This is a genomic window from Hymenobacter lapidarius (assembly GCF_001816145.1).
In the GTDB taxonomy this organism is placed as follows: Bacteria; Bacteroidota; Bacteroidia; order Cytophagales; family Hymenobacteraceae; genus Hymenobacter; species Hymenobacter lapidarius.
The window spans coordinates 1-53,475 of the sequence record NZ_MDZB01000102.1; the positions used below are offsets into that span (position 1 = coordinate 1).

Here is a 53,475-nt window from a genome sequence, read left to right on the forward strand (position 1 = left end):
CTAAAGGGCGAGGGACAGACCAACATCGTCGAAGCCATTAATTGCTCCTTGCGCCAGCGCTGTGGCGTGCTCGTGCGTAAGTCCTGCTCCTTCAGCAAATCATTGGCCATGCATACGGCCCGAATTAAAATAGTTATCGATAATTATAATCGAAATATCATCTTATATTAGACCACCGCCAAAATTTGCCGTGATTGAGTACCAAGTTTTAGATAGTTTTCTCATAAAAAGTAAATTTACACGATGTCCTTCCGCCTAGACCGCACCGCCCACCACGCCGGCACCCACGAGCAGGCGGCCCAGTACCACGCCACCCACCAGCCCGCCACACCCGCCGAGCGCCTGCTAGCCGCCGCCTACCTCAACAGTGTGGCTTATGGCTACGACTTAAAGAATCCGCCCCGGCTCGACCGAACGGCCTTTGCCACGCGCCGGCACGCCCACCGCAATGGGTAATCTGTTCAACCCCGATTTTCAGGATTTTCTGCGCGCCCTGTGGCTGCACGAAGTGCGCTACGTGCTGGTGGGTGGCTATTCGGTGATTATGCACGGCTACAGCCGCACCACCGGTGACCTGGATTTGTGGGTAGAGAAATCAACTGAAAACTACGAGCAGTTAGTCAGGGCTTTTAACCATTTTGGAATGCCCGTTTTTGATATGACGGCGCACAATTTTCTGCACAACCCGGCGATGGACGTGTTCACATTTGGTCGTCCGCCCGTGGCCATCGACATTATCACACAGCTTAAAGGATTGGAATTTGCCGAAGCCTACGTGGCTGCCACGGACATTGAACAGGACGGAACAACCGTACGGCTCATTCAGTACCAACACCTGCTGCAAGCCAAGCGCGCCGCCGGACGCCCACGCGACCAAAATGACTTAGAGAACTTGATTCGATAGTGAAAGCAGAAGCGGCGAATGAACCCTCAGTCGCCGCTTTTTTTATGGGCTTATGGAGGAGGCAAAGGCACGGTGCCGGTAGGGTAAAAGCCCGGGTTCGACGCGTGAGGAATGGCATCTGACGAAGACCGAAATCCATGGGTGGCTGGGGCTAGTAAGTTTAATCATTCAACAACCCCAAACGCCTGCTGCCGTGTCTAAGCTCTACATCTTTTCCACCGTTTTTCTATTCTGGGTAGCGGTCTATGGCTCCATGCTGCACGTGCATTTGGCTGCTCCTTCGGTGCGCTCTATCAAGGTCCCCACCTTCCGGTCTATTCTGGTTCGCTCCACGTCCATTGTGCAAGTCAACAAGCCCTGCATTGCCACCAATTTCAACTAGTTACGGTCCGGCTGCTATAACCGGGTCAATTATTCGATACGCTTCGACGATAGGGATTTAAAAATTATAATTAAACAAAAGAGCCGCATCCATTGGATGCGGCTCTTTTGCGTAGAAAGAAACCTGAAAGCCTAGAAATTTCGCTCCCCCGTCTCGCGCTTACCCAGCATTACCGAACCCACCATGGCGGCCAGCAGCAGGATGGAGGCCAGCTCAAATGGTAGTGCGTACTGCTGAAACAGCACCAGGCCCAGCTTGTCCACCATGCCAATCTGCGAGTCGAAGCTGGTGGCGTTGTAGCCTTCAGGCTGAATGTCACGCATGGCAGCCACCAATATCAGCAACAGCGAGCCGCCGGCAATGGCGGCTGCGAACTTGGCCAGGGCCGGCTTGTGTGGTTCGGTGTCCTCGTTCAGGTTCAGGAACATAATCACGAACAGGAACAGCACCATAATGGCGCCGGCATATACGATGATGTTTACGGCCGCCAGAAACTGCGCGTTCAGCAGCAGATAGTGGCCCGAGAGGGTAAAGAACGTGAGGATGAGGAACAGGACGCTGTGCACCGGGTTTTTGGCCAGTACCACGCCCAATGCACTCAGCAGGGCCACGAACGAAAGAAAGAGAAAGAGGGAAGACATTGATTGTCATGCTGAGCGCAGCGAAGCATCTTATCACACTTGCGCCGCGAGGGTTAAATATTCTGGCGAAGGCAGCGGTGATAAGATGCTTCCTTCGTCAGCATGACAAGTAGTTACGCTGATTGCGTGCGCAACTTGTCGGCTTGTTCGGCCGTGAGCTGAATACCGCGCTTCGAGCGGTTGTCCGGCGTTACGGGCTCCACCAGTCGGTCTTTGCCGTAAATGAACTCGTCGCGCTCGAAGCGGGGCGGGGCCATTTTGTCGGCTTGCAGGTACACGGCGGCTTTGGGGCAAGCTTCCTCGCACAGGCCGCAGAAGATGCAGCGCAACATGTTGATTTCGTAGCTTACGGCGTACTTCTCCTCGCGATAGAGGCTTTCTTCGCCTTTTTTGCGCTCGCCGGCTACCATGGTAATGGCTTCAGCGGGGCAGGCCACGGCGCACAGGCCACAGGCTGTACAACGCTCCCGGCCCTTTTCGTCGCGCTTGAGCACGTGCAAGCCCCGGAAAACAGGGGAGAAGGGACGAGTCTCTTCGGGGTAGCGAATGGTGACCTGCTTTTTGGTCGCAGCCCGGAAAAAATGCTGCATCGTAATGCTCAGGCCTTGGAAAATAGCTGGCAGGTAGGCCCGCTCGGCTAAGGTCATGGGCTTCTTTTCGAGGACTTTAGCGCGTTTGCTTAGGGATTCCATAGAGTTTCTGTCATGCTGAGCCTGCGAGGTATCTTACCACGTTCGCGATGCCGGGGGTAACTATCTCTGACGAAAGTAGCCGTGGTAAGATGCTTTCTTCGTCAGCATGACATTTTTATTTAATTATGCCAAACGTAATCAGGCCGCCCGTCAGCAGGATGTTGAAGATGGCCAGGGGGATGAGGATGGTCCAGCCCAGGCGCATCAGCTGGTCGTAGCGGAAGCGCGGCAGCGTCCAGCGCACCCACATGAAGAAGAAGATGAAGCTGAAGATTTTGGCGAACAAGCCCACCAGTCCGAGGATGGTGATGATGTTGGAAGCCGTCACCAACTCCAGGCCTTGCGCCGACACCAGCCAGTTGCGCAGCTCAGCTTGGAACGGGAAGTTGAAGCCGCCAAAGTACAGCACGCTCATCACGGCCGAAGCCACAAACACGTTGATGTACTCCGCAAACAGGTACAAGCCCATTTTCATGGAGCTGTACTCGGTGTGGTAGCCGCCAATCAACTCAGTTTCGCACTCCGGCAGGTCGAAGGGCGTGCGATTGGTTTCAGCGAAAGCGCACACAATGAAGATGATGAAGCCCAGAGGCTGCTTCATCACGTTCCAGTTGAAAATATCCTGCCACACGAAAGGCGCGTCGGAAGCCTGCTGGAAGGTGATTTCGCGCAGCGACAGCGAGCCCGACATCATCAGCACGGCAATCAGGGCGAGGCCCATGGCAATTTCGTAACTGATGTTTTGCGAAGCGGCACGGATGGCGCCGAGCAGCGAAAACTTGTTATTCGAAGCCCAGCCGCCAATCATGATGCCGTACACGCCCAGCGACACCATCCCGAACACGTAAAGCATGCCCACGTTGATTTCAATGCCCTGCAAGTGAATGGCGGTTTCGCCAAACTGCAGCACGTTGCCAAACGGAATCACCGCCGACGACATCAAAGCCGTAATCATCGCCAAGCACGGCCCGAATACGAACAGCGCCCGGTTGGCCCCGGCGGGGAAGAATTCTTCCTTCGTGAAGAGCTTCACGGCATCAGCCAGCGGCTGGAGCAGGCCAAAAGGCCCGGCGCGGTCCGGCCCAACCCGGTCCTGCAGAAACGCGGCAATGACGCGCTCCGCATAAGTAGAGTATGTGGCAATCAGCAACGAGACGCCGAAAACAACTAAAACGACGACGCCTTGCCAGGCTAAGGGTGGGAAATCCATAGAGGAATTGTCATGCTGAGCTTGCGAAGCAACTTATAAGGTTCGCGTTGCTCGGGTATGTATATTTTCTGCGAAGGTAGCCGCGATATGACGCTTCCTTCGGAACGCCAGATGAAGCACGACAGACGATTTAGTTATTCAGGCCGCCCAGCCGCAGTGGCGGGTTACGTTCCAGTTCGCGGGTGGTGCTTTCCGGCAGGTCCAGAATCACTTGCGGGTTCACCACCGGCAGCTCGTAGTGGTTTTGGGCAATAACCGAGGCGCGGTTGATGTGCGCTGGTCCTTCCAGCGTCCAGTCCGACGTTTCCTTTTTGTCGAAGCGGCAGGTGTTACAAATCCACTCCTTCACTTCGCCGTACTCGTCCTTACGGGCCGTCACGCGGAGCACGTCCTTGCCTTTGTACCACAGCGTGACGTGGCCGTTACACTTATCAGTTTCGCAGTCGCGGTGGGCATTCACGGGTTTCGTGAACCACACACGCTGCTTAAAGCGGAAGGTCTTGTCGGTCAGCGCGCCCACCGGGCACACATCGATGACGTTGCCGCTGAAATCGTTGTCGATAATGTTCTCAATGTAAGTGCCAATCTCCGAGGCATCGCCGCGGCCTAGCACGCCGTGTACACGCTCGGGGGTTAGCTGGTCGGCCACGTACACGCAGCGGTAGCACAGGATGCAGCGCGTCATGTGCAGTTGAATGAGCGGGCCGATGTCGATTTTCTCGAACGTGCGGCGCTCTTCCTCGTAGCGGGTGGTGCTCAGGCCGTGCTCGAAGGCGAAGTCCTGCAGGCTACACTCACCAGCCTGGTCGCACACCGGGCAGTCGAGCGGGTGGTTGATGAGCAGCATCTCCACGATGCCCTTGCGCACGTCCATTACCTGCTCGTTGATGGTGTTTTCCACCACCATGCCGTCCTGTACCGTCGTGATGCACGAGGCCACCAGCTTGGGCATGGGCCGCGGGTCTTTGGCCGAGCCGGCCGATACCTTCACCAAGCAGGCGCGGCATTTGCCGCCCGAGCCCTTCAGCGGGGTGTAGTAGCACATGGCGGGCGGCACGATGCCCCCGCCAATCTGGCGGGCTGCATTCAGGATAGTGGTGCCGTCCGGAACCTCTATCTCAATGCCGTCGAAGGTTATTTTAGCCATTGGTTTATCTTATTACAATTTCGTTAGAGCGTCATGCTTCGCTTTGCTCTGCATGACGTTCTTTTTAATTGGGCTGTTGACAGGCAGGCATTACGCCAATACTGCCGCGCCGCGATATACCGCGCCGGGCACCGTGGCTTCTTTGGGATTGGTCACGTGCCACTCAAATTCGTGGCGGAAGTGGCGCACGGCAGCGGCTACCGGCCACGCCGCAGCTTCGCCCAGTGGGCAGATGGTGTTGCCTTCAATCTGCTTGGCCACGCTCACAATCAGGTCGATGTCGTGCATCGAGCCGTGGCCGTGCTCCAAGCGGTGCAGCACTTTTTCCAGCCATCCTGTCCCCTCGCGGCAGGGCGAGCACTGCCCGCACGACTCGTGGTGATAGAAGCGCGAGAAGTTCCAGGTGTTCTTTACGATGCACGTCGTCTCGTCCATCGCAATGAAGCCACCGGAACCCAGCATGGTGCCCGTGATGAAGCCGCCGTCGCTCAGCGACTCGTAGGACATCAGGCGGTTTTCGCCAGCCGCCGTTTTCAGGATGAGCTCCTTGGGCAGAATCGGCACGGATGAGCCGCCGGCCACTACAGCCTTCAGCTCGCGGCCTTTCCAGATGCCGCCGCAGTACTCATCGGAATAGATGAATTCTTCCACCGGCAGGCCCAGCTCGATTTCGTAGATGCCGGGCTTATTGAGGTGGCCGCAGGCCGAAATAAGCTTGGTCCCCGTGCTTTTGCCGATGCCGATTTTGGCGTACTCGTCGCCGCCTTCGTTCACAATAATTGGCACGGCCGCAATGGTTTCCACGTTATTCACCACCGTGGGGCGGGCGTATAGCCCCTGCACGGCCGGGAACGGCGGCTTGTTGCGCGGGTTGCCGCGCTTGCCTTCCAACGATTCCAGCAAGGCCGTTTCTTCGCCGCAGATGTAAGCGCCGGCCCCGGGGTGCACGTGCAAATCCAAGGAGTAACCCGAACCGAGGATGTTCTCGCCCAGAAAACCAGCGGCGTAGGCTTCGGCAATGGCCTTTTCCAGAATGCGCAGCACGTACAATAGCTCGCCGCGGATGTAGATGTAGCTGGTGCGTGCGCCGAGGGCGTAGCTGCCCGTAATCATGCCCTCAATGAGCAGGTGGGGCAGTTTCGTCATCAACTGCCGGTCCTTGAAGGTGCCGGGCTCCGATTCGTCGGCGTTGCAGACGAGGTAGCGCGGCACGCCCTCCGGCTTGGCCAGGAAGCCCCACTTCATGCCGGCCGGGAAGCCCGCGCCGCCACGTCCGCGCAGGCCCGACTTCTTCACTTCTTCCGTCACCTCATCGGGCGTCATGGTTTTGAGCGCCTTCTCCACGGAGCGGTAGCCGCCGTGCTTGCGGTAGACCTCGAAGGTATTGATGCCTTCGACGTTGATATGTTCGGTTAATAGCTTGCGGCCCATAATGGTAAGCGTTGTGCTGTTGGCCAGCCGTTAGTTGTTTTTGAGGGAGTTGGGCAATTCGTTTTCTTCCCACGACAGGATGGGGCGATGAATCTGCTCGCGTAACTCGTTGAGCATGGCGTCCACCGCTTCGGGCGTGTCGAGCTGCTCGTAATACTGCTCGCGCACCTGCACCACGGGCGCAAAGCCGCAGGCAGCCAGGCACTCCACTTCCTTAAGCGTGAATAACCCGTCGGGCGAGGTTTCGCCCACCTTGGCCCCGGTGATGCGCTCCAGGTGTTCGGTCAGCTCGTCGGAGCCGCGCAGCATGCAGGGGCCCGTGCGGCAGATTTCCAGCACGTGCTTGCCCACCAGCTTGAGGTTGTACATGGTGTAGAACGACGACACCTCGTATACTTCAATGGGCTTGATGTTCAGTGTTTCAGCCACCAAATCCTGCACCTCGGGGCTCACCCAGCCGCCAAATTCGGCTTGCGCGATGTGCAGAATCGGCAGCAGGGCCGACTTGCTCCGGTCTTCCGGATAGTGCGTGAGCAGGCGCTTGATTTCCGCTTGGGCGGCGGCAGAAAATTGCGGTTTAGCGGGCGCGGTGGTCGGCTCCATAATCAATAGCAAAAACTAAGCGTCCAGCTCGCCAGCGATGACGTTCATGGACGAGAGGATAACAATGGCGTCGGAGAGGGTGGTCCCCACGGCCATTTCAGGGTACGCCTGGTAATAGATGAAGCACGGCCGGCGGAAGTGCAGGCGGTAGGGCGTGCGTCCACCGTCCGAAACCAAGTAGAAACCCAACTCGCCGTTGCCGCCTTCCACGGAGTGATAAACCTCGCCAACGGGCGCATCAATCTCGCCCATCACGATTTTGAAGTGGTAAATCAGGGCCTCCATGTTCTTGTACACTTCCGGCTTGGCCGGGAGGTAGTAGTGCGGGGCATCGGCGTGGTAGGGGCCTTCGGGCAGGTTGTCAAGCGCCTGATTGATGATGCGCAGGCTCTGCCAGATTTCCTCGTTGCGCACGATGAACCGGTCGTAGGTATCGCCGTTGGTACCCACCGGAATGTCGAACTCGAAGTCTTCGTAGCTGGAATAAGGATTCATCACCCGCACGTCGTAGTCGACGCCGGCAGCCCGCAGGTTGGGACCGGTGAAGCCATAGTTTAACGCTTTTTCAGCCGAAATCGGGCCCACGTTCACCACGCGGTCCATGAAAATGCGGTTGCGGTTGAACATTGATTCGAACTCCTTCATCACCACGGGGAAGCTTTTCAGCCAGGCGCGTAGCTTGGCGATGGCTGCCGGCGAAAGGTCGCGCTCCATGCCGCCCACGCGGCCCATGTTGGTGGTGAGGCGGGCGCCGCACACCTCCTCGTAAATTTCGTACACCTTCTCGCGCTCCTGAAACAAGTACAGGAAGCCGGTGAAGGCGCCCGTGTCCACACCCAGGATGGAATTGCAGATGAGGTGGTCGGTAATGCGAGCCAACTCCATCATAATCACGCGGATGTACTGCGCGCGTTTGGGCACGGTCACACCGAGCAGCTTCTCCACCGTCATGTGCCAGCCCAGGTTGTTGATGGGCGACGAACAGTAGTTCATCCGGTCGGTAAGGGTCGTGATTTGGTAGAACGGCCGGCGCTCAGCAATCTTCTCAAATGCCCGATGGATGTAGCCGATGGTGGGCACGCCGGACACAATCCGCTCGCCATCCATTTGCAGGATGTTCTGGAAAATGCCGTGCGTGGCCGGGTGCGTGGGGCCCAGGTTCAGCGTCGTCAGCTCCTGGCTGAAGTCGTTGAGCAGGGGCATGAGCTGGCCGTGGCGCTGGGCGGCGGCCTCTTCAGTGATTTTGCGGGTGCCTTCCAGCGTGTCGTTTACTGCCATTTTATTCTTGTCATCCTGAGCGCAGCGAAAGACCTTATCACGTCCGCGCCGCAGGTTGTTGCTATGGATTCTGGCGAAAGCAGCGGTGATAAGACGCTTCCTTCGTCAGCATGACAAATAGGGTTATCTTCCGAAAAACAGGTCTGTTTTGTCTTCGCGGGTGCCGTCTTCCAGCGGGTATTGCTTCCGCATGGGGTGGTAATCCATGTCCTCCACGTTGAGGATGCGAATGAGATTGGGGTGGCCGGTGAAGATGACGCCGTAGAAATCGTAGGCCTCGCGCTCCATCCAGTTGGCGGCGGCGTAGAGGTCGGTAAGGGTCGGCACCACCGGGTCGGCCACCGGAAAGAAGATTTTCAGACGTAGCCGGATGTTTTGCGTCAGGCTGTGCAGGTGGTAAATCATGCCCAACTCCCGGCCTTCGTTCTCCGGGTAGTTGATGCCGCACATCGTGGTCAGGAAGTTCAGCTTGATTTCCTGGTCCTGCTGCAGGCCGGCAATGATGCCGTGGATGCGCTCCCGCGTGGTAGTCACGGATAGCAGGCCGTATTGCTCCTCCAAGTCGGTGAAGGTGTCCTCGCCGAACAACTGGTGCAGCAAAGACAGCACCCGCGCATTCTGGACCTTAATCGGGTCTTCGGCAACAGCGACTTCGGGAGCGGCGGCAGATTCCTGAGGATTCATTCTTTAGCTATTAGCTGTAAGCTACTAGCTGTTAGCTTTCTCTTCGAGCCGAAAATCTGATTGCCCAAGAGAGCTAACAGCTAACAGCTAATGGCTAACAGCTAATTATTTGATGTTGTAAGATTCGAGCAAGGCCTGATACTCAGGCGCGTTGCGGCGGCGGAAGGATTCGTTGCGGGCCAGGTCCTGCACGCGCATCAGGCCATCAATCACCTGCTCGGGGCGGGGCGGGCAGCCGGGCACGTACACATCAACCGGGATGATGCGGTCAATGCCCTGCAGCACCGAATACGAGTCGAAAATGCCGCCTGAGCAGGCGCAGGCGCCCATGGCCAGCACCCAGCGGGGCTCGGCCATCTGCTCGTACACCTGCTTCACGATGGGAGCCATCTTCTTGGCGATGGTGCCCATCACCATGAGCAAGTCGGCTTGGCGGGGCGAGAAGCTGGGCCGCTCGGAGCCGAAACGCGAGATGTCGTAGTGCGAGCCCATGGTGGCCATGAACTCGATGCCGCAGCAGGAGGTAGCGAAAGGCAAGGGCCAGAGCGAGTTGGCGCGGGCCATGCCCACTACTTTCTCCAGCGAAGTGGCAAAGAAGCCGGCGCCTTCGACGCCATCGGGGGCTTCAACCGTTTTGATTTCCGGAACGCGGGTATCCATCATATAAAAGTCAGATTTGGAGGCCTATCGGCTCAGTAACCAACACCGGCCTGGCGGCAAAAGTTTGGCCGAATTACGCCTCGTTCCAGCGCAGAATGCCTTTTTTGATGATGTACAGAAAGCCCGCCAGCAGAAAGAACATGAATAGTATCATGGCAATGAAACCGTCGTTGCCCAAGGCCCGGAAATTCACGGCCCACGGATACATGAAAATAACCTCGACGTCGAACAATACGAACACGATGGCGGTGAGGAAGTACTTCACCGAAATGGGCGCACGGGCGTTGCCCACGGACTCGATGCCGCACTCAAAAGAGGCGTCCTTCACGGCACTCTTGCGCTTGGGACCCACGAGGTGGGAAACAATCATGGCAAAGGCCACGAATGCCAGCGCCAGCCCGAACTGAATGAGAATGGGCAGGTAATCGGCAGGCTGGTAACCGTTGACGGGCAGGGCTAGGTACATAGTGGTCAATTATATAGCAAACAGGCCTCACGGGCGCTGAAGGGCAAAGGTAGGGCCCACGGGTTTGGGGCGCAATGTTATAAATGGCGGGCGAGTTTGCCGGTTATCTTTGGATATTAAGCAGGAACTAATGGAGCAGGAAAAACCCACCGCAAAGCGCTATACCGTGGCCGAGTACATGGCCCTCGAAATGCGGAGTGACGTCAGGCACGAATTCTTTGAGGGCGAAGTATTTGCGATGGCAGGTGCTTCCATTCGGCACAATCTGCTGATTGGAAATTGCTTCTTGGCGTTGCGAATGGGCCTGCGAGGTTCGACTTGTCGCGTCTTTACCGAAAGTGTACAATTAGCCGTAGAGCAAGGCCGCTACTACAACTACCCTGACGTGGCGGTTACCTGCGCACCGGGTGATTTGTTGGCGGAGCGTACGATAGAATCGCCGGTTTTACTGATTGAAGTGCTCTCGAAATCAACTGCCAATCGCGACCGGAGCTGGAAATTCAATCAGTACAAGCAACTTCCTTCATTGCGTCATTACCTGCTGGTTTCGCAAACGACTTGCTTAGTGGAGTGGTACCGCCGCGAAGAGAGCGGCGTCTGGTCCTTCACGCCGCTGACGCTGTTTACCGACGAGCTATCCATTCCTGAACTGGGCATGACGTTGCGTTTGCAGGATGTCTACGAAGACACGGGTGTTACGCAGATGACAAATCATCCGGACCCGGAAGAATAAAAAAGGGCCCGCATCGAGTGATGTGGGCCCTTTTTTATTACAAACCTTTGTCGCGGTTCAAATCCTCGGCGGGCTCGGCCCCCAGGAACGGGTAGCGGTAGTCGGTGACGGGGACAAATGTTTCCTTGATGGCGCGGGGCGACACCCAGCGAATCAGGTTGAGCGACGAGCCGGCTTTGTCGTTGGTGCCGGAAGCGCGGGCACCACCGAAGGGCTGCTGGCCCACCACGGCGCCGGTGGGCTTGTCGTTGATGTAGAAGTTGCCGGCCGCGTTCTGCAGGCGCTTGCTGGCCAAGTCAATAGCGTACCTGTCTTGGGCAAACACCGCGCCGGTGAGGGCGTAGGGTGAGGTGCTGTCCACCAGGTCCAGCGCTTCCTCAAACTTGTCGGCGTCGTACACGTGCACCGTGAGCACGGGGCCGAACAACTCCTCGCACATGGTCACGTATTTCGGGTCTTTGGCCACGATAACCGTGGGTTCGATAAAGTAACCTTTCGACTTGTCGTAGCCGCCGCCGGTAATGATTTCGGCGTTCGGGTCGGCCTTGGCGGCGTCGATGTACTTGGCCAGCTTATCGAAAGACTTCTCGTCAATTACGGCGTTGATGAAGTTGCCGAAGTCCTCCACGTCGCCCATCTTGAACGAGGCGAGGTCTTCCTTCACGTAGCCGAGGATTTCATCGGCCGTGTTGGAGGGCAGGTACACGCGCGACGCGGCCGAGCATTTCTGGCCCTGGTACTCAAACGCGCCCCGGCTCATGCCCACGGCCACGGCTTTGGGGTGGGCCGAGTGGTGGGCCAGGATGAAGTCTTTGCCGCCGGTTTCGCCCACAATGCGCGGGTAGGACTTGTAGCCGGCAATATTCTGACCGATGGTCTGCCAGATGTTCTGGAACACGCCGGTAGAGCCGGTGAAGTGGATGCCGGCAAAGTCGCGGTGCGCGAAAATGACGTCGCCGGCTGTGGGGCCGTCCACGTACACAAGGTTAATCACGCCATCGGGCACACCGGCTTCCATAAACAGCTCCATCAGCACCTGGGCCGAGTAAATCTGCGTGTTGGCGGGCTTCCAGACAATGACGTTGCCCATCATGGCCGCCGAAGACGGCAGGTTGCCGGCAATGGACGTGAAGTTGAACGGCGTGAGGGCGAACACGAAGCCCTCCAATGGGCGGTGTTCCACGCGGTTCCACATGCCGGGCAGGCTCTCGGGCTGCTGCTTGTAGATTTCCTGCATGTAGTACACGTTGAAGCGGAAAAAGTCAATCAGCTCGCACGCAGCGTCAATTTCAGCCTGGAAGGCATTCTTGCTTTGGCCCAGCATGGTGGCCGCGTTGATGCGGGCGCGGTAAGGGCCGGCCAGCAGGTCGGCGGCTTTGAGGAACACGGCGGCGCGGTGCTCCCAAGGCAGCTCGGCCCAAGCCGTGCGGGCGGCCAGGGCGGCCTCAATAGCCAGCTTCACGTGGCTGGCGTCGCCGGCGTGGAATTGGCCGATGGTGCGCTGGTGGTCATGCGGCGGGCTGATGCGCTGGGTTTTGCCCGTGCGCACTTCTTTTCCACCGATGTACATCGGGATGTCCAGCTCCAGGTTGCGCAGGCTCTTGAGTTGCTGCTGCAGTTCCAGCTTCTCTTTCGAGCCGGGCGCGTAGCCTTTCACGGGTTCGTTAATCGGGATGGGGACGTTGAAAAAGGCGTTGGCCATGGGGTTCGGATTAGGTGGTGTGGGAGTTTTGGTGGGCAGGGGCAAAGGTAAAGCGAATCTTAAAGCAGCGGCAGCAGTTCCCGCACTTGGCGCACCAAATCGTCGCGGGAGCCGGTGTTGTGCAGCGTGGCGGCGAAGTGCGGGTAGTTGTCCATTGCCGTTTCGCTGGGGTGGTTGTCGTCGCGGGTGCCGTCGCCGCGCTGGCGCAGCGGGTCGCCTTCCACGCGCAGCATGAGGCCGCCGCGGGCCCGAATGGGGTCGGCTTCGTTGGGGTAGCGCACGTCGGGCACCAGCACAAAGGCATCGGGCGGCAGGCCGGCGAAGAAGGCATCGACCCACACCAGCGGCTCCCACACCCGCAACGCCTGACCCACTTGCTGGAGCATTTCGCCGCGCGTGCGGTTGAAGGTCGGCATCAGCTCGGCTTTGCCTTTTTGGGAATAGTAGGGAGCCACGTCCTCGCCGGTCAGGGCCGCACACACGGACTTAATGGAGTCGCCGAAAGAGCGAACCTGCCAGATGCGCTCGGGCTGCAGCTGTTGCAGCAGGCGGGCCACGGTGTCTTTGCCGCTGCCCCGGCGGCCCGAAAGGCCAATGAGGTGTACCATGGGATATAGGATTTCCGGCACGTCATGCTGAGCGGAGCCGAAGCATCTCTACCGCAATAGTAATTAGTCACTTGCGCGGTAGAGATGCTTCGGCTCCGCTCAGCATGACGGCCTTTTTATTCAATGTCATTTACAAAATAGCCTTCAGCTCACTCAGGCAGCTGATTTCGTGCGTTATCGTGTTGAAGTGCCGGCGCTTGTCGGGGTTGAAATACACTTGGTCGATGCCGGCGTTGCAGGCGCCCAGCACGTCGCATTCCAGGTTGTCGCCAATCATGAGGCTTTCGGCTTTGGTGGCGCCGGTGCGCTCCAGGGCGTGGGCAAACATGCGCGGGTCGGGCTTGAGGTGGCCGCTGTGCTCGGAGGTGATGATTTCCTCGAAGTAGTGCGTCAGGTTCGACGAAGCCAGTTTGATGGCCTGCACATCGTTGAAGCCGTTGGTTATCAGGTGCAGGCGGTAATTGGGCTTGAGGTAGTCCAGTACCTCGTGGGTGAAGGGGAATACCGCCGATTTCTGGGGCAGAATATCCGTGAACTCGGCCGAAATAGTGGCCGGAATCTCCGCTTCGGGCACGCCCAGCTTGGTCAGCGTCCGCACGAAACGAACTTCGCGCAACTGCCGCTGCGATATTTTATTGCTCTGGTACAGGCGCCACAGAGCGTGGTTGACGTCGCTGTAAACCCGCACAAATTCCTCAACCTGAAAGCTGCGGTAACGAGCAAAATCGTGCCGCTCAAACAGCAGGTGCAGGGTTTCGTTGGCGTTTTTCTCGAAGTCCCACAGCGTGTGGTCGAGGTCGAAGAAGAGGTGACGGTATTTCATTAAAATGTTAGTTGTCAGTTACTCGTTGTCAGTTGTTCGTTGTGGGCATTCTGCTTTTCAAATAAAACAAGCTGACAACCGATAACAAGTAACTGACAACTAAAATCACCCCACGCTGCCCGCCAGCGCCATGCTCAGGACACCGGCCAGCATGATGCCCTTGCACCAGGCACTGAGGTACTTGAAGTGGCGGCGGCGGTCGGCGCGGAACAGCAGGCGCGTGAGCTGGGCCATGGGCAGCAGCACCAGCAGCACCAGCCACGTGCCCAGCGGCCAGTGCCCGCTCGCAAACAACCGGCCCGTGGCGCCCAAGGTTAGCAGGGCCAGGCAGGCCAGGAAAAAGCCGGCCACCCACTTGGTGCGCGCCACGCCCAGCACCAGGGGCAGCGTGCGGCAGCCGTGCTGGGCGTCGCCGCGCATGTCCTCCACATCTTTCACAATTTCGCGCACCACCGTGAGCAGAAACGCCGCCAGCGCGTAGGGCCACACCACGCTGTTGCTGTCGTTGCGCTCCAGCTGCAGCTGCAGCTCCGGCAATAGCACCAGCGCCGCCGTGAGCGTGGCAATGCTGACGTTGCCCACCAGCGCCACCCGCTTGAACCGGGCCGAATAGCCCCACAGCAGCAAGGCCGTGCCCAGCGTGACGGCCCCCAGCACCGGGTGCAGCCACCCGGCCAGCAGCACCCCCACCGTGCTCAGCAGCAGGTGGGCCAGCATGGCCTTGCGCCGTCGCACTACCCGCCCAATCACCAGCCGGTCGGGCCGGTTGATAGCGTCAATCTTAACGTCGTAGTAGTCGTTGATGATGTAGCCGGCCGCCGCTACCAGCAAGGCCGCCACCACCAGAAGCCCAAAGCGGGGCCGGAGCAAGGCCTCCCGCACCGGCAGCTCGGGCAGCAGCAGGCCGGCCCGCACCAGCGCTAGGCACAGCAGCATGATGAGCAGGTTGGGCCAGCGTACCAGCGTGGGCAAGGCCGTGCCCAGGCCTTCCGCCGGGGGCGGGGGCAATGAGTTGGAGTGCTTGGACGGGAGGGAGGGCATGGAGCGGCAGCGAAGGGCAAAGGTCGGCGAAAGAGCGGGCCGATGGCGGCGGCGCACGGCAGACAGGCAACAAAAAAGCTCCTCCGGGATGGGAGAAGCTTTTGGTGGGTTGCCCCAGGCGGTGGGGGTACCTCAGACTTTGCGCACGTTCACGGCGTTAATTCCTTTGCGGCCTTCCTGCGTCTCGAACTCCACCTGGTCGTTTTGCTGCACCGTAGCCCCGTTCAGGCCAGTTACGTGTACGAAGAAGTCTTCTTTCGTTTCGTCGTCGGTAACGAAGCCATAGCCTTTGTCTTCGTTGAAAAATTTAATGATGCCGGTTTTCATGCAAAAAAACAAAAATGGAAAGATGGGAAACTGCCCGGGTAAAGGCTGCAGGAATGCCTGAAATGGTTGATAATCCAGTTCAGTTGCAGCTTACGCGGGAACTCAGCGGCGGGTTGGCTGCCCGTTCCCATAAGTCCAGCGGTTATTGGCTATCGCGCCACTCATATACCCACTTCGCCTGGATTTGCTCCAAGTGGCCTTCGGTGGCCTGCTCGCGGGTACCGTCGAAATTGTTGAGGCTCAGCACCCAGTCAATTAAATCGGTGAAGCGGATACGGTAAATTTTGGCTTCGTTGAATTCGCTGCCAAACTTTTCGTAGAGCGCCATGGCAATGTCCTCGTGGTCGGCCCAGTGCATGGGCGGCTCAAAGTGGTTCATCCTTTTAAATTATGAGTTTTGAATTATGAATTATGAGTTGAATATGACGTCGTAAGGAGTTGCAAGAACAACTCATAACTCATAATTCAAAACTCATAATTCCAACCTAGTGTCCCAGGAAATGCTGGGGCGGCACGGTAACCACCAGCTGCATGTCGGCTTCTACCACGCACTGGCAGGCGAGGCGGGAGTTGATGCGCGGGTTCTCGGCGCGGTCAATGAAATCTTCTTCCTTGTCGCTGATTTCGGGCAGGTCGTCGCCGCCCGCGTTGATGTAGACGTGGCAGGTGCTGCAGCCGCACACGCCGCCGCAGTTGTGCTGCAGCTGGATGCCGTTGTTGAGGGCCACGTCGAGGACCGACTCGCCGGGAGCCGCCACGTGGGTCTGAGCCGGCTGGCCGTCGCTGAGCTGGAAGGTGATGGTAGTGGCGGGAACAGACAAAACGAGAAACGAAAAAGCGAAAAAAGACACGGCGTTTGCCGCCGCAAAGGTACTCCGCCCGGCCCCGGCATCAAAGTTGAGCCTGAATGCTGGCGGTAAGCTGCTCATAAAGTGCCTGCCACGCCGGATAACGGGCCAGCGCCGCCTGGTGGGCGGCCAGCGTGGGAGCATCGCGCCGCGCGGCCGGCCCCGTTTGCACCGCAAATGGCGGACTGGCCAGGGCTTTATCTACGGTTTCGCGCACCAGCGGGGCCAGCAGGGCGGCGGGCAGGTCGGCCTCGGCCAGCAAAGCATCAGCAATTCCCAACAGGTGGTTGGTGAAATTGTTGGCAAACACCGCGGCCACATGCAGCTTGAGCCGCTGGGCCGAATCGAGCAGCCGCACGTGCTGGCTGAGGCTGTGGGCCAGGCCCAGCAGCAGGGCCTCCGCCCCCGCATCGGCGGCTTCGATGCACAGCGGCACCGCCGGCCAGTCGATGGCGCGGCCGGGGCTGAAAGTCTGGAGTGGGTAAAAAACGCCGCCGCGCACCGTAGGCTGCACCGCAAACACGGCCAGGGGTAGGGCGCCGGCCAGGTGCGCCACCACCGCATCATCGGGCCAGGTGGTGCGGGCCAGCAGCGGGGCCACGGCGGCATCGGGCACGGCCAGCAGGTACACGTCGGCAGCAGGCAGTGGCGCCGATAAGCGGGCCAGGGCCCGCGCGCCGGGCAGCTGCGCGGCCAGGGTTTTGGCCGCGGGCGCGGTGCGGTTCCACACAAAAACCACTTCGTGGCCTGCCGCGGCCAACGCCGGGCCGAGCTGGTTGGCCACGCGGCCGGCGCCGAGTATCCCAACGCGAAGTGAAGTGGTTGCGGAAAGCTGCATTAGGGTAAATGAAGGCGGGGCTTAATTTAACACGTGGCTTGCTGCGCCGAGTGATAGTGGACTTGTGAGCAACTTGAACCTGGCCCCGATATGGCGAAAAAAAGGCCGCTTCACTCATTGAAGCGGCCTTTAAAACCAAATGAAGATGGCTAGCTTACCGGCTGCGGGCGTTCTGCCCGCGCCGAAGCCGGAGCGTCGGCTACCGCTGGTGAGCCGCCCTTGCGTCCGCGCTGCCACACGCTCAACCCAAAGCCGAAGGTCATGAGCAGCGTACCGCTCCAGAGCAGGTTGATGAAGGGTTTCTCCATGGCTTTCAGAATGACATAGTCCTTCTGGGTGGTGCTCACGGCAAAGGTGAACTTGCCGGCGGTGGGGTCGATGTTGGTGAGGCTCAGGCGCACGCCGAGGTCATCCACCTCGTCGGGCACGCGGCCCACCAGGCGGTTGCGCACCACAAACACGGGGTGCACGTGGTACTGGCGCTTCTCGCCGTGCACAATCATGTCGGCCTGCAGGGCGAGGTCGCCTTTCTGCAGGTTGAGGCCGGCGGTTTCGTGGGCCGGCTCAATGGCGCGGAACACGGCAAAGTAGTCGTTCAGGAAAATGGTGTCGCCCACGGCCAGCACGTGGTCTTTTTCTTCACTCCACTGCTTTTCCTTGCGCGGGTCGAGCACGGAACTCACGTGCGAGTAAATATCGTGGGTCCAGAACTGTTTGACGGCGGGCGAGGCCAGCAGGCCGCCTTCGCCCATCTCATCGTTCACCTGCGCCCGCGGGTAGAGGGAAAACTCCTTGCCCGTTTCCCGCTCCTTGTAATTGATGCGGTAGTAGGTGTTTTCGGGCAGGATTTCAACGGTGTCACCGGTCTTGTAGTAGGTTTTGCCACCGGCCACGATGGGTGCCCGGGCCAGCGCCTTGTACTCGTCGTCGGTACGGAACAGGAACTGCTTGTCCACGTAGCCGGGCACGCCGGGCACGTCGAAGAACTGACCGGTGTAGGTGAGGTCGTAGCCCTGCATTTTGGTGGTTTCGTTGCGCCACAGCAGCACGTTGTCGCGGTTCAGCGACTCGTCGAACTCGCGCGAGTAAATCAGGCCCGACACGTTGCGCGAAATAATGTTGGAATAGCCCGAGGAGGCCAGAATACCCAGCAGCATCAGGGCAACGCCCAGGTGGGCCACCGCCCCGCCCGATAGGCGCACCCCGCGCCGCAGCAAGGTGAAGATGGTGCCGAAGTTGGCCAGCACCCCAAACAGGCCCGCCAGCGTGAGCATCACGTAGGCTGGCGTAATGGTGAGGCCGTTGTAGCGCACCAGCAGCATCACCAGCGCCGTGCCCAGCAGCGTGAGCAACGTGGGCGCGGTGAGGGAGTTCACCAGCGTGGTTTTGTCGTTGCGCTGCCACCACATGATTTGGGCCAGGCCCGAAAGCAGGGCCACAGACACGCCCATCCAGAGCTGGGCCTTGGAGTAGTGGGCAATCTGGTCGGCGGGCAGGGCCACGTTGGTCTTGATGCCAATCAGGCCCATAAACGAATTGTAAACCGGAATACTGGTGGTGAACAGCACTTGGAAAGCCCCCAGGCACAGCACCGTAGCACCCACGAATACCCACAGCTCCGGGTTGTAAAGCGTCAACTCTTTCTCGGAAATCGGAATTTCTTTCCACCGGTACACCAGCAGGGCAATGGCCAGCACCGAGAACACGGCCATGTAAATAAAGAGCTGCCCGGACAGGCCCAAATCCGTGAACGAGTGCACCGAGGCGTTGCCCAGCACCCCGCTCCGGGTGAGGAAGGTGGCGTAAAGAATAAGCACGAAGGTGGCTATCACCAGCGCAAACGAGGTACGCAGGCCGGTGCGGCGCTTCTGCCACAGCACCATGCCGTGCAACGAGGCCACCAGCACCAACCAGGGAATGTACACGGCGTTTTCGACCGGGTCCCAGTTCCAATAGCCGCCGAAATTCAGGGTTTCGTAGGCCCAGTAGGCGCCCATTACCACGCCGATGCCCAGCACGCCGCCGCCAATGAGCGTCCAAGGCAGCGCCGGCTTCACCCAGGAGGTCAGCTCGCGCTTCCAGAGGCCGGCAATGGCGAAGGCGAAGGGCACCAGCGTGAGCGCAAAGCCCAGGAACAGCGTGGGCGGGTGAATCACCATCCAGTAGTTCTGCAGCAGGGCGTTGAGGCCGGTGCCGTCTTTGGGCACGAAGTCGGGGTTCAGCTTGAACACCGGCAGGTCGGTCAGGAAGTCGCGCAGCAGAATAAACGGCGACGAACCAATTTTCACGTCGCCGAGCACGATGCCGAGAATCATGCTCACCAAAAACAGCTGCACGCCGCTGAAAACGGCCATCACCGGAGCCTCCCACTTGCGGTTGAAGCGCATAATGAAAAGGCCCAGCACCACGTGCCAGAAAATCCAGAGCAGGAAGCTGCCCTCCTGGCCTTCCCAGAAACAGGAAATCATGTACTCCACCGGCAGGTGGTTGGAACTGTGGCTCCAGGCGTAATAGTATTCGTAGCGGTGGGCCTGAATGATGTTGAACAAGCATCCGATGACGGTGAAAACGGCCAAGCCGTGCACGAAAAACGCGCCGCGCGCCACGCGCAGCCAAGTGGTGTCGTCGTCGCCCAGCGCCCGGCCCCGCGTGGCCTGGAAGTAGCTGTACGCGGCCACCAAAGCCGCCGCAAACGCCACGATGACACTTAAATGGCCAATGTTTCCGATTAATAAGTTCATAAGCAGCAAGTAAATCAGGCAGGCACCGCCACAGCCGAGCTGGGGCGTAATACTTTGTAACGGTTCAAAATTTTGGGGTGGAAGCTGGCTGGCAGCAGTGCCCAATCGTGCACGTCCACAAAAATGGGCAGGTTGCTGTCCGTCAGGGCTTCGCGGAACCGGGCAGGCATGCCGTCCGGCAGCGGCACCAAGTTGGGCGCACGCAGCACCAGGTCCAGGTCGCTGCCCTCGTGCGCGTCGCCGTTCACGCGGCTGCCGTAAGCCCACACGGCTACATCCTGAGCCAGGTATTGGCCGGCCAAGCGTTGCAACAGCGATAAGTCCTGAGGACGGAAATCGAGCATGGGTTAGGCGTGTTTGCGCAGCATGGCAAGGGCCGCGTCTGCATCACGAATGAATTGGGGTAGTCTTACAACAATTTTCTCGGCGAAATTCTGGCCGTATTCGTGAGCAGCCAGCAAGGGCCGTCGGATATAAATTAAAATATTTGGCAAATTTACCGCCGCGACGCCTGAGGCGGCAGTACTAACAACAACTTATCGGTGAAAAAGTGACCGCGAAGCGGATGACAGGTGATTTCAACGGCAATTTTTTCTATTCCGGCTTCCTGCCACTTGCGCACCGGCACAAGGCCCTGGCGCCGGTTGGCGGGCTGGTTGATGAGCTGCCTAGACAACAACACGCGGCCGTTGCTAGGGTTACTGATGACCACCGATAGATTGGATTTGGCGGGGTATCTAGCCAGCGGCAGCTCCAGCACGGCCGGCTCGGCGGTGGCCCCGGGCAGGGCCGTGCCCGGTAGGGTAGCACCGGGGCCGTAGCCGTACCACCACTGGCGCAGCCGCACCGGCGCGGGACCGGCCTCGGCCCGGGCCGTCACCACCTGGTAGTCGTAGATGCCGGGGCCGGGCAGGGTATCGGTCACGGTGTAGGTAAGGACGGGCTGGCCGTAGGTATCGCGCCGCATGGGCACGAGGTGTACTTCGGTACTGCGGTATTGGTGTACCTCGCGGCGCATCACGCGGCTGGCGGGGGCAGTAGCCAGGGAATCCGGCAGCGTCCAGCTGAGTTCCACGGTGCGGCTGGCGGTGGGCAGCACGCGGGTGGGGTTGGGCGGAAAGTAGCTGACGGGCAGGCCCGCGGCCTGCGCACTCACCTGCAGCGTAAACTGGCAATAATCTTTCAGGTATCCGTCCACGTTCAAGAGGTAAGGCTGGCCGGCGCGCAACGAATCCAGCGTCACGAACACGTCGTCCTGGGTGCCGAGGGAGGTGCAGCTCAATATGCGGTAGGTGGCGGGCTGGCAGGGCTGGCCCGTGAGCACCACCAATTGCACCCCGCGTACATCGCGGCATTTTTGCCCCCCGATGTTGATGAAATACCGGCCCGAAGCGGCGGGCGTGAACTCAAACCACTGGTCGTTGTGGTATTCGATGCACCTGCCCGTGAGGCGCTGGTCCACGCAGTCGCGTTGCACGGTGCAGCCGGTGGTGCTGGAGGTAACTACTTCCTCCAGCTTGAGCAGGCGGCGGTTTTCGATGTTGTCGTTGGCCACCTGCGCCGAGGCCGCCGAAATGCCAGCAGCCAGCAGCAGCAATTGAAAAAGCGCGCCGGACCAGAAGCGAAAAGTCGTTTCTGTGCTCCTGGGCCTTATCAGCTGCTTAGTTATCAATGATTACTTGACCGAAGCCGTGGCCCCGTCCAAGTCCTTCTTCACGTACTTGCTGGGGCATTTCAGTAGGATTTTATCGGCCATAAAGACCTTGCCGCGCATGTTGCCGGTAATCACCACCTGCTCGGAAGCATCGAAATCCTGCGGCTTGGGGTTGTTGTATACCACGCGTTGGGCTACCTGCAGCGTATCCACCAGGGTGAAAGCGAAGTAGTTGGGGTCCGTCATGGGGTCGTACTCCAGGTCGATGGGGCGCTGCTGGCCGTCGCGCAGGAGCTTGCCCACCACGTGTACTTTGGTAGCGTTGCCTTCGGCAGCCCGCTGCCGGGCCTCGCCGAAGCCAACGTACACGCTGGCATCGGCCGTAGTGCTGAGGATGATAGCAGCGGCCACTGCAATGATGGCCATGACGAAAAGGTGCGACTTCTTCATATCGGGGAGTGGTCGGTTGGGCGAGTAGTGGGGCTTTATGCCTGAGCTACTCGCAGGGTAACAACAGTTGGCGACGGGCTTTGGGTCCCGGCTATTTTTTTATTTGCTGCTCCAGCTTGCTAACCTTCCGGTCGAGGGTGATGAGGTAGAGCAGCAGGCCGGCTACGATGAGGCCGACTACGGCCGCCACTACGTATATTTTACCGTTGGCGCGCAGGGCATCGGCCATTTCGGGGGCATCGGCCGACTGCGCCAGGGCCGTGGTCACGGATAGCAGCATCAATAGGAAAAAGCCAGCCAGACGCTGGAAATAGCTAGTTTTCATCGTATTTAGATTGCAGGAAAGCAAAGCGACTGCTTACTTGAGTGAGCCAGAAGGCGAATAAAATCCAGCCGATTACAACCGGGTAAAACAGCTTGCGCATGGTGTCGTCGAGGTCGTACTGGCTGAAACCGGGGTTGCCGGTTTGGCCCGGGTGCAGCGACGGCCCGCTGAGGCGCGGCAGAATAAAGAGCAGCGGCACGACGGCCGCAAATGCGAAGATGTTGTAGATGGCCGACACGCGGGCCCGCTGCTGGTCGTCGCGGAAGGAGCCGCGCAGCACCAAATAGGCGCCGTAGATGAGCATGGCCACGGCCGCGCCGTTCAGGCGCGGGTCGGGCGTCCACCACGCGCCCCAGGTGAATTTGGCCCACAGGCTGCCCGTGGCCAGGCCCAGCAGGCCCAGCACAATGCCGGTTTTAGCCGATTCGTGGGCCAGAATGTCGAGCCGGGCCGAGGGATTGCGCAGGTACTGAATGGAATACCAAACCGACACCATGAGCACCATTATCATGGAAAACCACATGGGCACGTGGAAAAACAGGTTGCGGATGCTCTCGTTCACGATGGGCAGCGGCGGCACGCTTATCAGAAAGCCGGCCGCCGAGCCGCCCACCAGCAGCAGCACCGTCAGGGCTTTCCAGAACCAACCTGCACTGCGCTGCTCAATCAGGCGCTGGCCGCCCCACACGCCCAGCACGGTGAAAAGCAACCCCAGCACACTGCCAATAATTTTTGCATTAGTCATATCGAAAAGCTATGCACGAAGCGCCACGGGCTACCCGCGCCACAGATAAGGAAACAACACATAAGACAGCGCGCCCACCAGCATGTTTAGCGCCAGCAACGTGAGCAGCGATTGGTCGCTCACGCTGCGGTCCAGCCCGTCAAGCGCGTTCTTGCTCACCTTGATGAGCAGTAGCAGCATGGGCACCATCACGGGGAAGCCGAGCACGGCCATGAGGGTGGCGCCGTTGCCGCCGGCCTTGGCCGCGATGCCCGACACCAGCGTGAGCGTGGTGGCAAAGCCCACGGCACCCAGCAGCAGGTTGGCTACAAACAGCGGCGCGTCTTGAATGGGATTGCCAAGGAAAACGGTGTAGAGAAACAAGCCCAGCAGCGCCACCGCCATCAGCAGCAGCGCGTTGTAGAGCATTTTGGCCAGAATAATGGCCTGGGGCCGCACCAGCGTGTAGTAGTAGAGCCGCTGGCCGGGGCTTTCCTGCATAAAGCCCTTCGCCACGGCATTAATGGCCGCAAACAGCAGAATGACCCACAGCAGTGCGTTCCAGGCCGGGGCCGGGGGCTGGCCCCCGCGCAGGCTAAAGCTCAGAAAGCACACAAACACCGTGCTGCCCACGTACAACAGCAACCCGCCCAGCGCCGACTTCTGCCGCCATTCGAGGCGGAAGTCTTTGGCTAACAGCGTAGTGATTTCGCGGAGCATCGGCACGGGCAGGGGTTCGGTTTCGGGCCGCAAAGATACGACCGAACCCCGCCAAGCAGCCACGAAAAAAGAACGTCATGCTTATCTGGCGTCCGCTTGCCGAAGCATCTCTGTCGCGCAACTAATCAACTTTAGCATTGCAGTAGAGATGCTTCGGCTGCGCTCAGCATGACGTTCCATTGGTTTTTCTCTTCTTCCAACTAAAAGTCGTAGCCCAAGGTGAAATAGAACTTTGGGCCTTTGGTTTCGAAGTTCTCTTCGCCCCAGGCCACGTCCACCTTGCCGTAGAAACCCAGCAGGGTGGTGCGCGCCCCCACGCCGTAGCCCACCAGCAGGGGGTTGCGGAAGTTTACCACCGTGGCCGAGAAAAAGCCTCCCGCCGGCACCTTCTGCTCGGGGTTGTCTTCAGAGAGGGGCGTTGAGCCGCGGTAGGCCGTGCCGGCATCCACGAAGCCGGTGAGCTGCAGGTTGCGGAAGAAGCCAGAATAGATGGGCTTGCGGGCGAAATACTGCACAATTGGCACGCGCAGCTCGCTGTTAAGCAGCACGTAGCGCGAGCCGCTGCGAGCGCCGTAGTCGAAGCCGCGCAGATTGGTCACAAACTCCTGGTTGAACACTTGGTCGGGTGCGGTGTAGTCGGTCAGGAAGCGGCTTCCTTCGTAGCCAGCGTTCAACCAATTGTCCATACCACCGATGCGGAACACCTGCTGGCGCTTGCCAAAGAACTGGCCGTAGCTGGCCCGGTTGGCCCACACTATCGAGCGGGTTATTTTTTGGTAGTGCCTGAAGTCCAGCACCAGCTTGCTGAAATTGAGGGACTTGTCGTCGAGGCTGTTCTGGCTCTGCAAGCTGGCTTTCAGGCGGGTGCCCGACACCATGTTTACGCCGGTGGCCACGCTGTTGTCGAACACCAGCTCGCCACTGGAGCCGATGTAGTTGTAATTGGCATCATCCTCCGTCGACACGTCGCCCAGCCGGGTGCGCGAAATGTTGACGTAGCGCGGCCCGCCGCGCACGCTCAGGTTATGGGTGAGCGGGTAGGCAATGGTGGGCGCTACTTCGTGGCGGCCGTAGCGGTAGCGGACGTTGTTGATGTCGAAGAAGTAGGCCTGCTTCTGGTAGCCCACGCCCCAGTCGTAGCGGTTGGTGAGGTTGGTGTAGGATGCCCGGATGTTGCTGGTGCGCAAGTCAAACAGGCCAAACAAGCTAGCATCAATGCGCTGGTTTTCGAGCACGTCGGTGAGGGCGGCTTTGAACTGCAGCCCCAGGCCCAGGAGTGGGTCCACGTAAATGGAGGTCGACACATTGTCGGCCATGAAGCGCGTGTCGTACCGGAACGGCCCGGTTATGCTCGTCGCCTCGGCAGGGGCGGCTGTTTTGGTGCCGGCAGCGGCCGTGCGGCGCCGCTTTGCGGAAGCTGCCTGCACGGGCTCGTCTTCCTCAAACTGATAGTCGCTGGTATTTACCGTGCCGGTGGCCTTGCTGGTAACCGGAACCGCGCGCGTCGAGTCAGTGAGAGGCGTGGCTGCGGCGGTGCGGGCCGCAGTGTCCGGGGCCGTAACCGTCACGGCCACAGGCGGTGGGGCCGGAACTGGCTTGGGCACTGCCGCCTGTGGCGGCGCCGAACGGTTTTCCAAGGTCTGCTGGCGGGCCGTTTTGGTGATGGGCAGCGGCGCGGTCAGCGGGAAGGTGGGGTACACGTACAGGATGTCGCGGGCCTGAGCCGGCGCCACAAATACCAGCGCCGAGGTCTGGGCGCTGTAGTCGAAGTCCTGCATATTGGGCAGCCAGTTGGTGAGCAGGGTGCGCTCCTTGGTTTTAAGCGAGTAGCGGTACAGGGCCCGCACGCCGCTCTCCTCGCCCAGGTACAGAATCTCGTCGTCGGAAATGGCGCGGGGCCGCGTCTCGTTCGAAATGGTGCTCACCAGCGTTTCCACCGGAATGGCCCGGCCATCGAGGTGATACACAAACAAGTCGTAGTTGTTCACCACATTCTGGAACGTGGCGGGGCGCGCCCGGCCAGCCGAGTCGAGGTAGCGGTTGGAGCTGAACACTAGGCCCTGGCCGCCGGGCAGGAACACCGGCTGCACATCGTCGAACAGGTCGCTGGTGAGCTGCTCGGCCTTGCGGCTGCCCGCCCGCAGCAGGTAAATGTCGTTCTGGCCGTTGCGCACGGCGCTAAACACCAAGGACTTGCCATCAGGCGAGTAGCTCATGCTCAGAATCTGGTCGTAGTTCTCAAACAGCGAAGCCGGCCGCGAAAAACGGATGGCTTCGCGGGCCCGTTGCACCAGGCCCCGGCCGTCGGCATCGCGCAGGCGCAGCACCATTTCGCCGCGGCTCATTTCGGCTACTGCCACCTGGGAGTTGCCGCGCCAGGCCAGCACGGGCAGGCGGGTTTCAACCTGCTGGTCAGGCGTTTTGTGGCCGCCACGGCTCAGAATGCGGCGGCGCGAACCGTCGCGGTTCGTCACCATCACGCGGTAGCGGCCCTGCTCGTTTTGGGCGTAGGCCACCAGCTGTCCGTTAGGGCTCACCACCGGCTGCGAAAACACGTCGGAATGGCGGTTGCGGCCGCTCTGGCGGAGTTTCTTGTCCGGCTCGACCAGCGTGGCCACGGGCTGGCCATTGAGGTCGCGGTAGTAAGTCAGCCACTCCTTCAGGAATACCTTGTAGGGTACGTTCAGGGAGGAGCTGATGCCCACTTCCACGTCGCGGGTGATGCGCGTGAGGTTGAGGATGTTCTGAATGGTGGTGTAGCCGTAGCGCTCGGCCACGTAGTTCCAGATGCTCTGGCCGGCCAGCGTGGGGCTGCGCAAAAAGAACGGCGCGGTGCGGGCTCCGGTGGGGTGCTGCTTGCTCATGTCGCGCATGTAGCCGTCCATGTCCACGCTCCAGCCCTCGGCGGCGTAGGCCGAGGCACCGCCAATAAACCAGTCGGGCAGCTGCAGCAGGTAGCTGCTTTGCAGTACTTCCTTCAGCGAGCCGCCGTACATCATGTCGTTCAGGAGCACCTCGGTAATCTGGGTGCTCAGCTCGCGCTTGAACTCGGTTTCCTGGCCAGCGAAGGCAATTTGCACCTTGCTCATGCGGGCCAGCGGGGTTTCGCCGCCATTTATCTGTTGCTGGGTGGCCGTGAGGCCGATGTTGCTCTGCCGCAGGTCACCCACCGAGTTGTAGAACAGCAGGGTAGTTTTGGAGTAGGGGTAGTAGCCAATCAGCGCCGTGATGCGCTGCAGCTCCTTCTCCGCGTACTCGGCCGCCCGGCGCGCGTTGCCCTGGCCGCCCTCGTAGTACATCACATTAAAGTTCTGGGTGCTGAGCTGCTGCCAGTTGAACTGCTTGTACTGGATGCGTACCCGCCCAAAAGGCTCCTGCGCGGTTTGGGCGCGCGCCGTGGGGACGAGCAGAAACGGCAACAGCAGCGCCAGAGCTCCCAGCGTGCGCTTCGCGAATAATGAAATGGTCATAGTAGAGCCAACGAGCAAAGACGAAAATTAGTCCTCCGAAACGCTTGATTTTTTGCAATCCCCGCCCAAAAAATGAAGCAGCTGAAACGGCATCAAGAGCGGGCTGAAATAAAGGCGTTTGGAGCGAAATTGTTACAGCCGGCATTTCAAGCTGGCAGACAGGCAGCGGCGCCGACGGAGCCGTATCAATAGTACTCAAATTACGTCAGCCGGCTGCAAGGCGTTGTACCGCTGCAGGCTGGCGTCGGGCCACATTTCGCCGTGCCCTTCCAGGCAGTCGGCCAATAGGGCGGCCAGCCGCGGAGCCAGCATCACGCCCTTGGACCCGTAGCCGCCGCAAAAGCTTAAGCACGGCACGGTGGGGTGCGTCCCCACCAGCGGCCGTCGGTCGCGCACGGCCGGCCGCACGCCGGCCTGCTGGTCCACCACGGCAAAGGGCAGGTCGGTGAGCACCGCCAGCCGCGCCGCCAGCTCTTCGCGCCCCACCGCCGTGGGCCCTTCGGCAAATGGCGGCCACCGGTACGTAGCGCCCACCCGAAACCGCTCGGCGCCCACCGGCACCACGTAGGCCCCCCGATTGAGGACCTGCGCCGTGCTCAGGCCCGCGCACGTCACATCCAGCACTTCGCCCTGGTTGGGGGTGAGGGGCAGCCAGCTAAAATACGGGTTGTGCACGGCCGCCGCGCCTTCGCAGCACACCACGTGGCGGGCCCGCACCTGCCCCGCGTAAACTGCTCCAGTCGGGTCCGTAACGAGCCGGGTCCAGTCAAAAGTTTCGCGCCGCAGCCAGCCGTCGCGGGTACCTTCGGCGGCCAGCACGGCCAGCAGCTGGCGCACGGCCACGTGGCCCCCGCCGCGCAGCCACGCGCCCCCAAACGGCGCGTGTACGCCCGCTAGCTCTGGGTCAGCGGTGGCGAGGCCGGCCATAAAACCCTCCCAGGGCTGGTCGGCGCTACGGGCCAGTATCGAGTTCTGCTCTTCAAGCGAGGAAAAGAGCTTCAGAATGGGAGTTTCGGTGAAAAAAGGCTGTCCGTAGCGCTGCCCCAGCTCCCGGTAAAAAGTGGTGGCAAACGGCAGTAGTTCGGCCGCGCGCCACGTCAGGGCAAAGCGCTTGCCAGCCACGGGATTCATGAGGCCAGCCGCCACATTGGAGGCCGAGTTGTGCTGGCCGGGGTCGTACACCAGCACGTGGTGGCCCCGCTCGCGCAGCACGTACGCCAGCGTGGCGCCCGCTATGCCGTGGCCCACCACCAAAAAATCACAGTCTGTCATCAGTGGCAAGGTAATGGAAGAAATGGTGAGATTTGAGGTTTGAATGTTGAGTGACCGGTATAAACTGCTTTTTGAGTGGGATGGCACGCGTCTGCGACGCGTTGCCGGCTGCCTTCGAGCCTGCGGCTCGCCGAGGAACGGCTTGCGCCAGGGCCCTGGAAATTGCCTGCCGAGCCGCAGGCTCGAATCCAATTGGCAACGCGTCGCAGACGCGCGCCAACCCAGCGTAGCCGGTTGAAACCACTGGTTGAAGCAGGATTAACCAGAACCAGTTGTAAAAATGGATTCTCCTTCAGCCAAGTCGGTTGAATTTTAACTCAAAACTCAACCCTTAAAATTCAACACTGCCTTTGTGCCGTACTTTGCCGCACCGCTCCAATACGTTGCTTTACTATGACTGTCGCCGGATTTACCTTCAACGCCTTTTCCGAAAATACCTACCTGCTGATTGACGAGGCCACCCAGCAGTGCGCCATTGTGGACCCCGGCTGCTACTCGCCCGCCGAGCAGCAGGCACTGCGCGAATACATCGAAGACAACAAGCTGCAGGTCAAGTTATTGCTCAATACCCACGCCCACATCGACCACGTGCTGGGCAACCAGTTTGTGCTCAATACGTGGCCGGGCACGCCTTTCCTGTTGCACCAGTTGGACCTGGCCACGCTGCGGGCCGTGCCCACCTACGCCGGCAGCTACGGCTTCCCGCAGTACCAGCCTGCCGAGCCCACCGGGGAGCTAGTGGCCGGCCAGCCCGTGCACATTGGCGAGACCGCGCTGGAAGTGCGCTTTGCGCCGGGCCACGCGCCGGGCCACGTGGTGTTCTACCACCAGCCCACGGCCACGGTCATTGGCGGCGACGTGCTGTTTCAGCGCAGCATTGGGCGCACCGACCTGCCCGGCGGCGACCACGCCACGCTCCTGCGCAGCATTGAAACCGAGCTGATGACCCTGCCTGACGCTACGGTGGTATACCCCGGCCACGGCCCCGCCACTACCATCGGCGAAGAGCGTCGCAGCAACCCTTTCCTGAACTAGGCTCCGGCAGGCAACTGCCGCCGTGCCACGCCCGCCCGTGCCCCGGGCCGGCGGCAGGCCCGATTTTAGTAATTTTGAGTAGTGATGAGGTAAAAATCCGGCCCCTGCGTACAGCATATCGCGCCCGTACCTTCGTTAACTTATTCTTTCCTTCTCCTTTGAAAAAATACCTGCCCAACGCCGTTACCTGCCTCAACCTTTTGTGCGGCTGCCTGGCGCTGACCAATATTTTTGCCGGGAAGCTGGAGATTGGCGCCTATTTCGTGGCCGTGGCCGCCCTCGCTGACTTCTTAGACGGATTGGTGGCCAGGGCGTTGCGCGTGTCCTCCGCCATTGGCAAAGACCTGGATTCGCTGGCCGACATGGTGTCGTTTGGGGTGGTGCCGGGCGCCATTTTTTTTGAGTTGCTGATGCGCAGCGTGAAGTCCGGCGGCCTGCCGGAATGGGTGCCCTACATTGGTTTCCTGGTTAGCATCTTCTCGGCCCTGCGCCTGGCTAAGTTCAACAACGACACCCGGCAGACTACCTCTTTTATTGGCCTGCCCACCCCGGCCTGCACGCTGGTGGTGGCCTCGCTGCCGCTCATTCTGGCCTACGACCAGTACGGCCTGTCGGGCTTCATCCTAAACCCGTGGCTGCTACTGGGCCTCACGGTGCTGCTGTCGGGCTTGCTGGTGGCGGAGCTGCCGCTTTTTGCGTTGAAATTCAAGAACCTGCGGTGGGCCGACAACCGGCGCCGATTTATGTTTCTGCTGCTGGCCGTTGGGTTGGTATTCGTGCTGAAGGCCGCCGCCGTGCCGCTGGTGGTGCTGCTTTATGTGCTGCTGTCGGTGCCAAAAACGGCTGCCCGATAAACTCGTAGCCTCAACAGCTACAATAATTACATTATTTTGGTTGTTAAGAACCTACAGTTGGGTGAACCGGATGCTTCCCGGCACTGTTGCCCGGCCACCAGCCAGCCGGGAGCTACCGAAGACTGCTGACAATAATATACTTGCGTATGCGTCCTTTTTTTCTCTTCGTTGCTTTTGCGGGATTGATATGGGGGGGCATTGCACCGGTGCGGGCCCAATCGGGTGGCGCGGCCACGGCGCACGGCGTTATCCGGTGGGGCGGCTACGCCGAGGTGCCCACCCTGGGCGCGCGCAAGCAAAAAGTGCCCACCTTCAACGAAGCCCACCAGGCTATGGACGACCAGGTGGGCTGGTTCAGCCTGCGCCTGGCCGGCTCCGTGACCCAGGGCGAGCTGGTGAACTTGGTGTACGAGCCCTTTCCGGCGGCTGATGCCAAGCTGTTCAACGTGAGCAAATTGCCAGCCGGCCCGGAGCCTCAGTTGCGCACCGGCATAGAAATGAAGCAGGCCGTTACGCACCTGAGCCTGCGCCCCGTGCGCCGCAACCCCCAAACCGGCCAGCCCGAGCGCCTGGTTTCCTTCGACTACAGCTACACGCCCGGCGCCAGCGTAGCCCGTGGCACCGCCGCCCGCACCTACGCCCCGCGCTCGGTGCTGGCCACCGGCGAGTGGTACAAGATGGGCGTGTCCGAAAGCGGCATTTACAAGCTCGACAAAGAGGCGCTGACCCGCATCCTGAAACGGCCCAACCTGGACGGGGTGAACCCCAACAACCTGCACGTGTACGGCAACGCCATGGGCATTCTGCCCCAGGCCAACGCCGTGCCGCGCCCCGACGACCTGGTGGAAAACAACCTGCTTCTGGTGGGCAGCAACGGCGACAACGTATTCAACGACAACGAGTACCTGCTATTTTACTCGCCCGGTGCCCACACCTGGGAGGCTAAAGGCGGTTTGTTTCAGCACCGCAACAACATCTACACCGACACCACTTTCTACTTTGTGACGGTGAACAACACGGTGGGCCGGCGGGTGCCTACGGCGGCAGCCGTGCCGGCCACGCCCACCACGGCGGCGGTATCCACCTTCAACTACCGCGACTTTTACGAGCACGACCTGGTAAACCTGCTGCATACGGCTTCGACCCAGAGCGGGTCGGGCCGCTACTGGGCAGGAGAGAAGTTTGGGCTGAATACGCCGCGCGATTTCACGTTTGGCAATATACCTGACTTGGTGCCGAGTGCGCCTATTCGGGTAACTTCTTCGGTGGTAGCAATATCTGCGGCCCCCAGCGCTTTTCAGCTCACGCTCAACGGGGCGTCTTTGGGGAGCCAGGGCATGGAAAGCCGGCCGCTCTACGAATTTGGCGCCATTGGCACGGTGAGCATTGCCACCCGGCAGCTGGCCCCGGCCAACCCGGGCACCGAGCTGAAGGTGGGCCTGACCTACGTGAGCAGCGACGGCCAGGCCAGTGGGTATCTCGACTATCTGGAAATTAACGCCCTGCGGCAGCTGCGGCTTAGCGGCGCGCAACTGGAGTTTCGCTCCCTGGCCAACATTGCCCCGCTGGCCCGCAACCGCTACGAGGTGGCCAATGCTACCGGCGCAGTGGTGTGGGACGTGACCAACCCGCGCCTGCCCGTGGCCCGGCCCCTGGCCCTGAACGGCAGCACCGGCAGCTTTGTGGCGCCGGCCGATACCCTGCGCGAGTACGTGGCCTTTTTGCCGAACGGCAACTTCAACAAGCCCCGCGAATTTGGCAAAGTAGAAAACCAGGACCTGCACGCCCTCAACGGCAACGCCCGCGCGCTGCTGGACCTGATTATTGTGACGCACCCCATCTTTAAGGCGCAGGCGCTGCGGCTGGCCAACCACCGCATCAGCCACGACAACATGCGGGTGGCCGTGGTGACTACTACGGAGGTGTACAACGAATACGCCTCGGGCGGGCAGGACGTGACGGCCATTCGCGACCTGATGAAGCAGCTGTATGAGCGGGCCCCGGCTGGCCGGCAGCTACAGCTGCTGCTGTTCGGTGATGCCTCTTTCGACTACAAATCGGACCCCTTCAATAACAAGGATTTTCAGCCGGCGTGGTGGAAAGAGCGGGTGCCGTTCAGAACGGACTCCGACTTTAATGCCCTGAACCAGAACTACGTGCCTACCTACGAGTCGCGTGAGTCGCTGGCGCCTTTCTATGGCGGCGCATACGGGCAAGCCAGCTACTCCTCAGACGACTACTACGCCCTGCTCGACGACAACGAGGGCGAATGGGACGAGCTTCGGCCCGGTACCGAGCTGCTCGACATCGGCGTGGGCCGCCTGCCGGTGCGGGCGCCCAAGGGCCAGCGCACCAACGCCGACCAGGCCAAAGTGGTAGTGGATAAAATCATTAGCTACGACAGCGCGCCGGCTTTGGGCAAGTGGCGCAACCGCATTACGCTGGTGTCGGACGACGGCAACGGCGACTTGTTTGTGGGCCAGGGCTCGGAGCTGATTTCCCAGAGCCTGCAGGCCAGCTCCCCGGTGTACAACCTGCACAAGGTGTACTTGGATTTGTACCCGCAAATAGTGGTGGCCGCCGGGCAGCGCTCCCCCGAGGCGAGCCGGGCCATCGACCAATCAGTGGAGCAGGGCTCGCTGATAGTGAACTACCTGGGCCACGGTGGCCCCAAGGGCTGGACCGATGAACAAGTGCTGACCAATGAGTCGGTGATGGCGCTGCGCAACCCCAACAACTTCACGTTCTTCACCACCGGCACCTGCGATTTCAGCACCTACGACAACCCGGATTTTACTTCGGCGGGCGAGCAGTCGCTCACCGACAACCCCACTGGGGGGGCCGTTGGCCTGTTTACCACCACGCGCGTGGTAGACGCGGGTCTGAACGCCGGCCTGAACCAGTCGTACTTCAACCGCGTGCTGCGGCCCGTGAACGGCAAGATGCCCAACATTGGCACCATCATCATGCTGAGCAAGAACGACTACCCCGGCGCCGGGCAACCGGGCATCATCAACAACCGCAACTACGTGCTGCTGGCCGACCCCAGCATGACCCTGGCTTACCCCAAGCAAACCATGGTACTGGATAGCGTGAACGAGCGGGTGGCCGGCAAATGGGAGCCCGCGCCCGCGCTACAAGCCCTGGCCCGCGTGCGCCTGAAAGGCCGCCTGCTGAACAACGGCGCCGTGAATTCTACCTTCAATGGCCGGGCGCAGGTCACCATTTACGACAAGCCCACCACGGTGATGACTCTGGGCAACGAGGCCAATGGCCAGGCGGGCTCCGCCGATGGCCCGCGGCCGGTTTCCATTCAGGAAAACGTCATTTACGGCGGGCAGGCTGAGGTGAAGAATGGCGAGTTCAACCTCACGTTTGTGGTGCCCAAGGACATTAATTATAACGCCGGCCTGGGCAAAATCAGCCTCTATGCTTTCGATGGGACTACCCGCATCGATGCCCAGGGCTACCAGCTCAAGGCGGTGGGCGGCGCTGCTGCCAACGTGCCGCAGGACACCATTCCGCCGCTCATCAACTTGTTCATGGACAACGAGTCGTTTGCGTTTGGCGGCCTCACCGGGCAGGAAACCACCCTGCTGGCAAAGCTCAGCGACGACAGCGGCATCAACACGACGGGCACAGGTATCGGGCACGATATCACGCTCGTGCTCGACAACGACCCCACCAAGCTCATCGTTCTCAACGACAGCTACGTGGCCAGCGTAGGTGACTTCCGCTCGGGCCGCGTAAACAACCTGTTTAAAGACCTGGCCACGGGCCCGCATTCGCTGCGCCTCAAGGCCTGGGACACGTATAACAACTCGGCCGAGCGGGAAGTAGAGTTTATTGTGGCCAAAAACGAGAAGCTGGCCCTCGGCCACGTGTTGAACTACCCCAATCCGTTTGCCAACTCTACTACGTTCTTCTTCGACCACAACCAGGCGGGCGGCGAAGTGGACAACCTGGACGTACAAGTGCAGATTTTCACCATCGCCGGTCATTTGGTTCGCACCCTCATCGCTACTGTTTCCAGCACCGAGCCCCATCAGCGAAGCATTACTTGGAACGGCCGCGATGAATTTAATGACCAACTGGCCCGTGGCGTATACGTTTACCGCCTTAGCGTGCGTTCTCAGCTGAAGGGCACCACCGCCTCGAAGTACGAAAAACTCGTCATCCTCAATTAATTCGCTTTTATTTGCGTCTGGTCCGCACCTGGCTCTCTTTTCCCTTCCCTATGCACGCACTATTTTCTCGTTCGCGTCTGGCCATGCTGGGCGGTTTGCTGGCCTTCGCCGCCACGGCCCAGGCCCAAAACCAGAATCAAGCCACCATAACCACGGCGGTGCCCATCCTCACGCTCGCCCCCGACGCTCGCTCGTCGGCGCTGGGCGATGCGGGCGTGGCCACCTCGCCCGATGCAAACGCTTCGTACTTCAACCCGGGCAAACTGGGCTTTGTGCCCTACAAGTACGCCGTTGCGGCGTCGTACTCGCCGTGGCTGCGCAACATCACCGACGACATGAGCATTTCCTACTTGTCGGGCTACGGCAAGATTGGGCAGCGCTCAGCCATCGGCGCCTCGTTGATGTACTTCGACCTGGGTACCATCGACTACCGCACCCCCAACAACCTGCCTTTCGGTAGCTTCAGCCCCAAAGAATATGCTTTCGCGGTTTCCTACGGCCAGGCCCTGACCGATAATTTCGGTGTGGGCGTCTCGGCCCGCTACATCCGCTCCAACCTGGTGGGGGCTATCAACGGCAACGACGCCCAGCCCGGCAACGCCGCGGCCGTTGACTTGGGCGCGTACTACAACAAGGACCTGAGCGTGGGAACCGGCCTCTACAACCTGGCCTTGGGTGCTTCCATCACCAACATTGGTAACAAGATTACCTACACCGACCCCAACAACCCCAGCTTTCTGCCCACCACGCTGAAACTGGGCACCGCCATCACGCGCGAGATTGACCAGTTCAACAAAATCACCCTCGTGTTCGACGCCAGCAAGCTGCTGGTGCCGTCGCCTTACTACGAGGAAGGCGTGCCGGCCAACGACCCCAATGTGGTGGCTGAAAACCGGAGCCGCAACGACCAGCCGCTGGTGAAGGCCTTGTTTACTTCCTTCGGCGATGCCCCCGGCGGCTTCAAAGAAGAGCTGCGCGAAATCAACCTCTCCACTGGCCTGGAGTATAACTACAACGACCTGCTGTATGCGCGCGGCGGCTATTTCTACGAAGCTCCCGACAAAGGCGACCGCCAGTACGTGAGCCTGGGTTTGGGCGTGCGCTACCAGGTGTTCGGCATCGATGGCACCTACCTGGTGCCCACCGGCGACGGCTCTAAAAACAACCCCCTGGCCCAAACCATCCGCGTTTCGCTGCACTTCAACCTCAACAAACTAGCCGACGCCTTTAACGAGGGCGGGGCCGGTGGCACCAGCGGCACGCCCTCGAACTAAGTAGGTGGTGTGGTGCTGCGCGCCAACGTACTGACCACAAGACCGTCATGCTGCGCGAAGCCGAAGCATCGCTACTGCAATACTAACTCTGGTTGGTGGCGCGGTAGCGATGCTTCGGCTTCGCGCAGCATGACGGTCTTGTTAGTTGTTTTCATTCTATAATACACCTGTTGGTTCTCAACGCCACAGCTAACTATTGCTTTCCGAATGCTCGACCGTACCGTCGCTCCTCCTATTCAGCCGCTGGCCCGCGTCACCTTGCCGGCAGCCACTGTACTTTCCCTTTCCGGCGGGGCCCGCTTGCACGTGCTGGCCAATGCCGCCCAGCCCGTGGTGCGCCTGCAAGTGGTGCTCCGGGCCGGCAAAGTAGCCGAGTCCCAGCCGGGCGTGGCTTCCATCACGGCGCGTATGCTGCTGGAGGGCACCACCACCCGCACCGCCCGCCAGATAGCCGATGAAGTGGCTTTCTACGGTGCCTCGCTGGAGTGCGACTCGGGTTTCGACCGCTCCACGCTCACGCTGTATTGCCTTACCCGGTACCTGCCCACGCTGTTGCCCCTGGTGGCCGATGTGCTGGCCAATCCGGCCTTTCCCGAAGCCGAGTTGGAGCAGCTCAAAACCCGCACCATCCAGAACGTGCGCGTGGAGCGCCAGAAAACCAGTTATCTGGCCTCGGAGCGGTTCAATGAGCTGCTGTTTGGCTCCGATACGTCCTACGGCCGGCCCTTCGACAGCGAGGCCTATCAGGCCGTGACGAGTGCCGACGCCCGGGCGTTTCACCAGGCGGCGTACACGCTCGGCAATGCCGAAGTGTTTTTGTGCGGCGACGTAGCCGCGGAGCAGGAACTGGTGGCTGCTACCTTCAGCACCCCATCTGTGGCGGCGGCGGGCGCAGTTCCCACAGCTGTACTGCCCACCCCAGTAGCCATTGAAGCCACGGCGGGTGCCCCAGACCACTTGGCCGTGGCCGGGAGCCTGCAGGCGTCGGTGCGCATGGGCCGCGGCTGGCCCGGCCCCACGCACCCCGACACCCACCGCCTGCGGCTGCTCGTAAACGTGTTTGGAGGCTATTTTGGCTCGCGCCTGATGCGCAACATTCGCGAAGACAAGGGCTTGACCTATGGTATCTACGCCAGCGTGGCACCCCGGGAATACGGCACCACGCTCGTCATCGGCACCGATGTGAAGGGCGAAAGCGCGGACTTCGCCGTGAGCGAAATCGAAATGGAAATGCGCCGCTTGCAGGAGGAGCTGATTCCGGCCGAGGAGTTGGAAGCGGTGAAGAACTACATTCTGGGCAAGTTCGCCAATGAGTTGTCCACGGTGTTTGAGCAGTGCGACAAATACAAAAACCTGATTTTTATGGGCCTTCCCGCCCAGTATTATACCGACTTCGTGCACCAAACCGAAGCCACCGATGCGGAAACGCTCCGTGAGCTGGCCCGCCAGTACCTATCCCCGGAGCAGCTGCAGGTTGTGATTGCCGGCCCGGTCCCGATGCCAACGCCAAGGGTTTAAGAACTCGTGCAGAAGTAAGCTTACTGCATTTAGAACGTCATGCTCATCTGGCGTCCGCGTAGCCGAAGCATCTCTCCCGCGCCTCTAGTCATCCTGAGCCTAGCGAAGGACCTTGTCACCTAGAAACGATTTGTTCTCCGGTGAAAGGATGCTTCCTTCGTCAGTATGAAAGGAGAAGCAATATAGATGATTCGGCAAGCGGACGTCAGATGAGCATGACTGCCTTTTTTACTATAGTTACTTTGACACGAGTACTTAAGCTGCCAAACACACGCGAAATGGATGGCCAGTGACTGGCCCCACCGCATAAAAAAAGATGCCTGGAATTTCCAGGCGTCTTTTTTGTGTCAGCAGTTTGAGAGTTACCTCACGATGTTAATCCGCTGGTTTTCCACCTTGCCGTTAGAGATGAGACGGCAGAAGTACACGCCATCGGCTAGTAGCTCACGGTTGAGAGGCAAGTAGTACTCCTGGCCGCTTTGTACTTCGGCGTTGAAGAGCGTCGAGACGAGTCGGCCAAGCTGGTCGTAGAGGTACACTTGAGCCTTGCCACCCTTCTCCGTGCGGAAGTGAATGGTAGCGTTTTCTGCCATGGGGTTGGGGAATACGTCCAAGAAATCACGCGTCTCAGCAGCAGAGCTGGTCACCGCCGAATCGGTGCGTTTCTTGGTGCTTGCTGTAGCGGCTGATGTGGTGCCAATAGTGGAAGTGCTACGGACACTGATTTTGCCACCTTTCAGCGCCAGCATCTCTGTCTTGCTGGCTACCCAGTTGTTAGAGAACATCAACTCACCGGTGTTCGAGCGAAGTGTAACCCCGATTTTATGCGGATTGGAAGACACTGTGGACTCAAATGCCTGCACCGAGAGGTCTAAGCCACCACCCAAGGAAACCGTGTTTAGCGGGTCGGTGATGTCGGTCAGGTTGGCTTTAGTATTGAAGTCGCCTTGGTTACCAGCTGCCGTCGTAAATGTGCCCAGCGTGTTAATGGCGTTGCTCTTAATCTGGTAAGTCCGTACAATGCCACCTACTTCTTTGCGGAAGATGATGTTGGCCTGGCCTTGAATGTTTTTGCCGGATTTGTTCCACTTCATGGTGAAGCCAAAGTTCATCTTGGAACCAGCAGTGCCTGCATAGGTGCCATTCGACTGCGCGATAATCACGCTACCACCCCCGTTCACGTAATCCTGGCCGGGCACGGCGATGGTAATCAGGGTACGCTCCTGTGTGCGGCCCGTGTAGTAGTCGCCTTGCGTTACGGTAATCAAATCAAATGTCTTACCGCCGTTGCCAAAGTCGCTGCTGCTGAGCGTGACATTTTGGATGTCGGTACGTGCCACACCCACTGTGGGGTCGGTGCTGCTGAGCAGTTTGACCTCATAACTGGGGGCGAAAAGCGTCGTCTCGGTGGTGCCGACAATTTGTTTGAATGTCGCGCGGGTATTGGTGATGTTCCCTCGGAACCCATCATTCTTATCAGTCAGCGTGGCAATGTATTCCACTGCTGCATCCGGAGAGGTAGAGTTAGCCGTGCCGAAGTATTCCAGGCCCGCGTATACCACTTCAGCATCTTCCGTGACTATCGCAACCGAAGGGTCTGCAGGGCTATTGGCCGTGTTCGTCGAGCCGGTAATGTTAGTTGAAATCGGAGTGAATATGGCCGTGACAGTATAGGTGCCGGGTTTGTAGCCAAGGACGAAAGATTTAGTGACCGTTGCCTTACCACCGACGATGGTCCAGTCGGCTGGGTATGCCGAGCTGCCGAGCGAGACGGTCGTAGGAATCCCCGCACCGGTTATCTTGAACTCGACGGTTCCACCGGTGGTGTTCAGCACTGATTGCGCGGTGCTGGAGGTTAGGGTGGCAACGAAAGTTACTTGGTCGGAATACTGTACAGGCGAATTGTTTGCTACAACCACTTTTGAAGTTGCCGAAGTAATGTTGGCCGTGGTGGAGGTAGTAGCATTGGGCGTGTAGTTGCCGGCATCGGTACCCGTAATGCTGATGCCGCTCACGCTCACCGGTTTGTTTGTGCCGATGTTGGCGTCCGCAAAGTTGGCGGTGGTGCAGGAAGCCGTCAATACGTCGCCGGTCACCCGATTATTATCTAGGGTAACGGTGGCCGTGGTGGTGCCGTCATATACTTTGTTGACCCCGGTAGCCGTAACAGCTAAATCACGACGTGTGATATCGGCGGCGGTGGTAGCCACTCCGGTCAGGTTGTAGTTGCCTTTGTCGTCTCCAGCTAGGGTAGCCCCGGTTAGGGTAACGGTCTTGCCAAGAGCGACGTTCTTGTTGGCAAAGGATGCCGTGCCGCCGTCGAGCGTGAGCACGTCGTTCGGCAGCGGGGTCACCGTGCGGGTCAACACCTCGGCCGACGTATTCGCGTCGTAAACCTTGTTGTTCGCCGTGAACGAGCCTGCGATGCCCAGCGCTGTGATGTTAGCGGTGGTGGTGTTTATCGACGTGAGGGTATAGTTTGCGGCTTGAGCACCCGTTAGGGTAGCCCCGGTTAGGGTAACGGTCTTGCCAAGAGCGACGTTCTTGTTGGCAAAGGATGCCGTGCCGCCGTCGAGCGTGAGCACGTCGTTCGGCAGCGGGGTCACCGTGCGGGTCAACACCTCGGCCGACGTATTCGCGTCGTAAACCTTGTTGTTCGCCGTGAACGAGCCTGCGATGCCCAGCGCTGTGATGTTGGCCGTAGTAGAGGCGGTGGCATTAGGCGTGTAGTTACCGGCATCGGTACCCGTAATGCTGATGCCGCTTACGCTCACCGGCTTGTTCACGTCAACATTAGCATTAGCGAAGCTAGCGGTAGCATAATTTGCCGTGAGTACATCCCCATTTACGCGGTTGTCGGCGAGAACTACCTCGGCAGCGGTATTGCCATCGTACACCTTGTTGACCCCGGTAGCCGTAACGGCCAGGGCACGGGCCGTGATGCTGGCCGTAGCAATGGTCGATGCGTTGAACGTGTAGTTCCCGGCATGGGTGCCACTAATGGAAAGGCCATTCACGGCAACCGACTTGTCGTTGGCCACGATTTTCGTAGCAAAGTTGGCAGCGGTGTAGGACGTAGTAAGCACGTCGCCCGCTACCCGGTCATCGGCAAGGTTAACCGTGGCCGTGGTGTTGCCGTCGTACACCTTGTTCGTGCCGGTAGCCGTGATGGCCAGCGCGCGCGCCGTGATGTTGGCCGTAGTCGAAGTACTGGCGTTGGCCTCGTAGTTGCCAGTGTCGGTACCCGTAATGGTTATACCGGTTACACTCACCGTCTTGCCCGTGCCAATAGCAGCGGTGGCGAAGCTTGCAGTCGTGTAAGCCGAGGCGAGCACATCGCCGGCCACCCGGTCATCGGCAAGGTTAACCGTAGCCGTGGTGTTTCCGTCGTAAACCTTATTTGTTCCGGTGGCCGTGATGGCCAGGGCGCGGGTGGCAATGGCCGCAGTGGTCATAGCAGTGGTGGTGCTGAGGGTGTAGTTTCCCATGTCAGCGCCGCTTAGGGTGAGGCCCGTAGCGGTTACCATTTTGCCCGTGCCCACGTTCTTATCAGTGAAGTAGTTGGCCAGGGGCGAGCTACTGCCCACCAAGCTCACCACGTCGGAGCCAACCAATCCTGCTAGTGCCTGTGGCGTAATACTAGCGGCGGCGGTGCCGTCGTATACCTTGCCGCTGGCAGTTATTGCCGGGGTCAGCGGTTTGCGCGTGATTTCGAAAGTGGTGCCAGGCGTCAGCGTCAGCGTGTAGTTCGGAGTCAATGCCAGGCTGCCCAGGGTGATGGGATAAGTGCCCACCATCGTGTTCGTAGTCCGGCTCAATTGCCCCATGAACAAGTCGCCATTGGCTACCGAACCGCTGGTGACGGCATACGCCAGGGGAAGATCGGCCCCACCGTACACCTTACTTTGGTTGGCAGTGGCCGTCACCGAAACCAAGCGGCTGCCCACCGTGAGGATGCCGGGCGCGAACGCGAAGCTGTAGTTGCCCGCAGCCAAGGTGCCCTGGCTCGCTGAGATTTCATAGGTACCCACTGCGCTGGCAGGGGTAGCCAGTGTGCTGATGCCGGGCTCGCCGCTAACGCCGCTGGTGGCCAAAGTTTGGGCGTTTTTGAAACCACCGAAATTAGCGGTTAACATAGGATTATCGTCACCGTAAGCGCGGCTATTGTTTGCCGCCGTTACCAGGAGCTGAGCCTGGCCTACCGTGAGGGTGCCTGGCACAAAGCCAAAGCTGTAGTTGTTAGATGCCAACGAGCCGATGGCGGCACCGATGGCGTACGGGCCTACGTCGCTCGTCTTCGTTGCCGTGGTGGTCAAGGCAGCGCTTCCGGTTACACCGCTGGTAGCCAGCGACTGCCCGTTCTTATATCCTGTAATGGTGGCCAGGAAGTTGGGGTTATCGTCGCCATAAAGACGGTTTGCATTATCGGCGGTTACCGTTAGCAGGGCCTTGGTCAGGGTCAGGGTACCGCCGGGGTTGGTTACGGTGTAGTTGCTCTGGCGCCCACTGGGGTCCACCAGCGTGCCTACAATGGGATAAGAGGTAACTGCGGCCGTGGCAGCCTCGCCCGTGCTGGAGCGCGTCACCGTGATGACGTCGTCATTTACCAGGCCCAGAATGGTGCCGGCGAAGTCAGAACCGGTCAGTGCCGTACCGTATTCTTTGTTCCGGTCCGCGTTGCTCACCGTCAGAGGAGCCGTATTCACTTTCAGGCTGATGGAGCCGGTGGCGCTGTTGTAGTTGTCGGTGGCAGCAGCCACCACTTCCAGCGTGTGCGTGCCAGCGTTGAGTACTGTGCCTGCAACGGGCAAATAGGTCAGCCCACCATCGCCACTGGTGCTGGCATTGAGTTGCGCACTGGTCAGGCTCGTGCCGTAAACAATGTCGCCTAGAGGGCCATTCCAGGTAATGGCCTGGTTGGCTCTGCCGATAGTGAGGGTGCCCGAGGCGTTAGTTGCAGCGTAGTCGGGGTGGGTTAGCGAGGCAGTCACCTGGTAAGTGCCGGCGTTGATGGGACTGGCCATCGGCGAATAGCTCACGCTCACGCCGGTCAGACCAGCCGGCGCGGTGGTTGCACCCACCGTCTTGGCCAGCCCATTGTAAACCTGGCTTAAGTCAGCGGCCGTAAGGGCCAGCGTGGCCAGTGCCTTGACGGCCGCAACTGGTACGACCACTGGTGTTGCCGCAAAGTGATTGGCATCGCCGTTCTGGCTGTAGGTCACCGTGCCACTAGTGGTGCCGCTGTTCATGGTGAAGTCGGCGCCCACAGCCGTGAGCACATGCGACAGCGAGCCCGCGCTGGCATAATCTACTGGCAAGCCCGAGTCAGCAGTTGCTTTCACCGGGAAGGTGGTGTTGTAGACGGCGCTGGCGGGGGCCGGCGTGGTGACGGTGATGGCCTGGTTGGCTTTAGCGATTACCAAATCATCCGAAGCAGAGCCGTTGTAATCAGCGTTGGTCAGGGTAGCCACCACGCGGTAACTGCCCGCATTAGTGGGTTCGCCTTGTAGCACAGCACCCACCACATTGTCGTTGATGGGGGCATAGCTAAAGGCGATGGTGCCCAAGCCTGCGGGCGTGGTAGTGGCCGTCGCGCCATGCGCTGCGTTATTGTAGGTGTAGCTCAGGTTGCTTAGCGTGAGGACAGCAGTAGCCTTCTCTACGCTTAGCGCATACGGGCCGCCCGTGGCCGCAGGAGCACAGGTGCCACTGACCACCACATAGTAGTTGCCAGCGTCGGCGGTGGTAACCGAGGGAAGAGAGTAGGAGCTTGCAGTAGCTCCGTCGATGGCGTTTTGGGTGCTAACGCTGCCTTTGTACCACTGGTAGGTCAGGTTCGTGCCGGTGGCTGCAACCTCGAAAGTTGCTTCATCGCCTACTGTTTTGGACACGGAGGCTGGGAAGCTGGGGGCCGTGACGGCAGGCACCGCATTGATGGTTACCTGAGTAGTGGCCGAGGTAGCGCCACACCCGTTGCTGGCCGCAATGGCATTGGTCACGGTGTACGTGCCTGCTGAGCTGGAGCTGGGTGTAATCTCACCAGTCGAAGCATTTAGCGTCAAGCCGGCGGGCAAAGCCGAGAACGTGCCGGCCGTGGCGCCGGTGCCCAGTGTTGCAGCGGCGGCAGGGGAGGAGGTGCAGTAAGGAGTGCCAGCGTACGAGAACGTGGCGACTGGAGCATTTGTAATCGTGACGGAAGCAGTTGAGCTGCTCGGGCAGCCATTGGCAGTCACGGAGTAGGTTACCGTGTAAGTGCCCGCCGTGCTCGCGCTCAGGTTAATCAGCCCGCTCGTAGCGTTCAGGATTAGGCCGGGGGTAGAAGAGAAGGCCCCACCCGATGCTCCCGTAATGGTTGGGGAAGGATTGGTGCCCGTTTTGCAAAAGGGAGTGCCGTTGTATGTGAAAGCTGCGCTGGGCTTGGGTTTGATTTCCAGCGTGACGGCCGTACGCAAGGCACTCTCACAATTGGTAGTGGTCGACTTAGAGGCTGCATAATAAATAATAGAACCCACTCCAACTTGGGTGGGTGTAGCCGTCGTCGTTCCAGTGTTGGTGGTATACCAGACTACGCTAGCGCCAGCAGGAGCCGAAGCAGTTGCGGTCAGCGTTTGGGTTGGGGTACCGTCCGAGCAGACACTCTGGTTGCCTTGTCCGGTTCCTGTTACGGTGGGGGCAGCTGGCCGCGGGTTTGGTGCTGGTGTAACGGAGTTGCTTGAAGGGCTGGTGCAGCTATTTAAAGTTTGTGTGACTGTAAGCGCCGTGGTTGCAGTGACTGTGCGCGGGTTACCGCTGCCTCCATCGCTCCAGGTCAACGTTCCTGTGAAATTGCTGGCTGTGACCGTTGAAGAGCCGCAATTATTAACAACATTCAATACAGGAGTTGCTGGAGTGGCATTGACAGCGAATGGGGTAACTGATGAGGCGCCAGTAATGGTGGGGGAGGTACTTTTTATTCTTATGACATATGACCCTGTGAGACTACTAGCAGGCAAGGTAGCCATTGTGTTTAAGGTGGAGGATTTATTGTTGCCTTCGTCTATTGTTCCGGTAACAATACCAGGAGTAAAATCAGAAAAGGAGTTACTGCCATTAATGGATAGTTGCACAGTAAAACCCGACGTAGAAACGAATGTCTTACCATTGCCGCTACCGTTGGTAATGGTGAATTGCACATTCAAAGTCGCTCCGGCGCAGAATGGTCCACTACCGTTTGTGATAGTCGGCGCACCTATGGTCTGGGCAGAAACTTGAATTGCTGTCAACAGCAACAACAAGACCCCACAGGCCCTGAATTGCGTAACCCGCTTTGCGAAAAGTAGAAGCTCTTTCATATGGTGGGATTAAAAAAAAAGTTGGAGGAGCGGTTTGACGGATTTTAGGAGAAACAAGACCCAGCTAGTTCAGAAAGTATGGTTGTGCTTTCTATAGGACAACAAAATCTTTTATAAATTATGGTTGACAAAATTATATCAAATCATAGGATAAATAATTCATAAATTTATCATAATGAAATTATTGTTATCAAATATGCCTTTTTTATCAATTGGAGAAAATATTCTTTATAAAGTGATAAAAATAATAATGCAAAAGGCCCGATGAGCATAAGCGCATCGGGCCTTTTACCATCAGGTGCTCTCTTTATTTAGTTTGCCGTCGGCGTCTGAATGGCTGGTGGCGTGGGGTTATACTCCGGCGTGGCGGTGCGGTGCTCGGCGCTTTTCTTGCCTTTGTCGTCCTTCACGTCACGGCGGCTGAAGGGGCGGATGATGAGGCGCAGGGCCTGGTCGGAGCTGAAGTAGCTGAAGGCCCAGTCCACGAAGGCCACCACCTTGTTGCGGAAGCCTACCAGCGTCATCAGGTGCACAAACAGCCAGGTGGCCCAGCCGAAGATGCCGTTAAAATGCACGTTGCCGGGCAGGTCTACCACGGCCTTGTTGCGGCTCACAATGGCCATGGAGCCTTTGTTTTTGTACACAAAGTCTTTGGGCGTTTCGCCGCGCAGCAGAAGCTGAATGTTTTCGGCCAGGTGCTCGGCTTGCTGCTGGGCCACGGGGGCGAGCATGGGCAGGCCGCGGGGCATGTCGTCGGTCACCATGTTGGCCACGTCGCCGATGGCGAAGATGTTGGGCTGGCCCTCTACCTGGTTCCAGCGGTTCACGGTGATGCGCTTGTTGCGGGCCACCACCTCCGGGGGCAGGCCGGGCACTTCGGCGCCGTTCACGCCGGCGGCCCACACCAGGTTTTCGGTGGGGATAAACTCGGTTTCGGAGTAGTAGGCCCGGTTTTGCTCGAATTTCTTGATGGACGTGTTGAGGCGCACCAGCACGCCCAGCTCGTCCAGGTACCGCTTGGCATCGGCCTGCGACGCCTTCGACATCGGCCCCAGCAGCTCGGCTCCAGCTTCAACCAGGAAAATCTGCATAGCCCGCAGGTCGAGCTCCGGGTAGTCTTTGGGCAGCACGTGCTTGCGCATTTCGGCCAGCGAGCCACTGATTTCTACGCCCGTGGGCCCGCCGCCTACCACTACAATGTTCATCAGGGCCTGCTTTTCGGCGGGGTCGTCGGTGAGCAGGGCTTTCTCGAAGTTCTGGAAGATAAAGCTCCGCAGGTTCAGCGCATTCGGAATGCTTTTTATCTGCATGGCATTGCGCTCGATGCTTTCCAGGCCGAAGAAATTGGTGAGCGAGCCAGTGGCCAGCACCAGGTAGTCGTAGCGAATGCTGCCCACGCTGGTGCGCAGGGTTTTGCTGGCCGGGTCTACCTGCTCCACATCGGCCATGCGGTAGAAGAAGTTCTTTTGGCCCGCAAAAATCTTACGAATGGGGTAAGCTATGCTGTCGGCCTCTAGCGCGCCGGTGGCCACCTGGTAGAGCAGGGGCTGAAAATTGTGGTAGTTGTTGCGGTCCACCACCACCACCTGCACCGGGGCATGGCGCAGGGATTTGGCTAGGCGCAAGCCCCCAAAGCCGCAGCCGATGATGACCACGCGCGGGAGCGATGAGACGGGAAGGTTGGTATCCATAAAGCAAAGCGTGAGTTAGCCCTTGCTTTACCCGGAAAGCTCCTAAGATGTTGCCACTTTGGGCGCTGCCGCACCAGTTGGCCGCACCAAAAAACCCTTGAATTAGGACCTTAATAGTCGTCGTTGTCCTTCTTTTTGAACTCGCCTTTTTTCACCTGCTGAATCAGCTGTAGCCAGCTGAAGGGGTTGAGCAGCGGGTTGTTGGAGTAGCGGGAGGGGCCCATGCCCTGGCGGCGGTCGTATTCAAACTGCTGCTGCTGCATGGTTTGGCGAAAGTTGGCCACCGCGCCCATGGGCTGGGTATTAAAAATGCGGCGCATGAGCTGCTCGTTCAGATTCGCGGCCGCGGAGCTACCGCGCTCGGTGGGCAATTGCAGCGCCAGAAACGCCCTTTTAAAGTCGCGCTCGGTGGTGTAGGGAAACACGCGCACCTCCCCCAGCATGGTGGCGTCTTCCTGCATCTGAATGATAACGGAATAGCTCTGGCGCTGAAAATCGGCCGGAATCTGGATGGTCTGGTTGGTGTAGCCCAGCGAGCGAATCACCACGCTGTCGCCGGCCAGTACGGCCATCGAGAAGTAGCCGTAGGCGTTGGACGACGTGCCGCGGCCGGCCTTGGGCACGTAAATGGTGGCGCCGGGCACGCCCAGCAGGCTATCGCCGCTGGCAACAATGCCGGTGAACTGTATCACCTTGCGGTTGCCCTGGGCCTGCGCCGAGGGCGTCGCCAGCAGCAGCACGCCCAGCAGGGCCACCGCAAAAAACAAAGGGAAGCGACGAAAGCGCAAGAAATCAGGCATGTTAGGAAGTCGGTAGGGCAAATATACGGCGCCGGGTTCGGGGCCGATGGTAACTTTGGACGGAAAGCACCCGGCGCTTCCGCCTACTTTCCATACAAGCAGATGCGTTTGAAACATTTCACGGTTGCTTTTGGTCAGCAACTTTTTAAATCTCTGGGCGATGAAAGCCGGGTGCGCATCCTGCATTTGCTGTGGCGCAACCGCGAAATGGTGGTGGCCGACCTGGAGCAGGTGCTGGATTTCACCCAGACCAAAACCAGTCGGCAATTATCGTACTTAAAAAACGCCGGCCTGGTGAGCGTGCGCCGGCTCGACAACTGGATGTACTATTCGCTGAAGCCAGAGGCGGCGGAATTGCTGCAGGAGTTGCTTGGCTTCATGGAAAAAGACCCGCAACTGCTTCACGACCAACAGTTGTATCAAACGCTGTGGTCGAACCGCGAGCTGGCCGCGTATAAGCTGCAAAACCGGCACTGGCACGGGCCGGCATGAGCCCGGCCAGCCGGGCCCCAGCAACTTTTTGAATTGGTATGAGCAAGGACCGCCGCCTGTTTGTGTGCGTGAAACAAAAATCCGGAGTGGGGGAGGACGTGGCCCGCGCCCTGAAAAAGGAGCTGAAGCAGCAGGGCCTGAAAAGCCAAGTGATTGCCGGAGAGAAATGGCGCACGCAGGTGCAGACCTGCAACTGCCTGGACCTGTGCCGCCACTGCAAAAAAGGCCCCGGCGCTGCACTGATAGTGTATCCCGAAGGTACCGTGTACGGCAACGTGCGCCCCGCCGATGCCGCCGAGCTGGTAGCCGAGCACTTGGGCCGCGGCCAGGTAGTGAAGCGCTTGCGACTGGACTAGCCCCGTGGCAATTACCCCAAAAAATGGGTCTTCCGGGGCAATCACCGCTTTGCCTTCCAACCGAAAGCAGGCAGAATCCGTTGTTAGCTCAATCAAAAGATTTTACCCCCTTCACATGCGCTTCCCCTTCGCAGCCCTCGCCCTGGCAGGGCTGGCTTTTACTGCCGCCGCCCAACCCGTTGCCCCGCCCGATACGGCCACCGTAGCGGCCGCGGCACCCAGCACTCCTGCCGCCGACGCCAAGCCCAAGCGCCTCACCATTCTGCCCATTCCGGTTGTTTTTTTTCAGGCCGAAACTGGCTTGGGCTACGGCCTGGGCGGCCTGCTCAGCGGCCGCTTCTCCGACGACACGCTCACGCGGCCTTCCAACATCCGGGTGCAGTACTGGCAAACCCAGAAGAAGCAGTCGCTTATTCAGCTGGTGCACACGGTGTACACGCCCGGCGAGAAGTTCTACCTCAACGGCGAAATCAGCGCTTACGACATCCTGCTCTACTACTACGGCACCGGGCCGGGCAGTAGCAGCAACGACGAGTCGGAAACTGCCTACAAACTTTTCATCGTCAACCAGCGCATTCAGAAGCAGGTAGCTCCCAAGCTGTTCTTTGGCGCACAGTACCGCTTCACGGGCATGCGCGACATTGAGATTCCGGCCGGTACGGTAGACGGTGTGGGCACCAACGTGAACGTATTTCTGCGCGACCCCCGCGTGACGCCCCGCCAGCGCGAAAACACGCGCGTATCGGGCCTGGGCCCTGTTATTAGCTATGATACCCGCGACCTGCCGCTGGCCGCATTCCGGGGTAATCTGCTCGACGCCAGCGTCATGTTCAACGGTTCCGGCCTGGGTTCCGACTACCGGTTCGTGCGTTACCAGCTTGATGCCCGCCATTTTCAGCCGGTGTTCTCGGAGCGTACCATTCTGGCCATGCAATTTCTGGGGCAGTTCCATACCGGCGACGTGCCGTTCCGGGAGTTGGCCGGCGTGGGCGCCAACTTGGGCGGCACGCTCTACAACAACGCCAACCTGATGCGCGGCATCTACGAGCAGCGCTTCCGCGACCGCCAGATGGTGACCTTCCAGGCCGAGCTGCGCCAGAAGCTGTTCTGGCGCTTCGACGGCGCCGTGTTTGGCAGCGTCGGCAACGTGAGCAACTACATCGACAAGTTCAGCTTTAACCAAACCAAGTACGCCGGCGGCGCCGGCATCCGCTTCAACTTCGTGCGGCGCGACCGGCTCAACCTGCGCCTCGACTACGCGGGTGGCACGGGCAGCAAGCCCGGCATCCTTTTCGCCATCGGCGAAGCGTTCTAAGTCAACTTCACAAGCTGGCATTTCTTACAAAAGGCTCCTCTGTTATCAGGGGAGCCTTTTGCGTGCAGGAATGTTTGGCTGATTGAAGCGGCTTAGCATGGCGTTTTTTGCCTTCTTAAACAGTCTTGTAAGATATTTTGGGGTCAGCCCTGTTTTTTAAACAGGTTGGTCATCAGAATAAAAGACCTTTGCCACAGTTGAGGATAAGCAAAAGTAGGTGCCCTCAAAATGCCTCCGCCACTATCCTTACAACAGGGCCGGCCGTACACGGCTCTGATGAACCACGCTGCGCCTGCCCGCTTTCTCGGCTCTCACGAAGCCACTGCTTCTACCCCGTCTCTATCAGCCTGCTCGTCACCTGCGGTCCTGCGCCGGGGACGCGATGCGGCGCGGGTGCACCGGCAGCTGCCACCGCCCCGCGCCGAGCTGCGGGCGTGCGTCATCATCCCCGCCAAAGACGAAGCCCTGAACCTGCCAGCCACCCTGGCCGCCCTGGCCGCCCAAACCGATGGGCACGGCCAAGCCCTGCCCGCCGGCTGCTTCGAGGTACTCGTGCTGGCCAATAACTGCACCGATGCCACGGCCGCCGTGGTGCGTCAGCATGCGCGGCTTTTCCCGCAAGTAGTGCTGCACGTAGCCGAGCTGTGCCTCCCGCCAGCCAGGGCCCACGTGGGCCGCGCCCGGCGTCTGCTCATGGACGAGGCCTGCGCGCGTCTGGAGCAGGTGGGCGCGCCCGGCGCCATCATTGCCAGCACCGATGCCGATACCTGCGTGGCCCCCACCTGGCTAGCCGCTATTGAGGCCGAAATAGCGGCTGGGGCCGATGCCGTGGGCGGCCGCATCCACAGCGAAATCAGTGGGGAGGAGCTGCTGCCCCTGCGCCGCCTGCAAACCCGCGATACTGCCTACCGCCTGCTGTGCGCCCGGCTCGAAAGCCTGCTCGACCCCAACCGCGCCGACCCGTGGCCGCGCCACCACCAGCATTTTGGCGCCAGCTTGGCCCTCACCACCCGCGCCTACCGCCGGGTGGGCGGCCTGCCCGAAGTACGTTTTCTGGAAGACGAAGCTTTGTGCCAGGCCCTGCGCCGCCACGACTTGCGGGTGCGCCACAGCCCCCACGTGCAGGTGCTCACCTCGGCGCGCCGGGAGGGCCGGGTGGAAGTGGGCTTGTCGTGGCAGCTGCGCGAGTGGCTGAACATGAGCCGGCAATACCGCGAGCCGCACGTAGAATGCCCCCGCCAGCTGGCCGCCCTGTGGCAGGTGCGGCGCCAGCTGCGGGCGTACTGGGGCCGCCGGGCCGTGCAGCGCAACCACGCGCTGGCCACGCGCCTGGGCCTGGCGGCGTCAGCGCTGCAAGCCCAGGTGCAGCAAGCGGCCAGCTTCGGTGAGCTATGGGATAACATAGTAGCCACCGCCCCAAACGCTACCGTGGCGCTGGTGCCGCTGTCGCGGGCGTTGCGGGAGTTGCCACTGCTTATTAAGTCGGCGCAGGCAGTCCGCCGGACAGCTTCGGTACCACAGCTGCTGGCGCAGTTTTCAGGCTAGGCGGTTGAAACCGCCAGCGAGTCAGAACTATCTATTTCTCCGTTTTTAAGCCGGAAGGTGGCATGCCGCCAGGGTTCAGGTTGGATTCAAATAGCTTGAGGATGCGCTTGTACTCGTCAGTCCAGGAGCTGGGCTCGACGAAACCGTGGTCTTCCACGGGGTACACGGCCAGCTCCCAATTCTCCTTCTTCAGTTCAATGAGGCGCTGCGTGAGGCGCACGATGTCCTGGAAATGCACGTTGGTATCCACCATGCCGTGGCACATGAGCAGGGCGCCCTTCAGCCCGGCCGCGTAGTTGATGGGGGAAGAGCGGGCGTAGGCGATGCTGTCCTGGTAGGGCTCGTTCAGGATGTTGTCGGTGTAGCCGTGGTTGTAATGCGCCCAGTCGGTTACCGAGCGGAGGGCGGCCCCGGCCTTGAATACTTCCGGCTGCGTGAACATGGCCATGAGCGTGATAAAGCCGCCGTAGCTGCCGCCGTAAATGCCGATGCGCTGGGGGCTAACGCCGTATTTTTCAGCTAGCAGCTTGGCGCCATCCACGTGGTCGGAGAGGTCTTTGCCGCCCATGTAGCGGTAGATGCCCGTGCGCACGTCGCGGCCGTAGCCGGCCGAGCCCCGGTAGTCGATATCGAGCACCGTGTAGCCTTTGTCCACCAGCAGGTTGTGGAACATGTACTCGCGGGAGTAGCTGCTCCACCACTTGTGCGCGTTTTGCAGGTAGCCCGCGCCGTGCACGAAAATCACGGCCGGGCCCTGGGCCTGCGGCGTGGCCGGCCGGTACAGCCGGGCATAGACGTCGGCCCCGTCCTGGGCTTTTATGGTAATAATCTCCGGGTCGCGCCAGGGGTAGCTCTCAAACTCGGCGGTGGTGGAGCGCGTGAGCTGGCGCATGGCCGCGCCGGGCTTGTTGGGCATCACGTACAGCTCCCAGGGCTTGTTGGCGTAGCTGTAGCGCACGGCCAGGGTCTTTTCATCGGGCGAAAGCGTAACTTCGCTGGCGCCGGGCTTGGTCGTGATTTGGGTGAGGGCGCCGCCTTCCACCGGCATCCGGAAAAACTGCTGCTCGCCGGGGTTGGTCTTGTTGGTGCTGAGGTACCAGGTTTTCTCGTCTTGGCTCAACTGGGCCTGCTGCACCTCAAACTTGCCGCTGGTGAGGGCCTTTTTCTGGCCCGTGGTCACGTCCACGGTGTAGAGGTGGGAGTAGCCCGATTCCTCGCTCTGGAACCACACCCGGCGGTTGTCGGCCAGCCAGCCCACGTTGCCCGCGCCGTTGCCAATGCCGGGCCCGCTAATCCAGGCCTCGTCGCGCTGCCGGTCCAGCAGGCTGATTTTCTGGGTAGCGGGGTCCAGGGCCACCAGCCACCGGTCCTTGTTGTCGGCGGAGCGCATCACCAGAAAAGCCCGCTGGCCATTGTCCGACCACACCGGGCGGAAGGGCACCACCCGGCGGGTTTCGGTGGGTTTCTTTTCTTTTTTAGCCTTGGTGCTGTCGGCGGGCTGGGGCGCTTTGGCCGGCAGCTGGTATTCCTTGCGGTACGCCGGCAGCTCGTCCAGTCCTTTCAGCTCCTTATAGCCCAGCACAAACGTGGTATCGCGCCCAATATCGTAGATGCCCATTTCGTAGGCCGTCTGGGTAGCGCCCACTTTGGTGCGGGTAGAAATGTCTTCCGTGAAGCCCGATGCCGTGACAAAGCTGGGCACAATGGCCACCTTCTGCTTGTCGGGCGCCGCCTGAATGGAGTAGGTCACAAACCGCCCGTCGGGGCTGAGCTGCAGGTTTTCCACCGTTTTAGCGCCCAAGTAAATGGCTTTGGGCCGCAGCTGAGCCAGGGCTTTTTGCTGCTTTTCGCGGGCTCTCACGTCCTGGTCGCGCTGCCGAATTACTTCAAATAAAGCCATTTGCCCGGCTTTGAGGTACTTCTCGGCCGGGCTGAGGTCGGTGCCGGCGGGCCGGGGGCCGCGCCGGAAGTCGGTGCACTGGGTGGTTTCGCCGGTGGCGGGGTCCCAGGTAAAGAGGTTGCCGCCGCGAGTGTAGCTCACCACGCGGTCGAGCAGGGCAAAATCGGCCTCGGTTTCGCGTTCGGCGGTGTTGGTCACGCGCCGGGCCTTCTGGGTTTTCAGGTCCAGCAGGTAAATGTCGCCGTCTTTCTCATACACCTTGCGGGTGTGGCGCTGGTCATACTGCCCACGGCTGGCCGGCAAAGCACGCTGTTCGCGCAGGCTGATTTTCTGCGGCTTGCCGCCGCCCGGCGCCACGCTGTACAGTGAGTCGCGCCGCGCCTTTTCGGGGTTCCAGCTAAAGTAGATGCGCTTGCCATCCTCGCCCCAATACACGTTCGATGGCGAAGCGCCCACCCATTGCGCCGGCTCGCGCATGATTTTTTCAACGGTGAGCGGGGCCAGCGTGGGGTTTCCGGCGGTGGGAGCCTGGGCCTGCACGGCCACCGGCAAGGCCAGAGGCAACGCGGCGAGAAGAAGAAAACGCATAGAAAAGCAGGGGCTAAGTAAGGCTGCCAACGAGTGCGCAAAACGGTGGCAACGGCCACGCCCGCAACGCCTGGCTCACCAATGGAGCAAAGCTACCCACCAGCTGCGGTTATTTTTAGAGCGGTTCCCAGGTTGGCGTACATGTTTTGATTTATCTTTCCGGGATGCAAGCGTATTCTCAGGACCTGCGTGAGCGGGTGATGGCGGCCCGCCAA

At 59.9% G+C, this 53,475-nt stretch carries 45 protein-coding genes and 1 pseudogene; 15 read left to right on the forward strand and 31 right to left on the reverse strand.

What is annotated here, in order from left to right; translation table 11 throughout:
• From BEN47_RS23035 to BEN47_RS10005, 4 genes and pseudogenes are all read left to right on the forward strand, one after another.
• Positions 1-171 (forward strand): annotated as a pseudogene (locus BEN47_RS23035) (IS1 family transposase); the annotation flags it as partial.
• Positions 172-243: 72 nt separating this feature from the next.
• Positions 244-456 carry a hypothetical protein gene (locus BEN47_RS09995; protein WP_070727973.1) on the forward strand — a complete coding sequence of 71 codons (213 nt, stop codon included), beginning with the start codon at positions 244-246 and terminating at the stop codon, positions 454-456.
• Positions 449-904: a hypothetical protein gene (locus tag BEN47_RS10000; protein WP_070727977.1), complete on the forward strand. Its 456-nt coding sequence runs from the start codon at positions 449-451 to the stop codon at positions 902-904. Before BEN47_RS09995 ends, BEN47_RS10000 begins: the two co-directional genes overlap by 8 nt.
• Before the next feature lie 193 nt (positions 905-1,097).
• Positions 1,098-1,286, forward strand: coding sequence for a hypothetical protein (locus BEN47_RS10005; RefSeq protein ID WP_070727978.1), 189 nt, complete (start codon positions 1,098-1,100; stop codon positions 1,284-1,286).
• A gap of 131 nt (positions 1,287-1,417) precedes the next feature.
• Here BEN47_RS10005 and BEN47_RS10010 read toward each other — a convergent pair whose 3' ends face one another.
• The 10 genes from BEN47_RS10010 to BEN47_RS10055 all read right to left on the reverse strand — a co-directional run bounded on the left by BEN47_RS10010 (position 1,418) and on the right by BEN47_RS10055 (position 10,098).
• The gene (locus BEN47_RS10010; RefSeq protein ID WP_070727981.1) at positions 1,418-1,927 is read right to left on the reverse strand and encodes an NADH-quinone oxidoreductase subunit J family protein; all 510 of its coding nucleotides are present in this window, start codon (positions 1,925-1,927) and stop codon (positions 1,418-1,420) included.
• A gap of 113 nt (positions 1,928-2,040) precedes the next feature.
• Entirely contained in the window at positions 2,041-2,619 is a 579-nt protein-coding gene (locus tag BEN47_RS10015; protein WP_070727984.1) for a NuoI/complex I 23 kDa subunit family protein, read from the reverse strand.
• A gap of 115 nt (positions 2,620-2,734) precedes the next feature.
• On the reverse strand, positions 2,735-3,829 hold the full coding sequence (gene nuoH / locus BEN47_RS10020) for an NADH-quinone oxidoreductase subunit NuoH (RefSeq protein WP_070727986.1): 1,095 nt from the start codon (positions 3,827-3,829) through the stop codon (positions 2,735-2,737).
• 130 nt (positions 3,830-3,959) lie between these two features.
• Complete coding sequence (locus tag BEN47_RS10025) at positions 3,960-4,976, reverse strand: NADH-quinone oxidoreductase subunit G (RefSeq protein WP_070727988.1); 1,017 nt, start codon at positions 4,974-4,976, stop codon at positions 3,960-3,962.
• Positions 4,977-5,066: 90 nt separating this feature from the next.
• Positions 5,067-6,407 (reverse strand): NADH-quinone oxidoreductase subunit NuoF, encoded by a 1,341-nt coding sequence (gene nuoF, locus BEN47_RS10030; protein ID WP_070727991.1) that lies wholly within the window; start codon positions 6,405-6,407, stop codon positions 5,067-5,069.
• A 30-nt stretch (positions 6,408-6,437) separates the two neighbouring features.
• Positions 6,438-7,010: an NADH-quinone oxidoreductase subunit NuoE family protein gene (locus tag BEN47_RS10035; protein ID WP_070727994.1), complete on the reverse strand. Its 573-nt coding sequence runs from the start codon at positions 7,008-7,010 to the stop codon at positions 6,438-6,440.
• Between the two features lie 15 nt (positions 7,011-7,025).
• Complete coding sequence (gene nuoD, locus BEN47_RS10040) at positions 7,026-8,213, reverse strand: NADH dehydrogenase (quinone) subunit D (protein WP_070728079.1); 1,188 nt, start codon at positions 8,211-8,213, stop codon at positions 7,026-7,028.
• Positions 8,214-8,411: 198 nt separating this feature from the next.
• Positions 8,412-8,972: an NADH-quinone oxidoreductase subunit C gene (locus BEN47_RS10045; RefSeq protein WP_083322302.1), complete on the reverse strand. Its 561-nt coding sequence runs from the start codon at positions 8,970-8,972 to the stop codon at positions 8,412-8,414.
• Between the two features lie 105 nt (positions 8,973-9,077).
• On the reverse strand, positions 9,078-9,632 hold the full coding sequence (locus BEN47_RS10050) for an NADH-quinone oxidoreductase subunit B (RefSeq protein ID WP_070727997.1): 555 nt from the start codon (positions 9,630-9,632) through the stop codon (positions 9,078-9,080).
• Positions 9,633-9,705: 73 nt separating this feature from the next.
• Positions 9,706-10,098 carry an NADH-quinone oxidoreductase subunit A gene (locus BEN47_RS10055; protein ID WP_035559213.1) on the reverse strand — a complete coding sequence of 131 codons (393 nt, stop codon included), beginning with the start codon at positions 10,096-10,098 and terminating at the stop codon, positions 9,706-9,708.
• Between the two features lie 130 nt (positions 10,099-10,228).
• Between BEN47_RS10055 and BEN47_RS10060 the strand changes: the two genes are divergently transcribed.
• Positions 10,229-10,831 (forward strand): Uma2 family endonuclease, encoded by a 603-nt coding sequence (locus BEN47_RS10060; RefSeq protein ID WP_070728000.1) that lies wholly within the window; start codon positions 10,229-10,231, stop codon positions 10,829-10,831.
• A gap of 37 nt (positions 10,832-10,868) precedes the next feature.
• Here BEN47_RS10060 and pruA read toward each other — a convergent pair whose 3' ends face one another.
• From pruA to BEN47_RS10145, 17 genes are all read right to left on the reverse strand, one after another.
• Positions 10,869-12,533, reverse strand: coding sequence for an L-glutamate gamma-semialdehyde dehydrogenase (gene pruA, locus BEN47_RS10065; protein ID WP_070728002.1), 1,665 nt, complete (start codon positions 12,531-12,533; stop codon positions 10,869-10,871).
• Positions 12,534-12,592: 59 nt separating this feature from the next.
• Positions 12,593-13,141, reverse strand: coding sequence for a nucleoside/nucleotide kinase family protein (locus BEN47_RS10070; protein WP_125921609.1), 549 nt, complete (start codon positions 13,139-13,141; stop codon positions 12,593-12,595).
• Between the two features lie 130 nt (positions 13,142-13,271).
• Complete coding sequence (locus BEN47_RS10075; RefSeq protein WP_070728010.1) at positions 13,272-13,964, reverse strand: YjjG family noncanonical pyrimidine nucleotidase; 693 nt, start codon at positions 13,962-13,964, stop codon at positions 13,272-13,274.
• A gap of 105 nt (positions 13,965-14,069) precedes the next feature.
• Entirely contained in the window at positions 14,070-15,005 is a 936-nt protein-coding gene (locus tag BEN47_RS10080) for a geranylgeranylglycerol-phosphate geranylgeranyltransferase (protein ID WP_083322303.1), read from the reverse strand.
• A gap of 132 nt (positions 15,006-15,137) precedes the next feature.
• Complete coding sequence (locus tag BEN47_RS10085) at positions 15,138-15,332, reverse strand: cold-shock protein (RefSeq protein ID WP_070728013.1); 195 nt, start codon at positions 15,330-15,332, stop codon at positions 15,138-15,140.
• A gap of 142 nt (positions 15,333-15,474) precedes the next feature.
• The gene (iscX, locus tag BEN47_RS10090) at positions 15,475-15,711 is read right to left on the reverse strand and encodes a Fe-S cluster assembly protein IscX (RefSeq protein WP_070728016.1); all 237 of its coding nucleotides are present in this window, start codon (positions 15,709-15,711) and stop codon (positions 15,475-15,477) included.
• A 106-nt stretch (positions 15,712-15,817) separates the two neighbouring features.
• Complete coding sequence (locus BEN47_RS10095) at positions 15,818-16,153, reverse strand: 2Fe-2S iron-sulfur cluster-binding protein (protein ID WP_070728087.1); 336 nt, start codon at positions 16,151-16,153, stop codon at positions 15,818-15,820.
• A 70-nt stretch (positions 16,154-16,223) separates the two neighbouring features.
• Positions 16,224-17,018: a Rossmann-like and DUF2520 domain-containing protein gene (locus tag BEN47_RS10100; protein WP_070728019.1), complete on the reverse strand. Its 795-nt coding sequence runs from the start codon at positions 17,016-17,018 to the stop codon at positions 16,224-16,226.
• A gap of 149 nt (positions 17,019-17,167) precedes the next feature.
• Entirely contained in the window at positions 17,168-19,759 is a 2,592-nt protein-coding gene (gene ccsA, locus BEN47_RS10105; protein WP_070728022.1) for a cytochrome c biogenesis protein CcsA, read from the reverse strand.
• A 14-nt stretch (positions 19,760-19,773) separates the two neighbouring features.
• Entirely contained in the window at positions 19,774-20,103 is a 330-nt protein-coding gene (locus BEN47_RS10110) for a nucleotidyltransferase family protein (protein ID WP_070728025.1), read from the reverse strand.
• A 152-nt stretch (positions 20,104-20,255) separates the two neighbouring features.
• Positions 20,256-21,356 carry a hypothetical protein gene (locus BEN47_RS10115; RefSeq protein ID WP_070728029.1) on the reverse strand — a complete coding sequence of 367 codons (1,101 nt, stop codon included), beginning with the start codon at positions 21,354-21,356 and terminating at the stop codon, positions 20,256-20,258.
• A gap of 78 nt (positions 21,357-21,434) precedes the next feature.
• Positions 21,435-21,839 (reverse strand): cytochrome c maturation protein CcmE domain-containing protein, encoded by a 405-nt coding sequence (locus BEN47_RS10120; RefSeq protein ID WP_317039499.1) that lies wholly within the window; start codon positions 21,837-21,839, stop codon positions 21,435-21,437.
• A gap of 115 nt (positions 21,840-21,954) precedes the next feature.
• Positions 21,955-22,188, reverse strand: coding sequence for a CcmD family protein (locus BEN47_RS10125; RefSeq protein WP_070728032.1), 234 nt, complete (start codon positions 22,186-22,188; stop codon positions 21,955-21,957).
• Positions 22,178-22,933, reverse strand: a complete 756-nt coding sequence (ccsA, locus tag BEN47_RS10130; protein ID WP_083322305.1) for a cytochrome c biogenesis protein CcsA — start codon at positions 22,931-22,933, stop codon at positions 22,178-22,180. The genes BEN47_RS10125 and ccsA (BEN47_RS10130) overlap by 11 nt, the downstream gene beginning before the upstream one ends.
• A gap of 30 nt (positions 22,934-22,963) precedes the next feature.
• A complete protein-coding gene (locus tag BEN47_RS10135) occupies positions 22,964-23,632 on the reverse strand; it encodes a heme exporter protein CcmB (RefSeq protein WP_035559351.1) in 669 nt (222 codons plus the stop codon).
• 200 nt (positions 23,633-23,832) lie between these two features.
• Positions 23,833-27,102, reverse strand: coding sequence for a PD40 domain-containing protein (locus BEN47_RS10140; RefSeq protein ID WP_083322306.1), 3,270 nt, complete (start codon positions 27,100-27,102; stop codon positions 23,833-23,835).
• A 195-nt stretch (positions 27,103-27,297) separates the two neighbouring features.
• Entirely contained in the window at positions 27,298-28,374 is a 1,077-nt protein-coding gene (locus BEN47_RS10145) for an NAD(P)/FAD-dependent oxidoreductase (protein WP_070728036.1), read from the reverse strand.
• 393 nt (positions 28,375-28,767) lie between these two features.
• On the opposite strand from BEN47_RS10145, the gene BEN47_RS10150 reads away from it, so the two are divergent.
• From BEN47_RS10150 to BEN47_RS10170, 5 genes are all read left to right on the forward strand, one after another.
• Positions 28,768-29,409, forward strand: coding sequence for an MBL fold metallo-hydrolase (locus BEN47_RS10150; RefSeq protein WP_070728039.1), 642 nt, complete (start codon positions 28,768-28,770; stop codon positions 29,407-29,409).
• Positions 29,410-29,567: 158 nt separating this feature from the next.
• Positions 29,568-30,263, forward strand: coding sequence for a CDP-alcohol phosphatidyltransferase family protein (locus BEN47_RS10155; protein ID WP_070728040.1), 696 nt, complete (start codon positions 29,568-29,570; stop codon positions 30,261-30,263).
• A 146-nt stretch (positions 30,264-30,409) separates the two neighbouring features.
• Positions 30,410-34,450 (forward strand): type IX secretion system sortase PorU, encoded by a 4,041-nt coding sequence (gene porU / locus BEN47_RS10160; RefSeq protein ID WP_083322307.1) that lies wholly within the window; start codon positions 30,410-30,412, stop codon positions 34,448-34,450.
• Positions 34,451-34,500: 50 nt separating this feature from the next.
• The gene (gene porV / locus BEN47_RS10165) at positions 34,501-35,724 is read left to right on the forward strand and encodes a type IX secretion system outer membrane channel protein PorV (RefSeq protein ID WP_070728045.1); all 1,224 of its coding nucleotides are present in this window, start codon (positions 34,501-34,503) and stop codon (positions 35,722-35,724) included.
• Positions 35,725-35,931: 207 nt separating this feature from the next.
• Positions 35,932-37,242, forward strand: a complete 1,311-nt coding sequence (locus tag BEN47_RS10170) for a M16 family metallopeptidase (RefSeq protein ID WP_070728048.1) — start codon at positions 35,932-35,934, stop codon at positions 37,240-37,242.
• 362 nt (positions 37,243-37,604) lie between these two features.
• Here the strand turns inward: BEN47_RS10170 and BEN47_RS10175 are convergent, their stop codons facing one another.
• Positions 37,605-43,694, reverse strand: a complete 6,090-nt coding sequence (locus BEN47_RS10175) for a YDG domain-containing protein (protein ID WP_125921610.1) — start codon at positions 43,692-43,694, stop codon at positions 37,605-37,607.
• A 190-nt stretch (positions 43,695-43,884) separates the two neighbouring features.
• Here BEN47_RS10175 and BEN47_RS20915 point away from each other — a divergent pair, with 190 nt between their 5' ends.
• The gene (locus BEN47_RS20915; RefSeq protein WP_125921611.1) at positions 43,885-44,493 is read left to right on the forward strand and encodes a hypothetical protein; all 609 of its coding nucleotides are present in this window, start codon (positions 43,885-43,887) and stop codon (positions 44,491-44,493) included.
• 391 nt (positions 44,494-44,884) lie between these two features.
• On the opposite strand, the gene BEN47_RS10185 is transcribed toward BEN47_RS20915, so the two are convergent.
• Entirely contained in the window at positions 44,885-46,264 is a 1,380-nt protein-coding gene (locus tag BEN47_RS10185; protein ID WP_070728058.1) for an NAD(P)/FAD-dependent oxidoreductase, read from the reverse strand.
• A 110-nt stretch (positions 46,265-46,374) separates the two neighbouring features.
• Positions 46,375-47,064 (reverse strand): carboxypeptidase-like regulatory domain-containing protein, encoded by a 690-nt coding sequence (locus BEN47_RS10190; protein ID WP_070728061.1) that lies wholly within the window; start codon positions 47,062-47,064, stop codon positions 46,375-46,377.
• A 102-nt stretch (positions 47,065-47,166) separates the two neighbouring features.
• Between BEN47_RS10190 and BEN47_RS10195 the strand changes: the two genes are divergently transcribed.
• From BEN47_RS10195 to BEN47_RS10210, 4 genes are all read left to right on the forward strand, one after another.
• Positions 47,167-47,556: an ArsR/SmtB family transcription factor gene (locus BEN47_RS10195; protein ID WP_070728064.1), complete on the forward strand. Its 390-nt coding sequence runs from the start codon at positions 47,167-47,169 to the stop codon at positions 47,554-47,556.
• Between the two features lie 38 nt (positions 47,557-47,594).
• Positions 47,595-47,912: a (2Fe-2S) ferredoxin domain-containing protein gene (locus tag BEN47_RS10200; protein WP_070728068.1), complete on the forward strand. Its 318-nt coding sequence runs from the start codon at positions 47,595-47,597 to the stop codon at positions 47,910-47,912.
• A gap of 115 nt (positions 47,913-48,027) precedes the next feature.
• Entirely contained in the window at positions 48,028-49,227 is a 1,200-nt protein-coding gene (locus BEN47_RS10205; RefSeq protein ID WP_070728070.1) for a BamA/TamA family outer membrane protein, read from the forward strand.
• A 276-nt stretch (positions 49,228-49,503) separates the two neighbouring features.
• Positions 49,504-50,772, forward strand: coding sequence for a glycosyltransferase family 2 protein (locus tag BEN47_RS10210; protein ID WP_158010969.1), 1,269 nt, complete (start codon positions 49,504-49,506; stop codon positions 50,770-50,772).
• A 31-nt stretch (positions 50,773-50,803) separates the two neighbouring features.
• Here BEN47_RS10210 and BEN47_RS10215 read toward each other — a convergent pair whose 3' ends face one another.
• Positions 50,804-53,260 (reverse strand): S9 family peptidase, encoded by a 2,457-nt coding sequence (locus BEN47_RS10215; protein ID WP_070728076.1) that lies wholly within the window; start codon positions 53,258-53,260, stop codon positions 50,804-50,806.
• Between the last annotated feature and the right edge of the window lie 215 nt (positions 53,261-53,475).

What these genes read in the sequence shown, in the direction of transcription:
- BEN47_RS10000 (WP_070727977.1), top strand. Translation starts at nt 449, where the DNA reads ATGGGTAATCTGTTCAACCCCGATTTTCAGGATTTTCTGCGCGCCCTG.
- BEN47_RS10150 (WP_070728039.1), top strand. Translation starts at nt 28,768, where the DNA reads ATGACTGTCGCCGGATTTACCTTCAACGCCTTTTCCGAAAATACCTAC.
- porV (WP_070728045.1), top strand. Translation starts at nt 34,501, where the DNA reads ATGCACGCACTATTTTCTCGTTCGCGTCTGGCCATGCTGGGCGGTTTG.
- nuoF (WP_070727991.1), bottom strand. Translation starts at nt 6,407, where the DNA reads ATGGGCCGCAAGCTATTAACCGAACATATCAACGTCGAAGGCATCAAT.
- BEN47_RS10200 (WP_070728068.1), top strand. Translation starts at nt 47,595, where the DNA reads ATGAGCAAGGACCGCCGCCTGTTTGTGTGCGTGAAACAAAAATCCGGA.
- BEN47_RS10135 (WP_035559351.1), bottom strand. Translation starts at nt 23,632, where the DNA reads ATGCTCCGCGAAATCACTACGCTGTTAGCCAAAGACTTCCGCCTCGAA.
- BEN47_RS10185 (WP_070728058.1), bottom strand. Translation starts at nt 46,264, where the DNA reads ATGGATACCAACCTTCCCGTCTCATCGCTCCCGCGCGTGGTCATCATC.
- BEN47_RS10045 (WP_083322302.1), bottom strand. Translation starts at nt 8,972, where the DNA reads ATGAATCCTCAGGAATCTGCCGCCGCTCCCGAAGTCGCTGTTGCCGAA.
- pruA (WP_070728002.1), bottom strand. Translation starts at nt 12,533, where the DNA reads ATGGCCAACGCCTTTTTCAACGTCCCCATCCCGATTAACGAACCCGTG.
- ccsA (WP_070728022.1), bottom strand. Translation starts at nt 19,759, where the DNA reads ATGAACTTATTAATCGGAAACATTGGCCATTTAAGTGTCATCGTGGCG.
- iscX (WP_070728016.1), bottom strand. Translation starts at nt 15,711, where the DNA reads ATGAACCACTTTGAGCCGCCCATGCACTGGGCCGACCACGAGGACATT.
- BEN47_RS10085 (WP_070728013.1), bottom strand. Translation starts at nt 15,332, where the DNA reads ATGAAAACCGGCATCATTAAATTTTTCAACGAAGACAAAGGCTATGGC.
- nuoH (WP_070727986.1), bottom strand. Translation starts at nt 3,829, where the DNA reads ATGGATTTCCCACCCTTAGCCTGGCAAGGCGTCGTCGTTTTAGTTGTT.
- ccsA (WP_083322305.1), bottom strand. Translation starts at nt 22,933, where the DNA reads ATGACTAATGCAAAAATTATTGGCAGTGTGCTGGGGTTGCTTTTCACC.
- BEN47_RS10050 (WP_070727997.1), bottom strand. Translation starts at nt 9,632, where the DNA reads ATGGATACCCGCGTTCCGGAAATCAAAACGGTTGAAGCCCCCGATGGC.
- BEN47_RS10070 (WP_125921609.1), bottom strand. Translation starts at nt 13,141, where the DNA reads ATGGTACACCTCATTGGCCTTTCGGGCCGCCGGGGCAGCGGCAAAGAC.
- BEN47_RS10145 (WP_070728036.1), bottom strand. Translation starts at nt 28,374, where the DNA reads ATGACAGACTGTGATTTTTTGGTGGTGGGCCACGGCATAGCGGGCGCC.
- BEN47_RS10075 (WP_070728010.1), bottom strand. Translation starts at nt 13,964, where the DNA reads ATGAAATACCGTCACCTCTTCTTCGACCTCGACCACACGCTGTGGGAC.
- BEN47_RS10010 (WP_070727981.1), bottom strand. Translation starts at nt 1,927, where the DNA reads ATGTCTTCCCTCTTTCTCTTTCTTTCGTTCGTGGCCCTGCTGAGTGCA.
- BEN47_RS10140 (WP_083322306.1), bottom strand. Translation starts at nt 27,102, where the DNA reads ATGACCATTTCATTATTCGCGAAGCGCACGCTGGGAGCTCTGGCGCTG.
- nuoD (WP_070728079.1), bottom strand. Translation starts at nt 8,213, where the DNA reads ATGCCCCTGCTCAACGACTTCAGCCAGGAGCTGACGACGCTGAACCTG.
- BEN47_RS10060 (WP_070728000.1), top strand. Translation starts at nt 10,229, where the DNA reads ATGGAGCAGGAAAAACCCACCGCAAAGCGCTATACCGTGGCCGAGTAC.
- porU (WP_083322307.1), top strand. Translation starts at nt 30,410, where the DNA reads ATGCGTCCTTTTTTTCTCTTCGTTGCTTTTGCGGGATTGATATGGGGG.
- BEN47_RS10195 (WP_070728064.1), top strand. Translation starts at nt 47,167, where the DNA reads ATGCGTTTGAAACATTTCACGGTTGCTTTTGGTCAGCAACTTTTTAAA.
- BEN47_RS10110 (WP_070728025.1), bottom strand. Translation starts at nt 20,103, where the DNA reads ATGCTCGATTTCCGTCCTCAGGACTTATCGCTGTTGCAACGCTTGGCC.
- BEN47_RS10080 (WP_083322303.1), bottom strand. Translation starts at nt 15,005, where the DNA reads ATGCCCTCCCTCCCGTCCAAGCACTCCAACTCATTGCCCCCGCCCCCG.
- BEN47_RS10125 (WP_070728032.1), bottom strand. Translation starts at nt 22,188, where the DNA reads ATGAAAACTAGCTATTTCCAGCGTCTGGCTGGCTTTTTCCTATTGATG.
- BEN47_RS10190 (WP_070728061.1), bottom strand. Translation starts at nt 47,064, where the DNA reads ATGCCTGATTTCTTGCGCTTTCGTCGCTTCCCTTTGTTTTTTGCGGTG.
- BEN47_RS10100 (WP_070728019.1), bottom strand. Translation starts at nt 17,018, where the DNA reads ATGCAGCTTTCCGCAACCACTTCACTTCGCGTTGGGATACTCGGCGCC.
- BEN47_RS10170 (WP_070728048.1), top strand. Translation starts at nt 35,932, where the DNA reads ATGCTCGACCGTACCGTCGCTCCTCCTATTCAGCCGCTGGCCCGCGTC.
- BEN47_RS10120 (WP_317039499.1), bottom strand. Translation starts at nt 21,839, where the DNA reads ATGGCCATCATTGCAGTGGCCGCTGCTATCATCCTCAGCACTACGGCC.
- BEN47_RS10015 (WP_070727984.1), bottom strand. Translation starts at nt 2,619, where the DNA reads ATGGAATCCCTAAGCAAACGCGCTAAAGTCCTCGAAAAGAAGCCCATG.
- BEN47_RS10215 (WP_070728076.1), bottom strand. Translation starts at nt 53,260, where the DNA reads ATGCGTTTTCTTCTTCTCGCCGCGTTGCCTCTGGCCTTGCCGGTGGCC.
- BEN47_RS10055 (WP_035559213.1), bottom strand. Translation starts at nt 10,098, where the DNA reads ATGTACCTAGCCCTGCCCGTCAACGGTTACCAGCCTGCCGATTACCTG.
- BEN47_RS10205 (WP_070728070.1), top strand. Translation starts at nt 48,028, where the DNA reads ATGCGCTTCCCCTTCGCAGCCCTCGCCCTGGCAGGGCTGGCTTTTACT.
- BEN47_RS10035 (WP_070727994.1), bottom strand. Translation starts at nt 7,010, where the DNA reads ATGGAGCCGACCACCGCGCCCGCTAAACCGCAATTTTCTGCCGCCGCC.
- BEN47_RS10025 (WP_070727988.1), bottom strand. Translation starts at nt 4,976, where the DNA reads ATGGCTAAAATAACCTTCGACGGCATTGAGATAGAGGTTCCGGACGGC.
- BEN47_RS10210 (WP_158010969.1), top strand. Translation starts at nt 49,504, where the DNA reads ATGAACCACGCTGCGCCTGCCCGCTTTCTCGGCTCTCACGAAGCCACT.
- BEN47_RS09995 (WP_070727973.1), top strand. Translation starts at nt 244, where the DNA reads ATGTCCTTCCGCCTAGACCGCACCGCCCACCACGCCGGCACCCACGAG.